This window comes from Anaerovirgula multivorans, assembly GCF_900188145.1.
Lineage (GTDB): Bacteria > Bacillota > Clostridia > Peptostreptococcales > Natronincolaceae > Anaerovirgula > Anaerovirgula multivorans.
Genome location: NZ_FZOJ01000005.1, coordinates 115,344 through 173,014, shown reverse-complemented (window position 1 = coordinate 173,014; position 57,671 = coordinate 115,344). Strand labels below are relative to the sequence as shown.

45 protein-coding genes, 1 pseudogene and 1 riboswitch (2 of these 47 cut by a window edge) are annotated in these 57,671 nt (G+C 35.4%); of the genes and pseudogenes, 13 read left to right on the top strand and 33 right to left on the bottom strand.

The features are described 5' to 3' along the window. The 5 genes in view from CHB72_RS07065 to CHB72_RS07050 are tightly spaced (at most 4 nt apart) and all read left to right on the top strand, a layout consistent with a single transcriptional unit that may run on beyond the window. Positions 1 to 444: the 3' portion of an ABC transporter ATP-binding protein gene (locus tag CHB72_RS07065; protein WP_089282176.1), read on the top strand. Its footprint begins 405 nt before the window's first position; the window shows 444 of its 849 coding nt (coding positions 406-849); the start codon falls outside the window, past its left edge; the stop codon is at positions 442 to 444. Beyond that, positions 441 to 1,412 carry an ABC transporter permease gene (locus tag CHB72_RS07060; protein ID WP_089282175.1) on the top strand — a complete coding sequence of 324 codons (972 nt, stop codon included), beginning with the start codon at positions 441 to 443 and terminating at the stop codon, positions 1,410 to 1,412. The genes CHB72_RS07065 and CHB72_RS07060 overlap by 4 nt, the downstream gene beginning before the upstream one ends. A 3-nt stretch (positions 1,413 to 1,415) precedes the next feature. Then, positions 1,416 to 2,405 carry an ABC transporter permease gene (locus CHB72_RS07055; protein ID WP_089282174.1) on the top strand — a complete coding sequence of 330 codons (990 nt, stop codon included), beginning with the start codon at positions 1,416 to 1,418 and terminating at the stop codon, positions 2,403 to 2,405. 4 nt (positions 2,406 to 2,409) lie between these two features. Next, positions 2,410 to 2,550, top strand: coding sequence for a hypothetical protein (locus CHB72_RS26365; RefSeq protein ID WP_176431244.1), 141 nt, complete (start codon positions 2,410 to 2,412; stop codon positions 2,548 to 2,550). Continuing rightward, positions 2,550 to 3,182, top strand: a complete 633-nt coding sequence (locus CHB72_RS07050) for a TetR/AcrR family transcriptional regulator (protein ID WP_089282173.1) — start codon at positions 2,550 to 2,552, stop codon at positions 3,180 to 3,182. Before CHB72_RS26365 ends, CHB72_RS07050 begins: the two co-directional genes overlap by 1 nt. 668 nt (positions 3,183 to 3,850) lie before the next feature. On the opposite strand, the gene CHB72_RS07045 is transcribed toward CHB72_RS07050, so the two are convergent. Further along, on the bottom strand, positions 3,851 to 4,192 hold the full coding sequence (locus tag CHB72_RS07045; protein ID WP_089282172.1) for a hypothetical protein: 342 nt from the start codon (positions 4,190 to 4,192) through the stop codon (positions 3,851 to 3,853). Further along, complete coding sequence (locus CHB72_RS07040) at positions 4,179 to 4,514, bottom strand: transposase (protein ID WP_242975064.1); 336 nt, start codon at positions 4,512 to 4,514, stop codon at positions 4,179 to 4,181. The genes CHB72_RS07045 and CHB72_RS07040 overlap by 14 nt, the downstream gene beginning before the upstream one ends. Here CHB72_RS07040 and CHB72_RS07035 point away from each other — a divergent pair. From CHB72_RS07035 to CHB72_RS07025, 3 genes and pseudogenes are all read left to right on the top strand, one after another. Continuing rightward, a pseudogene (locus tag CHB72_RS07035) lies at positions 4,470 to 4,580 on the top strand (helix-turn-helix domain-containing protein); the annotation flags it as partial. The gene CHB72_RS07040 and the pseudogene CHB72_RS07035 overlap by 45 nt on opposite strands. A gap of 644 nt (positions 4,581 to 5,224) precedes the next feature. Continuing rightward, positions 5,225 to 7,354, top strand: coding sequence for an anaerobic carbon-monoxide dehydrogenase catalytic subunit (gene cooS / locus CHB72_RS07030; protein ID WP_089282169.1), 2,130 nt, complete (start codon positions 5,225 to 5,227; stop codon positions 7,352 to 7,354). A gap of 141 nt (positions 7,355 to 7,495) precedes the next feature. Beyond that, a complete protein-coding gene (locus CHB72_RS07025; RefSeq protein ID WP_089282168.1) occupies positions 7,496 to 8,416 on the top strand; it encodes a ketopantoate reductase family protein in 921 nt (306 codons plus the stop codon). Positions 8,417 to 8,523: 107 nt separating this feature from the next. Here CHB72_RS07025 and CHB72_RS07020 read toward each other — a convergent pair whose 3' ends face one another. The 10 genes from CHB72_RS07020 to CHB72_RS06970 form a co-directional block, all read right to left on the bottom strand. Then, the gene (locus CHB72_RS07020) at positions 8,524 to 9,483 is read right to left on the bottom strand and encodes a phosphoglycerate dehydrogenase (protein ID WP_089282167.1); all 960 of its coding nucleotides are present in this window, start codon (positions 9,481 to 9,483) and stop codon (positions 8,524 to 8,526) included. A gap of 75 nt (positions 9,484 to 9,558) precedes the next feature. Continuing rightward, positions 9,559 to 10,938, bottom strand: coding sequence for an NADP-dependent phosphogluconate dehydrogenase (gndA, locus tag CHB72_RS07015; RefSeq protein ID WP_089282166.1), 1,380 nt, complete (start codon positions 10,936 to 10,938; stop codon positions 9,559 to 9,561). A gap of 349 nt (positions 10,939 to 11,287) precedes the next feature. Then, positions 11,288 to 11,911 carry a bifunctional 4-hydroxy-2-oxoglutarate aldolase/2-dehydro-3-deoxy-phosphogluconate aldolase gene (eda, locus tag CHB72_RS07010; protein WP_089282165.1) on the bottom strand — a complete coding sequence of 208 codons (624 nt, stop codon included), beginning with the start codon at positions 11,909 to 11,911 and terminating at the stop codon, positions 11,288 to 11,290. A gap of 61 nt (positions 11,912 to 11,972) precedes the next feature. Further along, on the bottom strand, positions 11,973 to 12,545 hold the full coding sequence (locus CHB72_RS07005; RefSeq protein WP_176431243.1) for an NAD(P)-dependent oxidoreductase: 573 nt from the start codon (positions 12,543 to 12,545) through the stop codon (positions 11,973 to 11,975). Next, on the bottom strand, positions 12,515 to 13,438 hold the full coding sequence (locus tag CHB72_RS07000) for a 2-dehydro-3-deoxygalactonokinase (RefSeq protein WP_089282163.1): 924 nt from the start codon (positions 13,436 to 13,438) through the stop codon (positions 12,515 to 12,517). Before CHB72_RS07000 ends, CHB72_RS07005 begins: the two co-directional genes overlap by 31 nt. 34 nt (positions 13,439 to 13,472) lie before the next feature. Beyond that, positions 13,473 to 14,756, bottom strand: a complete 1,284-nt coding sequence (locus CHB72_RS06995; protein WP_089282162.1) for a TRAP transporter large permease — start codon at positions 14,754 to 14,756, stop codon at positions 13,473 to 13,475. Then, the gene (locus CHB72_RS06990) at positions 14,749 to 15,243 is read right to left on the bottom strand and encodes a TRAP transporter small permease (protein ID WP_242975063.1); all 495 of its coding nucleotides are present in this window, start codon (positions 15,241 to 15,243) and stop codon (positions 14,749 to 14,751) included. Before CHB72_RS06990 ends, CHB72_RS06995 begins: the two co-directional genes overlap by 8 nt. A gap of 157 nt (positions 15,244 to 15,400) precedes the next feature. Continuing rightward, positions 15,401 to 16,435: a DctP family TRAP transporter solute-binding subunit gene (locus CHB72_RS06985; RefSeq protein ID WP_242975062.1), complete on the bottom strand. Its 1,035-nt coding sequence runs from the start codon at positions 16,433 to 16,435 to the stop codon at positions 15,401 to 15,403. 81 nt (positions 16,436 to 16,516) lie between these two features. Then, complete coding sequence (locus tag CHB72_RS06980) at positions 16,517 to 17,932, bottom strand: gluconokinase (RefSeq protein WP_089282161.1); 1,416 nt, start codon at positions 17,930 to 17,932, stop codon at positions 16,517 to 16,519. A 248-nt stretch (positions 17,933 to 18,180) separates the two neighbouring features. After that, the gene (locus CHB72_RS06970; RefSeq protein ID WP_089282159.1) at positions 18,181 to 19,197 is read right to left on the bottom strand and encodes a zinc-dependent alcohol dehydrogenase; all 1,017 of its coding nucleotides are present in this window, start codon (positions 19,195 to 19,197) and stop codon (positions 18,181 to 18,183) included. Between the two features lie 414 nt (positions 19,198 to 19,611). Between CHB72_RS06970 and CHB72_RS06965 the strand changes: the two genes are divergently transcribed. Together CHB72_RS06965 and CHB72_RS06960 are read left to right on the top strand one after the other, a co-directional pair. Continuing rightward, a complete protein-coding gene (locus CHB72_RS06965; RefSeq protein ID WP_089282158.1) occupies positions 19,612 to 20,304 on the top strand; it encodes a GntR family transcriptional regulator in 693 nt (230 codons plus the stop codon). Positions 20,305 to 20,349: 45 nt separating this feature from the next. Continuing rightward, positions 20,350 to 21,111 (top strand): SDR family oxidoreductase, encoded by a 762-nt coding sequence (locus CHB72_RS06960; protein WP_089282157.1) that lies wholly within the window; start codon positions 20,350 to 20,352, stop codon positions 21,109 to 21,111. A gap of 121 nt (positions 21,112 to 21,232) precedes the next feature. Here the strand turns inward: CHB72_RS06960 and CHB72_RS06955 are convergent, their stop codons facing one another. Continuing rightward, a complete protein-coding gene (locus CHB72_RS06955; protein WP_089282156.1) occupies positions 21,233 to 29,746 on the bottom strand; it encodes a GH36-type glycosyl hydrolase domain-containing protein in 8,514 nt (2,837 codons plus the stop codon). A 121-nt stretch (positions 29,747 to 29,867) separates the two neighbouring features. Beyond that, positions 29,868 to 32,345 carry a sugar phosphate nucleotidyltransferase gene (locus CHB72_RS06950; protein ID WP_089282155.1) on the bottom strand — a complete coding sequence of 826 codons (2,478 nt, stop codon included), beginning with the start codon at positions 32,343 to 32,345 and terminating at the stop codon, positions 29,868 to 29,870. 321 nt (positions 32,346 to 32,666) lie between these two features. Here CHB72_RS06950 and CHB72_RS06945 point away from each other — a divergent pair, with 321 nt between their 5' ends. Continuing rightward, positions 32,667 to 33,161: a YajQ family cyclic di-GMP-binding protein gene (locus CHB72_RS06945; RefSeq protein ID WP_089282154.1), complete on the top strand. Its 495-nt coding sequence runs from the start codon at positions 32,667 to 32,669 to the stop codon at positions 33,159 to 33,161. Between the two features lie 398 nt (positions 33,162 to 33,559). Here CHB72_RS06945 and CHB72_RS06940 read toward each other — a convergent pair whose 3' ends face one another. The 8 genes from CHB72_RS06940 to CHB72_RS06905 form a co-directional block, all read right to left on the bottom strand. Beyond that, the gene (locus tag CHB72_RS06940) at positions 33,560 to 34,165 is read right to left on the bottom strand and encodes an ABC transporter ATP-binding protein (RefSeq protein WP_089282153.1); all 606 of its coding nucleotides are present in this window, start codon (positions 34,163 to 34,165) and stop codon (positions 33,560 to 33,562) included. Beyond that, positions 34,155 to 35,183 (bottom strand): ABC transporter ATP-binding protein, encoded by a 1,029-nt coding sequence (locus CHB72_RS06935; RefSeq protein WP_330396988.1) that lies wholly within the window; start codon positions 35,181 to 35,183, stop codon positions 34,155 to 34,157. Before CHB72_RS06935 ends, CHB72_RS06940 begins: the two co-directional genes overlap by 11 nt. A 38-nt stretch (positions 35,184 to 35,221) precedes the next feature. Beyond that, entirely contained in the window at positions 35,222 to 36,094 is an 873-nt protein-coding gene (locus CHB72_RS06930; protein WP_089282152.1) for an ABC transporter permease, read from the bottom strand. After that, a complete protein-coding gene (locus CHB72_RS06925) occupies positions 36,091 to 37,083 on the bottom strand; it encodes an ABC transporter permease (RefSeq protein WP_089282151.1) in 993 nt (330 codons plus the stop codon). Before CHB72_RS06925 ends, CHB72_RS06930 begins: the two co-directional genes overlap by 4 nt. 24 nt (positions 37,084 to 37,107) lie before the next feature. Continuing rightward, positions 37,108 to 38,721, bottom strand: coding sequence for an ABC transporter substrate-binding protein (locus CHB72_RS06920; protein WP_089282150.1), 1,614 nt, complete (start codon positions 38,719 to 38,721; stop codon positions 37,108 to 37,110). A gap of 426 nt (positions 38,722 to 39,147) precedes the next feature. Further along, positions 39,148 to 39,873 (bottom strand): OmpA/MotB family protein, encoded by a 726-nt coding sequence (locus tag CHB72_RS06915; RefSeq protein WP_176431242.1) that lies wholly within the window; start codon positions 39,871 to 39,873, stop codon positions 39,148 to 39,150. Then, positions 39,857 to 40,681, bottom strand: coding sequence for a motility protein A (locus CHB72_RS06910; protein WP_089282148.1), 825 nt, complete (start codon positions 40,679 to 40,681; stop codon positions 39,857 to 39,859). Before CHB72_RS06910 ends, CHB72_RS06915 begins: the two co-directional genes overlap by 17 nt. 324 nt (positions 40,682 to 41,005) lie before the next feature. After that, complete coding sequence (locus CHB72_RS06905; protein ID WP_089282147.1) at positions 41,006 to 41,257, bottom strand: late competence development ComFB family protein; 252 nt, start codon at positions 41,255 to 41,257, stop codon at positions 41,006 to 41,008. Positions 41,258 to 41,338: 81 nt separating this feature from the next. Beyond that, a riboswitch (cyclic di-GMP riboswitch) is annotated at positions 41,339 to 41,425 on the bottom strand. A 319-nt stretch (positions 41,426 to 41,744) separates the two neighbouring features. Between CHB72_RS06905 and CHB72_RS06900 the strand changes: the two genes are divergently transcribed. Beyond that, positions 41,745 to 44,657, top strand: a complete 2,913-nt coding sequence (locus CHB72_RS06900) for a GGDEF domain-containing phosphodiesterase (protein WP_089282146.1) — start codon at positions 41,745 to 41,747, stop codon at positions 44,655 to 44,657. A 490-nt stretch (positions 44,658 to 45,147) separates the two neighbouring features. Here CHB72_RS06900 and CHB72_RS06895 read toward each other — a convergent pair whose 3' ends face one another. From CHB72_RS06895 to CHB72_RS06880, 4 genes are all read right to left on the bottom strand, one after another. Beyond that, on the bottom strand, positions 45,148 to 45,954 hold the full coding sequence (locus tag CHB72_RS06895) for a hypothetical protein (protein WP_089282145.1): 807 nt from the start codon (positions 45,952 to 45,954) through the stop codon (positions 45,148 to 45,150). 164 nt (positions 45,955 to 46,118) lie between these two features. Further along, positions 46,119 to 46,427: a DUF6897 domain-containing protein gene (locus tag CHB72_RS27265; protein WP_242975061.1), complete on the bottom strand. Its 309-nt coding sequence runs from the start codon at positions 46,425 to 46,427 to the stop codon at positions 46,119 to 46,121. Between the two features lie 117 nt (positions 46,428 to 46,544). Next, on the bottom strand, positions 46,545 to 47,330 hold the full coding sequence (locus tag CHB72_RS06885) for an ABC transporter permease (protein ID WP_089282144.1): 786 nt from the start codon (positions 47,328 to 47,330) through the stop codon (positions 46,545 to 46,547). A gap of 9 nt (positions 47,331 to 47,339) precedes the next feature. Beyond that, a complete protein-coding gene (locus CHB72_RS06880) occupies positions 47,340 to 48,245 on the bottom strand; it encodes an ABC transporter ATP-binding protein (protein ID WP_089282143.1) in 906 nt (301 codons plus the stop codon). A 255-nt stretch (positions 48,246 to 48,500) separates the two neighbouring features. Between CHB72_RS06880 and CHB72_RS06875 the strand changes: the two genes are divergently transcribed. Further along, positions 48,501 to 49,283, top strand: coding sequence for a sugar phosphate isomerase/epimerase family protein (locus CHB72_RS06875; RefSeq protein ID WP_176431241.1), 783 nt, complete (start codon positions 48,501 to 48,503; stop codon positions 49,281 to 49,283). Between the two features lie 518 nt (positions 49,284 to 49,801). Here CHB72_RS06875 and CHB72_RS06870 read toward each other — a convergent pair. From CHB72_RS06870 to CHB72_RS06840, 7 genes are all read right to left on the bottom strand, one after another. Continuing rightward, on the bottom strand, positions 49,802 to 50,899 hold the full coding sequence (locus CHB72_RS06870) for an NAD(P)/FAD-dependent oxidoreductase (protein ID WP_330396987.1): 1,098 nt from the start codon (positions 50,897 to 50,899) through the stop codon (positions 49,802 to 49,804). Positions 50,900 to 50,996: 97 nt separating this feature from the next. Beyond that, positions 50,997 to 51,548, bottom strand: coding sequence for a GNAT family N-acetyltransferase (locus CHB72_RS06865; RefSeq protein ID WP_089282141.1), 552 nt, complete (start codon positions 51,546 to 51,548; stop codon positions 50,997 to 50,999). 35 nt (positions 51,549 to 51,583) lie between these two features. Continuing rightward, a complete protein-coding gene (locus CHB72_RS06860; RefSeq protein ID WP_176431240.1) occupies positions 51,584 to 52,027 on the bottom strand; it encodes an NUDIX domain-containing protein in 444 nt (147 codons plus the stop codon). Positions 52,028 to 52,327: 300 nt separating this feature from the next. Further along, positions 52,328 to 53,080, bottom strand: a complete 753-nt coding sequence (locus CHB72_RS06855) for an ABC transporter permease (protein WP_089282140.1) — start codon at positions 53,078 to 53,080, stop codon at positions 52,328 to 52,330. Then, positions 53,055 to 54,077 carry an ABC transporter substrate-binding protein gene (locus CHB72_RS06850; RefSeq protein WP_089282139.1) on the bottom strand — a complete coding sequence of 341 codons (1,023 nt, stop codon included), beginning with the start codon at positions 54,075 to 54,077 and terminating at the stop codon, positions 53,055 to 53,057. Before CHB72_RS06850 ends, CHB72_RS06855 begins: the two co-directional genes overlap by 26 nt. Before the next feature lie 32 nt (positions 54,078 to 54,109). Continuing rightward, entirely contained in the window at positions 54,110 to 54,826 is a 717-nt protein-coding gene (locus CHB72_RS06845) for an ABC transporter ATP-binding protein (protein ID WP_242975060.1), read from the bottom strand. 1 nt (position 54,827) lies between these two features. Further along, positions 54,828 to 57,671, bottom strand: the 3' portion of a protein-coding gene (locus tag CHB72_RS06840; RefSeq protein ID WP_089282138.1) for an acyl-CoA dehydratase activase. The gene runs 1,209 nt beyond the window's last position; the window shows 2,844 of its 4,053 coding nt (coding positions 1,210-4,053); its start codon lies beyond the right edge, outside the window; the stop codon is at positions 54,828 to 54,830.

Genomic DNA, 57,671 nt, shown 5'->3' with positions numbered 1-57,671 from the left:
CGGCAAAGGCTCACGCTTGCAAGGGCGCTGATCAATAATCCGAAATATTTATTTCTTGACGAGCCTACAAGTGGGCTTGATCCATCTACGGCGGCTAGTATTCGCGAGCTGATTCGAGAGCAAAGGAACAGCGGAGCAGCTGTGTTTTTGACGACTCATAACATGGAATTGGCCGACTCACTTTGTGATACTGTGGCATTTTTGTATAATGGGAAAATTGCAGCAATGGATTCACCCGAAGCTCTGAAACTCCAACATGGAAAACGAATTGTAAATGTATCTTATAATGATTCAGGTAAAGAACTATCCAAATCATTTGAAATGAGTGATAAGACCGCGCTTGCTGAATTTCTTACAGGCATAAATCCTATTAAAATACATTCTCAGGAAGCCACGTTGGAAGAAATATTTATGCGCGTTAGCGGGAAGGAGCTAAAGTCATGAATGGCATATTTGCGCTAGGTATTCAGGATTTCAAGCGTCTATTGACAAATGCTCTTTTTTGGATAATTACCGCGACGCTAGTGCTGATTATTTCGGTAATTAATTTTGCACTTCCTGAAAATATCTCAGAAGAAGGGCATCATATTTTCTCCTATCATACAGACCATACTGCCGAACAGGTTACAGTAGTGAATAGCGAAGAGGAACTTAGGATAGCGGTAAAGGAGATGGGAGGAATTGGCCTGCTTGGAAACGATGATGGCACTATGACAGTTCTGAATCCGGGTCTTTCCGAAAAGACTGTCCTTGCAATGCTGACCATGCTTTATAGTTCTTCCGATACTTATGTAGGAATAGAAAGCATAAATGAAAACAACTCAATAATTCCTTTTAACAAGCGCATGACACCAGTTTTTATTTGCTTTGAGGCACTCATTATCGGGTTTATCCTAGGCGGGGCATTGATGCTCTCAGAAAAGGAAGAAGGGACAATTCGAGCAATGCGGATAGCACCGATAGGGGTTGACAAGTATCTCATTTCGAAAACGGTGCTTTTCTCGATCATCGCTGTAATTTATGCCCTGCTGATGGCGTTTTTTTCTGTTGGGTTTAATTTTTCTGTACTTCATTTCATTTTGATTAGCTTTTTCGGGGCAGCAATATTCTCTTTAATTGGACTTGCATTTACAACCTTTTTCAGGGATATGAGCAGTTGGTTCTTTTCCATGACTTTACTGCTATCTGTTAACATGCTGCCTATTGTGGCATATTCAGAGCCGTCTTTCTCGCCGTTATGGCTTCGAGTGATACCAACCTATTCCATGATTTTTGCTTATGAAAACATCCTTTTTGGAATGGGAAGAAGCCTGCTACCCACAGCGTTCACTATAGCAGGGTGGTGTATTGGGGCATATTTGATTAGTCGATTTGTGGTCGGGAAATACCTTTTGATGAAAGGGCGGGGATAAGGAATGAAAAGTATTATCACAACAATTGTAAGGGAATTTAAATTAATTTTTCGTGATGGAATTACAATCTTTTTAACTATTTCCCCAGCAATGCTTGCTCTGATTTTCATTTTTGTGTTTGGTAGTATTCATGAATCAAATATCTCTCTGGTAGTGGATAAAAGTATGTCTCCGGATTTAGTTGCAAAACTGGAATCCGTAGCTGATATTGAATATGTCGATAACCTTGAAATCATGAAAGAAAGAGTACTTGGAGTAGACAACATTGCCGGTGTTACCGTAGAAAATGGTGATATTAGACTGATAGTAGAAGGAAATGAAGGACAAAGTTTTGCCGAGATGAGGCGTAAGCTTGTGAGCGCTGCTCTTGACTCCGAGCTTATTCAATATACGGCTGAAAAAGTTGAACCCCAAACTTCTCTAGCCTATTCTATTTCAATGGCCTGCATCTTTTTGTTGGCTTTGTTCCTGGGTAGTGCCTCATTGGGCTTTAGTGGTGTTTACGAACGGGAAAGTGGCGTTATCCGTGCGATTTCTGTCAGCCCTATGACGCTTGGTAGATATGTTATATCAAAAATAGTGCCATCTCAGCTACTAGGTATAATTGGGGTATCTGCCTGTGCATTTATTGTGGGTCGGGCGGATGCTCTGCCGCAAGTTATTTTATTGGCTTTGTGTAGTATTTTTGTAAGTGGTATTATTATTTTCTTGATTATTACATTTGCAGGCAATCAAATTGCTGCTGTAGGCGTCCTTAAAATTATTATGCCTGTATTTTTGATCGCAGGGATATCAGCTGTCTTTGTCCCGGAAAAGTGGATTTTTTTGTATTATATGCTTCCCATGTACTGGCAATATGCTGTAATTGACATGGCGATATCCAACCAAGAACCGACGTTCCAATTCTTAATGATTTTAGTAACGGGATTTGCATGGCTCATCCCTGTGATGATTGTCTTTACGAAAAAAATAAAAATGAAAGTTTGGAGGTAATCTTATGGCATGGTATTGGTGGATTATACTTATTGTTGCTCTTGCAGGTTTTATTTTTCTAAAGGTTAAGCTCGGCGGCGCCTGGATGAAAAAACAGAAAGAGAAAAAAGAAAGGCATGAAAAAATGTTGGAGGATGAAGACTAATGTCGGATTTTAATGGAAAGATGAAATGGCAACAGGAAGGAGCTGAAAATCCTCTTAACAGCAATATAGCACTTTTCGATGCTTCGTTGGATGTTTTTTCCAAACACTCTTTTGGTGAAGCTTCTTTGAATAGTATTATAAAGACTGCGGGATTGAACAAGGGAAGCTTTTACTACCGATTTTATGACAAACTAGATTTGTATCTATCTTTGTTCCAACGGCTTATTGTGGAAAAGCTAGCGCTGTTTCAGCAATACGACGACACAAATACGGGAGACGATTTCTTTACATCAATAAAGAAAAAAGCCATGCTGGGAATTCGCTTTGCACGTAAAGAACCAAGATACAACGAACTCTATCGTCGGTTTCTGACTGAGGAACTGAGTTTTCGAAAAACAGTTTTTAATGTTTTTGGAGGTGTTACAGAAAATGTTTTGCTTCGCATGGTCGAGAATGCACAACAAAAAGGACAAATACGCAGTGATATTTCCGTAAAAATGATGGCTGAGATCTTCGAAATCTTGCTTGAACGGGTTGATAGAGTTGTCATGCCAGATATGCATGATGATGAAATTTTGAACAAGATAGATGAGTTGATAACGGTATTGCAAAATGGAATGGCGGTAAAGTAGGGCAGTAAAAGGCCGTGATGCTATTCGAGGCCTCTTTACTATGAGCATTTAAAAAGAACATTTGTATTTTCTATTAGAAACATTGTGGGTATATGAAAAGCCGTATAAACACTACGCATTAAAAGAACATCTATATATTAAAATTTATTAGATAAAAACTCAAAACTGAGAAAGAGCATCATGTGATCTGTTAATCTGGATAGAGACCCCCTAAGAACTGTCAAGCAAAGCTTGACAGTTCTTAGGGGGTGAAAAATCCCTGTTGAGAAAGGTCTAACCACCCACCCATACAGAGTGTTGCTCCGACACTGGTAATAGTAAGGTGAAGAGTACACAGAGAATTATATAGATCACAGGTAGCACCGCAACTCCTGAAGTATATATTCAGCCTCGTAAATACTAAATTGTTTACAGAGATGAAAATGAGCCACTTATCCACACTTGTGGATCTATCGCAAAAGAATACCCAACTCAATCAGAGGGGAATGTGTTTAACGTGACTGCAGAACATTGAAGTTATGTAAGCGACAAAGAGGTTCTTTCCAAAGTTATTGGAAATTGGCATTAAAATAAAGCAATAAAATAACTTTTTTATCGCCTACTTAATACTTACTATCTTCATTGCCTCTAGTTGCAGAACTTTACTTCTTAACATATCGAAATGATTTCTACCATACATCTCCTTTGTATCCTTTAAAACGAAGCCCTTCTGTAATCTCCCTATAGGTAACACCTTCTGATCTCAATGTTAATATTTCATCTTTAAAGGGTGTCAGCGGGCCTGGTCGACTTGCACCATATTGTCCATGAACTGGGCTATAACCTTCCATAAGATAATTGTTGATACTAGCGATACTTATTCCTGTGAATTTTGATATATCAAGTTTCCCATATCCTTCTTCATATAGCTGCCTAACCTTTTCTATCTTAGCTTCTACTTTCTCAATAGCTTCTTTGTGCTGATTTCCTCTTTTTGTATCTTTCTCCTCTGGGATGTCACTGTAATTCATGTTGTAATATTTTTTTCGCAGTCGTCTTACCTATTTGTAGCTCTGTAGCAATTTTTTCATAACTATATCCCTTTTTTGAAAGTCTTTTAGCTTCAATGATCTTTTCTCTTTTGGTCATTTCTAAGAGATATTTATAACGGCCCTTGGCTTCTGGAGATGTAAGAGGAATCTCAATACGTCCATTAATGGTTCGTTGTAATACTTTGCTTATTGCCTTAACCAAGTTTTTTACTAAATGAAAACGATCATTGACCTGCATTGCTTGAGGTGAAAAGGTATGAACAAAGCATATAGATACCGCATATATCCTGATAAAGAGCAATTACAGCTAATCAATAAAACTTTTGGTTGTGTCAGGTTTGTATATAACAAGATGCTTGCAGACCGTAAGATGGAAGCAAATTTTTCCATAGCTTAGTGCTTTTTCTGCATATTCAGTGATAATAAGCTCTAATTCATGATTAATTGACTGGCCTATTTTTGCTAATCCTCTACTGATAATAGGATCGTCTTCAACAATTAAAATTTTTCTCATCTTCATCACCTCAGTGTCAAATAGTATGTTGATTTTATATAAAAGTAACATACTAAGATGCTAATTCAAATAGAGAATCGGTAAAATGTTATTATATTCGTTAAAAAATTATTTCAAACTAAAAAAGAAAATATTCCTTAATAATAGTTTTCTTCTTTTACAGAATAATTTTTTAGTGATTACTTAATGACAATATCATAGGCATTAACTTAAACTATATTTTGATAATTGATTTTGGGCAAACAATAATTCTGTAATATTTGGAGTGCTGTTTTTCTTTTGGTTTTTTTCATGTATAGAGTGTTTCATTACTTTTTAGAGCTAAGTCTATCGTTAATAATCCTCTGCATTTGCTGAATCAAACTATATTTCTTTGTATCTTATTTTGAAGGATCTTGTTTACATCTATTTTTTTAAAATTTTCCAATTTAGTATATTTCTACTTCCTACAAGAGAAACTATTAAGGACAAGAATGATTTTAGAAGGAGGTTTTAGTATGTCAGATAAGGATATTCGAAATTCCTATGAAAACAGTGCTGAAAGAATGAGGGGTGATAATAAAACATTTGCAGCGGATTTAACAGATAAAGATTTTAACGACCCTGCACTACATGAAAATGTTCATGATTTGAAGGTAGACTACAATAAAATTGAAAAATCTCCCTCCATGGAGGAAGTCCATCAATGGCAGCGAGAGCATATTAAAAAACATGATCAGTCTAAAGACGGTTATCCATTAAATGTAATTATTGATCCAACAATGAGAGAGATGTACCAAGTAGTTCATCATGCTGGCATGACTAATGTATTTGATCGTTTTAGTGAACAACAGCCTACACAATGTAAGTTTTGTATTGAAGGCTTATCCTGTCAGCTTTGTGCTAACGGTCCCTGTAGAATAAGCAAAAAAGCTCCTAGAGGAGTCTGTGGTGTTGATGCTCATACAATGGTTGCAAGAAATTTTATGTACCGTCATGTGACCATTGGTACTTCTGCAAACATATTCCATTGTCACCAAGCAGCCAGAACCTTGAAGGCAGCAGGAGAACATCCTGAAAGTGGTCTGAAAATTCGTGATCCTGAGAAGCTAAAGAAATACGCAGATATGGCGGGATTAGATACTAATCAACCTATAGAAAAGTTGGCAGTGGCTTTTGCTGATTGGGTAATGAATGATATCCACGCACCCCATCATGTGGAATCTAAAACAGTAGAAGCTTTTGCACCCACTAAAAGGAAAGAGCTTTGGAGACAGTTAGGATTGTTCCCAGGGGGAGGCTATAGCGAAGTTGCTTATGCTCAAACCCAGTGTATGACAAACTTCACATCGGATCCAGTAGAATTTCTATTAAGAGGTGTCCGTCTAGGCATTGCCAATGAGTATCAAGGACTGTTTATGTTGAACATTGTTCAAGAAATCCTTATGGGAACCCAGGAAATTGCTATGAAGCAGCAAAATATGGGATTGTTGAAGGAGAATAGGATCAATATTATCACCAACGGACATATGCCCCTATTGGCCCATGTAGCCATTGACCTAGCCTCCACCGATGAATGGCAACAAAAGGCCAAGGCGGCTGGAGCTGAGGGTATACAAATTCTTGGTCATGTTTGTGAAGGGCAACAGCTCATTAACTATGAAGGCATGCACAATCAAAAGGGCTATGGTGGTCAAGAGGGAGAATGGCTTTCTCAAGAGTACCTGCTGGCTACAGGTGTGGTGGATCTCTTCATGTTTGACTATAATTGTACAGTACCTACGATGCCTATCTTTGCTAAAAAATTCGGTACAAAGCTCTTAAGTACTCATCCTGTAATTAAACTTCAAGGCACCGATACCCTTGACTTTGTTCCTGAAAAAATGAAGGAGCAAGCAGTAAAAGCATTAGATATGGCGATAGAAGCCTTTAAAAACAGAAAAACCGAGAATAGAGAAACTTATATTCCTCCCCATGTATCTGATTGTATGGTGGGCTTTAGTACAGAGTCCGTAAAGAAAGCCTTAGGCGGAAGCTTCAAACCATTAATAGAGCAAATTGCAAATGGTAACATTCGTGGTATTGCAACCATTGTAGGTTGTACTACTGCGAGATATGGACAAGGTGGAAGTAATATTTTTAAAATCACAAAAGGATTAATTGAGAACAATATTTTGGTTTTATCTGGAGGTTGTACTTCCTCTGTCATGGAATATACAGGCTTGACAAACCCTAAAGCTGCTGAAGAATGTGGTGAAGGACTTAAAGCAGTGTGCCAACAGCTAGGTATCCCACCAGTATTGACCTATGGAGCATGTGTGGATATCGGTAAAATGACACATACAGCTAAGGAATTGGCAGATGCATTAGGCGTTGACACAAACAAGCTTCCTCTAGTGATCGGAGCACCAGAATACCTAGAGCAAAAAGCTGTGGCTGATGCCTGTACTGCTGTAGCATTAGGCTGGCTAGTTCATGTTGCTCCTGTTCCATCCATTACTGGCAGTGATGTTGTTGTAAAAACCCTAACCGAAACTACAGAAACCTTAGGACTTGGTAAGGTAGTTGTAGAGATGGATGCAGAAAAAACAATACAAATCTACGTTGATCATATTGAGAAGAAACGAAAAGAATTAGGCTTAAGCTAATTACATTTTAAAAAGGACTGACCTAAGCAAAATGGTTGGTCCTTTTTCTATATCTATGCCACTTCCTCCCTTGAACACTATTGAGAGCTTTTACTTCTTTGTGGTACAATATTTTAAAACGATATCATGTGGAGGAGTTATATGAAATATTTAATAATAGGTGCCGGTGGTACAGGTGGTTGTATTGGTGGATATTTGGCTGACAGAGGTAAAGATGTCACATTGGTTGCTAGGGGAGAACATTTAAAGGCTATAAAAGAAAATGGGCTTGTTGTGCATTCCACAAGAAGAGATAATATTCATCTAAAGAATGTTAAAGCCTTCAGTAGTGCTGAGGTTGTTGATAAATTTGATGTAATCTTTGTATGTGTTAAGGGATATTCCCTACATGATACTATTCCTACAATTATCAAGGCTTCTCATGAAAAGACTCTTGTCATCCCAATATTGAATACATTAAGAGCTGGAGAAAAACTGGAGAAGGCTTTACCAGGGATAACCGTTCTTGATGGTTGTATCTATATTAGCGCATACATATCAGCTCCTGGAGAAATTACACAGGGGATTAAGATTTTTAGAGTTGTTTTTGGCCCTAGAGAAAATTCAAAAGTAGATAGAGCTTTATTACAAAAAATACAAGAGGATCTTATTGAATCTGGTATTGATGGCGTTCTTTCCGATGACATAAGTCGGGATATTTTTAAGAAATTTACCTTCACCTCTGCTTGTGCTTCTACAGGAGCCTATTTTGATATTATGGCAGGTAAAATGCAAAAAGAGGGAAAATACCGTGAAACCTTTGTTTCTCTTCTTCAGGAATTGCAAAAAATTGCAAATGGCTTATGTATACAGCTAGACTGTGATCTAATAGAAGAAAGCCTAAATATTCTAGCCGGTCTTGCTCTGGATACTACAGCTTCAATGCAAAAGGATATGAAAGCGGGAACAAAAAGTGAAAAGGAAGAGCTCATCTTTGATGTTGTAGATATTGCTGAGAAGTATGGGATTGATGTTCCTAATTATTATAAAATAGCTAAGTATTTTGGATATGATAGGACTTAAATCTTCTAGGCTATATAATCAAAAAAACTTTCTTCCACAAAAGTTAATCAACAAACTTAAGTGGAGGGAAGTTTTTTTACACCAGTAAAATAGGTGGTTTAACCACATTATTTATTTACTATGAAATTACATTTTCCTGTTGCTAAAACTTCGACGACATTTTTTGCCGCCATCATACTCATTTTACTGCTTGCTTCATATGTAGCTGCGCCAGCGTGAGGAGTTACTGTACAATTAGAAAGTGTAAGCAATGGATTGCCGTATGAAGGCTCATCCACAGTTACATCAAGTCCTGCGGCTGCGATTTCACCACTTTTAAGTGCCTCATAAAGAGCAGCTTCGTCGATGATACCACCTCTTGCAGTATTTACGATAACAGCATTTTTCTTCATAGCCTTAAATTCCTCTGTGCTGAACATGTTTCTTGTCTCATCATTTAGCGGAGAGTGGATTGTAATAAAGTCTGCTTCCTTAATAATTGTTTCTATATCAGTATATTCAGCTGCACATTCATTTTTGAAGGCCTCATCTTGAAAAGTATCATAGCAAAGAATTCTCATATTAAATCCTCTACATCTTCTGGCTACACCCTGACCTATTCTTCCTGCACCAATAACACCAAGAGTTTTCTCCCACATTTCAACACCTATGGGTCTCTGTTGATTTTCGGCTTTCATGCACTGATCCATGTAAGCAACACATCTCCCTGCATTAAGCATTAAAGCTACCGCCATATCTGCAACAGAATCCCCGTTGGCACCAGGTGTAAATGTAACTGCTACCCCCTTATTTGAAGCGGCCTCAAGGTCAACTTTATCATATCCAACGCCATAACGTGAAATTACTTTAAGATTTGATGCGCTTTCGATTAAATCTCTATCATATACTTCAAGACCAGCAATGACAGCATCTGCCATTGGCAGTTCTTTCTCTAATTGTTCTGGAATAGATCCGTTGGCAGCAACTAGCCTTACTATTTCGCAGTCATTTTCCTCTAAAAATTTAATGGCACCCTCATCAGCTGACCCAAAGGATCTCGCTGTGACTAATACCTTATATTTACTCATAAAAATTCCTCCCTTTATTATAAGTTTCTACTATAATCAATACAATTAAGACAACAGATACTTTAATATTATTTTTTACTCCCAATTCGTATGAAAATATCCCTCTTTATCAATTCTTTCATAGGTATGAGCACCAAAACAATCTCTCAAGGCCTGAACAATATTTACCGACATTTTATCCGTATGAAAGCAATCATAATAAGAAAGGGTAGATATCAGGGTTGGCACTGCCAAAGCATCGTTTTGAACCTGTGTAATGGTTTCACGCCACGAAGGTTCCAAAGCAGTTATGTAAGAAAGTTTTTTCGTAAGCAAAATATTTTGTTTTCTTTCCATCAATGCCTCCACAATATCTTGTAATAACTGACTCCTAATGATACAGCCGTCCCTCCACAAGGAAACAGTACTGACTAAATCAATGTTCCAACCATAGTCTATAGATGCCTTTTGAATCAGTTCAATCCCTTGTGCATAGCTGCAAATAATACCCGCTAACAAAGTATCCTTTAATTGTGTATTATAATCTTCTAATTGCATAGGTGCCACTGTCGTTGTCAGCATTTGATTTCCTTCTATCCTTAATTGGCGATTAGCAGAAAAATATCTGGCAAATACAGACTCACAAATAGTGGGCACATATACCTCTCTTGCAACGGCTTCCTCTAAAGTCCAGCTTCCGGTTCCCTTCTGCCTTGCCACATCTAAAATTTTATCTACTAAGGGTGCTCCGTCGCTATCTCTTTTCGACAAAACACTGGCAGTAATGTCAATGAGATATGAATTCAATTGACTACTTTTCCAGTCACTAAAGATTTTTGTAATGATCTCATGATCTAAACCAAGACCTCTTTTCATAACAGCATAAGTATCTGCTATTAATTGTAAAATAGCATATTCAATACCATTATGAACCATCTTTACATAATGCCCTGCTCCTTCAGGCCCTACGTAGTTGCAACAGGATTCTCCTTGAAGGTGAGCGGCAATTTTCTGTAGTATATATCTACTTGCTTCCCAGCCTTCTAAACTCCCCCCTACCATCATACTGGGTCCCGTCAAAGCACCTTTTTCACCACCAGAAACACCAATTCCCAAGTAAAAAATACCCAATTCCTTTAAATAATTTGTCCTTCTAGACGTATCTTTGAAATAAGAGTTGCCTCCGTCAATAATAATATCTCCTTTTTTCAAGTACGGCGATAGATTCTTAATTACTATATCTACTGGTTCACCAGCAGTAATCATCAAAAAGATGATGCGGGGACTAGTTAGACTGGATAATAACGTTTTTTCTTCACTAAATACTTTCCAATTTTCATTTAAAGCTTCATAAACAAATCGTCTCCCTTCCTCTTCATTTTTACTGAAGAGTGCTACAGAAAATCCTTTGTTCAAAAGATTTTTGGCTAAACTACTTCCCATAACCCCAAGTCCATAAATCGCAATCTCATACATCTGCCTTAACCTCCTGTGTTTGATAATACCTCCTTATTTCTCTATAAATAAATTTTTTATTTATATTATTAAATTTTTTTACGATGATTTTAAATTTATATTGATTATACCATAAATTAGTTTATTCAGACCATCAGTAATTTCTAATTAGACAAATTAAATTTGGAAATTACTCAACATATAAATAACATGATCGTTTAATGTGAACTAATAGCAGGAATTATTATCAAGTGATTTGTAGTCCAATATAGAAATACCTCATAGAGTTATGCTATATAATACAGCTCAACTTTACGAGGTAATTTACTCAAACTATTGCCCATACTACAATCTCCACAATATCTGAGAATTATTTTACTAACTGAACTGCGTCTGCTGCTAAGCGCTGAATTTCATCAAATTGGTGATTATTAATCAATGAATCTTTTACCATCCAACTTCCACCACAAGCGATAATCTGAGGATTTGCCAAGTAGTCCAATATATTTTTGTCACTTATTCCACCTGTAGGCATAAATTTCATGTTAGGGAATGGTCCAGATAAAGCCTTAATCGTGGATAAGCCACCGTATTGTTCAGCTGGAAAAAATTTTGCTACTGGTAAATTGTATTCTAATAGGTACATTATTTCTGTAGGGGTACATACACCTGGAAAGATCGGGATGTTATTTTCAACTGCAAATTCTGTTACAGCACGGTTAAATCCAGCAGTAACTAGAAAAACAGCACCCGCATCACAAGCTTTTTTTGCTTGCTCTACACTGGTAATAGTACCAGCTCCTACTAACATTTCAGGAAACTTTTTCATCTCTCTGATAGCTTCTTCAGCAGCCTCTGTACGGAAGGTAACTTCTGCAACAGGCAATCCTCCTGCTATTAATGCTTTTGCAAGAGGAGCAGCATCGGCTGCATTATCAATTTTAATGACTGGTACAATTTTTATTTCAGCAATTTGATTCAATAAATTCTTCATATTCTTTTTTACATAATCTTCTAAAGATTATGCTCTCCTTTCTGTATTTTTTATTTATGTATTAGACAATTAAATAATCTGGCGCCTCACCTTTCAGCTTTTTCACAATATTTTGTGCACATACTATACTTACGGCACTAATTGCTTCCAAAGAATACATGCCAATATGTGGCGTAACTATGAGATTTTCCAAAGTTAACAATGGATTGTCCTTTGTCATAGGTTCAACTTCTACAACATCTAATGCCACTCCACCCAGATGACCAGATTTCATGCATTCATATAAATCTACCTCATTAATGATACCGCCACGTCCTGTATTTATTAAAAATGCTTCTTTCTTCATACTATAGATTGTCTGTTTATCAAATAAATCCTTTGTTTCATCTGTTAATGGAACATGAATAGAAATAATATCACTTTCTTTTACTAATGTGTCAAAATCCACCAACTGAACATAATTTTTGAACACATCTGGTACTTCTGTTACAAATGGATCATATACCAATACCTGCATACTGAAACCATTTGCCCGACGTGCAACATTTTTTGCAATAGCACCAAATCCTACTAAACCCAGTACTTTTTTATATACATCTTTACCTATGTAAGGTTTCCATTCACCATTGTGCACTCTTGTATCTGAAATAGAGATTCCACATATGACTTGCCACCAATAATGATAATATTTTCTATATTTCTCCAAGTCTCAGTAATTTTCATAGCCAATAAATCAATAACACTGCCAGATATGATACCTGCCATCATTTGACTGCGAACCTCATCAGAGCAAACATCAAATACTCGTGTTGCATGAATAATATATAAAGCTCTACAAACCCCATATTGTTTGAGGTATTGGTATCCCTTGCTCACATTTTCTGGATCCATGTCAATTTCTTTTGTACTTAATTCTCCACCTAGAATGGTAGCTTCCTTAATAGCATGATTCAGTTCACCTGTAAAGTTAGAGACAATATCAACAATAGCTCCATTTGCTACATAACAGAAATGAGTATGAGATCCTGGAGAAATCATAACAGAATCTTTATCCTTTGGCAGTATACCAGTCGCTACCATTCCTACCACTTCAATTTCTTCACCACGAACATTATTCATCTGATCGATATTATCAACGGTAACAAGTTGACCTGACTGTGCTGTTTTTGCACCACAAATAAGTTTCATTTTCCGGTTGAAAAATTTTTCTTCATGATGAATGTATATTCTATCCAATAGCTTATGTCCATCTATTGGCACACTAATATGTTCTACTTCAATAATACCAAATGCATTTGTTACCATTCCAGAAGACCAAAGACCTTTAATGTCATAATCCTGCAACCCATTATCATCTAAAAGCTTATCATAACACCCTTTCATAGCAGATAACAATACATCATTGCTCCCCGAGATAGCAGAATCTTTTGTTCCAACATTTACTGTAGCTATATCTATCAGCTGGAACTCCTTGATCAAATATGCTCTTGTATTCGATGTTCCAGAATCCATATATATATTGTACATCTTTATATTCCTCTCACTTCTCTTGACAGAATTTCTATTTCATTATTAACCTTGGCAAGAGCATAGAAATCGGCTCTATAAATGTAATTAACAGCAAGCATATAATCATTACAGTGATAAAAGGAATGATCCCTTTAGTTACCGTTTCTAATGGCTCAGAACCAACCCTTGCAGCAACAAACAAATTGATGCCTAAAGGAGGTGTGATGAAACCTATTGCTAGGTTAACAACCATGATAATACCAAAGTGAACTGGACTTAATCCTATTGATGTTGCAACAGGTAGCAGAATTGGTGACAATACCATAATCGCTGGGGTTGTATCCATAAAGCAACCAACAATCAATAATAAAACATTGATTAATAATAGGATGAAAATCGAATTATCTGTGAAATTGATAATTGCATTTGTAATCATTGCAGGTATTTGCTCAATTGTCAAAATTTTTGTAAAGGCAGATGCAAATCCAATAATAATCATTGTTGTTCCTGTTGTTGAACATGCATTTCCGATTGTACTGATTAAATTATTAAACTTTAATTCTTTATGAATGAATACACCACAAATAAGAGCGTATACAGCTGCTACAGATGCTGCTTCAGTAGGAGTAAATATACCTCCATAAATGCCTCCTAAGATAATAAAGGGATTAATCAAAGCCCATTTTGCATCCCAAACTGCATCAACGGCTCTTTTAACTGAAATTTTTTCTGTGTCTCCCCTCCATCCTTGCTTCTTGCAATAGTAGTAACACCAGAAGATTAATACAAGACCTATTAAGATTCCTGGTAAGAAGCCTCCCATGAACAAAGCAGTGATAGAAGTACCTGTAGAAACACCATAGATAACCATTGGAATACTTGGGGGAATGATTACACCAATACTACCGGCACAAGCAATTAGGGCTAATATAAATTTCTTGCTGTATCCTTTTTCCAGCATCGTAGGAACAACCATGGAGCCTACGGCTGCAACTGTTGCAGGGCCGGAACCGGAAACAGCAGCAAAAAACATACATACTACAACAGTAACGATGGCAATACCACCTGTGATTCTTCCAAAAAAAACGTTAGCAACATTTAAAAGACGTTTAGAAACACCGCCAGAACTCATCAATTCACCTGCGAGAATAAACAGTGGGATTGCCATAATCGGGAAGGAGTCCGTACTTGTAACCAATGTTTGTGCTATGTAGCCTAGAGATAATGTTCCACCTGTAAGGATTGCTACTAAAGAGGCAAGTCCAATGGCGATCCCTACAGGTAAGTTTAATATAAGAAAAATACAAAGACTAAGAAACAAAGCCAAGCTAACCATCGATTTCTCCTCCCTCTCTAAATTTATTTATTCTGTATAGAATTGTTTGTGTCTGTCTAATAGATGTTAATGTAAATCCCACCATAGGTGCAGCATAGATGATCCACATTGGCATATGCATTGCTGGTGAGGCTTGTCCTAAGACGATCTGTCTCTGTACAACTGTAAAGGATGTATAGGCTATAAACATTGAGAATCCTAAAAATATAACATCACCAAGTAGTATAATCATTGGTCGAGCTTTGCTTGGAAAAAGACCTAAGGCTGCTTCAATTTTAATATGTTTCATGATCTTAGCACCATAGCTTATACCTAAATAGATCAACCAAATGAATAAATATCTAGCAAGTTCTTCTGACCATACCAAAGAATTATGCATAACATATCTCATGATTACTTGGATAAAAATAGTAATTGTCATTAATGACATGAGAACTATACATAAAGAAAGCTCTAACTTCTCGTCAAGTACTTTCAATATCTTCAATGATTTCACCCTTTCCTGAGTTTCTAATACAAATATGGATTTCGATACTATGCCTGATGTCATAACTATATCTGATATCATAATACCGAAATCCAATATTTAAATATTTTGGTTATGATTATCCATAACGGATCATGTCACTAAATTACCAAATCGATTATTTTAAAATTTCGTCAACATATTTTGGATTATCCATTACTTCTTTTACTAAATCAAAAATCTCAGCATCATTGATAATATTCTGGAATTCTGCCTTTTCATCATTTGTTAACTTGATAATATTAACACCCTTTGCTTCAAAATTTTCCAAAATTTCTTTTTCATAGTTCTGTGATGCCTCTCTCTGGAACTTTGTTGATGCTTCAACAGCTTTTTGAATTGCTGCCTTCTGGTTATCTGATAATGAGTTGTACTTGTCTAAGTTCATAGTGACTACATAAGGTGTATAAACATGCTGTGTTAAAGAAATATATTTCTGAACTTCTTCAAATTTATTAGCATCGATAATACCTAATGGATTCTCTTGTCCATCTACAGTACCCTGCTGTAAAGCTGTAAATAATTCTGTAAATGCCATAGGTGTAGGATTCGCACCTAGAGCTGACCATGCTGCAAGGTGAACTCGGTTTTCCATTGTACGAATCTTTAAGCCTCTAACATCTTCTGGTTTACTAACAGCAATAGTGTTGTTGGTAAAGTTACGGAATCCGTTTTCCCAGAAAGTAAGACCTTTTAATCCCATGCTCTCTAATCCATTTAAAATGCCCTGACCAACTTCACCATCAAGAGCTGCATAGGCCTCCTCATTACTTAAGAACAAGTATGGAGCATCGAAAAGATAAAAATCAGCATACATTGTAGCTAATGGGCTAGTTGAACTAGCTGCGATATCAATGTCACCAAACTGTGTTGTTTCGATGGCAACACGGTCATCACCCAGCTGGTTATCCTGGAATAAATTAACTTTGATTGAACCGTTTGATTCAGCCTCTACTACTTCTTTAAACTTTACTCCTGCATCTTTAGCAGAATTAGAAGTGACATTTGCGAATTTAAGAGTTACCACTTTTTCTTCACTATCACCGCTGGCTGGTTCGCCAGATGTAGTACTTGGCTTACTGCATCCTGTAGCTATTATAACTAGCATCAACCCTACCATCAATATTGCTAAAATTCTCTTTACCTTTGACATAATTTTTTTCCCCCTCATTTCTACATAATTATTTATATATAAAAATATTGATACCGCTTTTGACTTCAATATTTCATATATCTAGATTGTTTTATCATACCAATATTTGTAGCGTACATATTTTTTAGCATAAATATCAGCCATCTCTAGATTAGAATGAATTACTTTAGTGCTTTCAGTTATAAAGTCTTTTACATCCTGAATTTCGCCAAGCAATTCCATCCCCAAAGCAACCCCTCCTAATAATGAACTATGCTCCACATTATCAACTTCCATATCTGTACCAAAGATATCTGCACACATCTGCGTCCAATATGAAGAATGTAGAATACCTCCAGAAAGTTTAATTTTCTTTGGAATTCCGTTTATGTTACTCAAAACTTCATAGCACTGATACAAATTAAACAGAACACCTTCCATCACTGCATGGTATAAGTCATTCGCTGTATGGAAAGGCTTTATATCAAAAAAAGCTGCATTTCTATCATCTTGCCAACCTGGACATCTCTCTCCAAACAAAAAAGGTAAAAATACTGGTGTGTTTTCAATGTTACCAAATCCTTTTTCGATATCATCATAGGTTGTATTTGGACTAAACATTTTATTCTTAAACCAATCTATACAGTTGCAGCAACCAGATGTGGCCGCACCACTAAGCCATGCTTTAGGAGACAAGTAACACCAAGTGCTTGGCTCCTCTGGAATAATAGGTTTTTGTGTCGTCAAACGAATGGCACCACTGGTTCCAACAGAAAATGTCATAACATCATCACCTAATGCCCCTGCACCCACTTGGTTCAATCCACCATCAGGACCAGTTGGAATTACTGGAATACCTTCTTCTATTCCTAACATCTGTGCTCCTTCTTTAGACAGCGGAAAAGTATCCTTATAGGTTACTAAGCGACTAATCTGCGATTCCTTAATTCCTAAATCCGCAAGAATATCTGCATCAAACTGCTTTGTGTGTATATTCAATAATCCTGTACCAGAGGCCATACTGTCCATAATTACTCGTTCTCCTGTCAAACGGAACATATTATATGTTCCTTGACCTGCAATTAAATAATTGTCTAAACAATATCCCTTTTCTTTCAAAAGTTTTAATTTGAAAGCTGGGTAAATTCCATTTACCATACAACCTGTTTTCTGATAAAATTCTTTCATGTAGCGCTTATCTTTTCTAAGTTCTTTACATAAATCTGCTGCTCCTGTATAAGACCATAGATATACCGGCGTTTGCGGTTCCATATCTGTATTACAAAGTACTAAGCTATGCCATGTACCACCTAATGAAATAATATCTATTTTTTTCCCTATGCAAAGTTCTTTTCCTAGATCCACGGTCTCTTTAAAAACGTTTTCTGCATCATGAAGGGTAATGTCATCATAGCATAGTGTATAGGCTTTCGTTCTTACTTCGTAAGTACCTTTTTCAGTGTCATATAACATAGCCTTGGCAGACGTGGTACTAGATTCTAAAACTAATATGTACATTGCTATGCCACCTTTTCTGTTTTTTACCATTCGGCAATTGTTCCATCTGAATTTCTCCAAACAGGATTTTTCCAATTGTGACCGATTTTTGCTTGTTCTATTACATTATTCTTCGTTAATATCAATACCAAGTAATGTAACTCTTCCGTTGTGTTCATCTTAATCGCTTTAAAACCAAGTTCTTTCTGGATTAATGCTGCCTTGCCAACACCACACTCTCCTATAAAATATTTTAATAACAAAGTTTATTAAATATCTGTACAGTCAATTAAAACCTTAACAGTGCCATAATTAAGATCTGCAATCATGTCAAATACCTTTGCACTATCCTTTAAAGGCAAAATATGAGAAACTATCTTTTCCAGATCTTCTTTAATCTGAGCAGAATATTCAACAGCCTGTCTGAACTCTTCCTTTGTATATACCCTTGTACCAACTATATGTTGTTCCTTGAAGTTGATATCTCTTAAGTTAACATTAAGTGGTGTCTTAGGTACTGATACCATACAAATGGTGCCGCCTACTCTTGTGATACTTGTCATTTCCATTGCGGCGATTTCAGCTCCACTACACTCAAATAATACGTCAACACCTTCACCATCTGTAGCTGTCTTCGCTACTTTTTCCATACTTTCTGTTTTAGCATTAACAGGAATCATTCCAAATTCCATTGCCTTTTCAAGACGTTTTTCATCAATATCAGAAATAAAGACCTTAGAGGCTCCCATATGCTTCAACATCATACCTGCAATCATGCCGATTGGACCAGCCCCAATCACTGCTGCAACATCAAGGGATTTAAAGTTACTTTGATGAATTGCCCTTACTATAACCGCAAGAGGCTCAATAACAGCTGCTGCTTTGTCAGATACATCGTCTGGTACCTTAAACAGTACATCCTCGTCAATATATCCGTATTGGCAAATACCACCGTCAACGTCAATACCTATCAACCTCAAAGTATTACAAACATGAGGATTACCTGTGCGACATGGAAGGCAATGACCACATGAAAGAAGAGGATAAGCAACCACCCTGTCACCTTTTTTGAACTTTTTTCCATCCTCAACTACTTCTCCTAGAAATTCATGCCCTAACACTAAAGGAGCCTTGGCTCGTGGGTGTTTTCCAAGAGAAATAGCTATATCAGATCCACATACACCACAGTACTTCATCTTCAACTTAATACTTCCATCTTTTGGTGTTTGCTCTGGTATATCTCTTACTTCCACCTCTTTAGGACCTGTATAAACCAATGCTTTCATAATAACAACACTCCCTCTTTATTTTTTTAGTCAATCTTCTAATTACCAGATAACGTTTTCTTTTTGGATTAGTTCTATCTAAACAGCTCCTCTAAACATTGAAAACGCATGTTTTTTTTGCATTCCCTACATATTAAATTATTTTTCTATTGTTAATATAATATTTTATATATACCAAAAAAAATTTTTTATTTATGTAATAGAATTTTTTTATTGATTTTATTATATGATCATAGGTTTTAATTGTCAATATATGAAAAAATATAAATTTTATTTATCAAATAAAAAATTTTTTATTTCCTATTCTATTAATTTTATAGTATAATAAAATGAAATATTTACATATGAGCATTTACTTACTACATGTCTAAATGTTCAATTTGAAAATATATTAAGAGAAATGGAGTATTTACTATGTCTGAAAACTCATGTAAAACAACACTAGTTGATATTATTTACGCTAATATCCGCAAGGACATAACGCAAGGTATACTGCTTCCTGGTCAAAAAATCAATACTAAAGAACTCTCCGAAAGATATGGAGCCAGCTTAACTCCTATTAAATTAGCTTTAAACAGACTTGTTTCCGATAAAATCATTGAGAACTTTCCTCGTCAAGGTATGAAAGTAAAATCTGTACAGGCTGATGAAATAGACGAAATATTTGATATGCGATTGATGTTGGATTTGTATTATACAAAAGAAATAATCACCACCGTTAACTACAATGAATCATTAAGGGAAGAATTTAGAAAGAATGTTGAGGAACATTTAAAAATTGTTAGCGATTTAACTCCAGACTCCCCTGTTGATGCCTACATTCAAAATTACAGTTATGATTATAAATTTCACGAGCTTTTTTTGAAATGTTCAGGAAATAGAAAAGTGGTGGATATGTTCCACTACATTAATCCTTTCTTATATTCCAACTACACTTTTGGCAAACAATCCAAAGAAAGAGATATTTCAGGGGTTAAAGAACATCAGGTGATTTTAGATGCAATACTTTCTCAAGATGAAGATGCGTTGAAAGAAGCCATTAGAGTACACATTTATAATGCTAAGACAGCAATTGCACTTATATTGAAAGTATATAAAATACTTTAAAATTTTATCTGCAATATATATTAAAATATGGGAGGAGTTTTTATCATGGATTTATTTAATGTGAAGAGCAAAAAAGCTATTGTTACTGGTGCAGCACAAGGTCTTGCAAATGGAATGGCAGAAGGTTTAATGGAAGCAGGAGTAGAGGTTTGTATTATTGATATTTCAGAGAAAACAGCTGATGTAGCGGCAGCTTTCTGTGAGAAAGGTTATAAATGTCATGCAGTAAATGCTAACCTTGGTGATAGAACTGATCTTGTAAACGCTTTCAATAAAGCAGTTGAAGTTTTAGGTGGTCATCTTGATATTATCGTCAATGCTGCTGGAATCCAGAAAAGACATTTCTGTGAAGAATTTCCTATTGAGGATTGGGATGCAGTTATCAACATTAACCTTAGCGCTGTATTCTCACTTTGTCAGCTTGCAGGACAACAATACATCAAACAAGGCAGTAAAGGTAAAATCATTAACATTGCTTCTATGCTGAGTTTCTTCGGTGGATATACAGTACCTGCTTATGCAGCAAGTAAAGGCGGTGTAGCTCAGCTTACAAAAGCACTTTCAAACGAATGGGCTTCAAAAGGAATCAACATAAACGCCCTTGCTCCAGGTTACATGGATACAGAAATGAACGTAGCTTTAATTGCTGATGAAACAAGAAATACAGAAATTCTTAACCGTATCCCAGCCAAGAGATGGGGAACACCAGATGACATGAAGGGTATAACTATTTTCTTATCAGCTGAAGCTTCAGATTATTTAAACGGTGCAATTATCCCTGTTGATGGTGGATACTTATCAAAATAATTTTTAATATAATAGATTTTGCTATTATCACTTACTTAATCAACTAATTTATTTTATTAGAGTAAATCAATAAAAGCAGACCTTTCTGTGCAAGAAAAGTCTGCTTTATTTATGATTCATCCTACATGATTACCTCTACCTTATGATCTTTCTTATCATCTATCAAGGGAATATATTCTCCCAGCATTGGTTTTCCATCTAATCGCAACTCTTTCACCTGAGTATTCACCCCATTAGGGTTTTTTACCCTAATATAATAATAGGTATCCATATAACGGTACTTCATGGTATATTCCTTCCAATCCTTCGGTATACAGGGATCAATCACTAGCTTATCCCCATTTTTCTTTAGCCCTAATATATCCTCTACACCAACCTTGTACATCCATCCTGATACACCAGTATACCAGCTCCAGCCGCCTCTGCCTGTATGGGGGCTAACTGCGTAAACATCTGCCGCCATAACGTAGGGCTCTAATTTATAGGTGGCACATTCAAGCGGTGTTCTCGTATGATTAATAGGATTAATCATGTTAAAGAGCTCCCATGCTTTATCTCCATCTCCCGCCATAGCAAAGGCTTTGATGACCCAAGTTGCCGCATGGGTATACTGACCGCCATTCTCTCTAACCCCAGGAACATAGCCTTTAATATAGCCTGGGTTCTGGTCACTTTTATCAAAGGGAGGTGTAAATAATAGGATCATTCCCTCATCTCTTTTCACCAGATATTGCTCAACTGCTTCCATCCCTTTCTTTCGCCTATCCTCTCTCCCACCTTTAGAGATAATAGACCAAGATTGAGCTAAAGAGTCGATTTTGCACTCGGTATTTTGCGAAGAGCCTAAAGGTGAACCATCGTCATAAAAAGCTCGAATATACCATCCTCCATCCCAGGCATTTCTCTCAATCACTTCTGCAATCTGTTTAGCATAATCAACATATCGTTTCCCTCTATCCTCCTCCTGCATCCTATCACATAGTACTGCAAATCTATTTAATATGGAATGTAAAAACCAACCTAACCATACACTTTCACCCTTCCCTTTATTACCAACGGTATTCATACCGTCATTCCAATCGCCAGATCCCATAAGTGGTATGCCATTTTCACCAAACTTCAAACCTCTTTCAATCGCACGAATACAATGCTCATATACAGAAGCCTTTTCTTGTGATATCTTTGGAATACCATATCTTTCATCTTCATTCTCTTTCAATGGTTCTTCCTCTAAAAATTTCACCTCTTCCTCTAGGATACTGTAATCACCAGTGTTGTGGGTATACTCCACTACAGCGAAGGGTAACCATAGTAAATCATCAGAGAATCGGGTTCGTATCCCTTTGTCTCCTGCTCCTGGATGCCACCAGTGCTGCACATCACCCTCAACAAATTGGTGGGCGCAATGCAATAAGATTTGCTGTCGAGTTGCTTCAGCTAGAGGATATACCATATTCATTGCATCCTGTAGCTGATCTCTGTAACCATAGGCACCTCCTGATTGATAAAATGCAGATCTTGCCCATATCCTACAAGCTATTGTTTGATAAAGCAGCCATTGATTTAGCATTAAATCCATGGATAAGTCTGGAGTCTTTACCTGAATTGTGTCAACCAAATGAAGCCAATAATCCTGTACCTCCTTTAAAGCCTTTTTGCTATTGTCTGTCACCCTATAGGTATGAATCAATCTATTGATTTCTTCAAGGCTTTGGGTTTGTCCAAATAGAAATGCTAGTTCTTTTTCTTCATTGTTCTTAAGTTCAACGGTAACTTGAAGCACTACACAGGGGTCATAGCCTGCCCCAGCTCGATTGGAAAGCTGCTTGTTTTTAAGGGCATCCGGCTTGATCAAGCTTCCTCGCTGACCTATAAATTCCTGTCTATCACAGGTGTAGGATGTTATAGCCTCTGAGGTAGCAACAAAAGCTATTCTTCCTTCAAAGTCAGAATTATAAGGATTTTTTATGAGGATTCCTTCCCGTTCCTCATCTCTTTCTGTTATGATGTATTGTTGGGTAACTTGATCACTAACCCCCATTACTGGTCTAATGTAATAGGTTAAGGTAAGTCTTCTATCTTTGCTGCTGTTATTTTTCATCTTAACCAGATTTATCTTAAGCGTATCATCCTTAGGTACAAACATTGTAAGCTCCTGCTGTATTCCTTGACTATTATGATAAAAGGTGGAGTAGCCTAGTCCGTGGGTAATAGTATAGCTTTCCTTTTCTCTGATAGGAAAGGCGGTTGTTGACCATAATGCTCCTGTTTCCTCATCCCTTATATAAATTGCTTCACCTGAAGGATCTGTAACGGGATCATTTGACCATGGAGTTAATTTGTTTTCCCTGCTGTTCTCTGCCCAAGTAAAGCTTGATCCCCTTTCTGAAACAATAAACCCAAAATTTTTATTTGCCACAACATTAATCCATGGTGCTGGGGTATGGTTATTTTCCTTCAGCCGGATGATATATTTCCTGCCATCCTTGCTAAATCCTCCGTATCCATTAAAATAGTCTAAATCTAACGCATCATCTCTACTATTGTATCTTATTTTATTTTTATCAAAAGTTGCTTCTTCTGCTACCACCTTTTCTTCTCCAACTTCCATCTGCTTACTTAAGGGTCGATTCTCTGCCTTAATTGCCATTCTTGCCACCGTATAGAGAAGAATTCTATCCTCTGGAGGCATCACACTAGCATTTCGTATGAAGATACCTCCTGGTTGGTCTACCATATATCTACCTTGACTAGAAAACACTATATCATTAATTAACTGTTGTAATGGTTGTAAATAACTGCTTTCATCCTCATTGAAAATTACGAGATCAACAGTCAGCCCTTTAACTCTCCAATATTCATGGGCCTTTAGCAATTGACTAACCACATCGATATCCTCCATGCTTCTTATACTGACCATTACAATAGGTAAATCTCCTGATATACCATAAGCCCAGAGTCCAGATTGGGCTTTTCTATTTTCCTTTAACAACGCTTGATACCTTCTCCTTATAGGACTTAAATAGATGATTTGTGGAATCATCTCTTGGTAGAGTCTTAACTCCTCTGCTTTTATATCCAAATAGCTGGTCTCCACCTGACTTCTGGTAATGGCTAATTGGAAGGAACGATGAATAGCAGCTATATCTCCATATTTTTTAGCTAAAATGATTACTTTTTCCCTAGTATGATCAATGCCAGTTATAAAGGTAATAGTTATTGATCTTCCTGCTGCCACTTTCACTGTTTTTCTTAAGCTCATAATAGGGTCCAGCACAATTCCTTCAGTTCCATTTAAAGGCTGTCCTAGGGCAATAGCATTGCTAAGGTCTCTTCCTCTGCCGATAAAAGCTCCTCTATTGGTTTCATACTGTAATCCACCTATAGATTCTCCCTCAACGGTAACCCTATGAAAAATCCATTTTGTCTCTTGACCGTGTTCCCTAGGTCTTCTAGAGGCAATAAGACTATCTTCTTCAGGAAGCACCTCAGTTCGAACAAATAGGTTGCTAAAGGCAGGGTGGGCAACATCTGCCGCTTGGTAAGTAAGCACCGCTTCAAAATAGCTGGTTATTTCCATATTGGCTGTTTGACTGCCATGATTCGTTAAAGTAACCTTTCTAATTTCTACATCATCCTCTGTGGATACTACAATTTCTGTATGGGTATCGATGTTTTCATCGGTTCTAAGAAATTCCGCCTTATCTTGTGAAAATTTAACTTTATATCCATCTGGTTCTTGAGAAAAGGGCTCTAGCGCAGTTGTCCACATTTTATTTTCGTTGAGGTGATGAATAAAAATATGGGTGCCATCCTTCCCGCTAATTGCATCCTCCCGCCATCTACTTATTTGGATCTTTTCCATTTTGCTGTAGCCAGCTCCAGTGTTGGTAACCATAACAGAATATCTACCATTGGATAGAAGATGACATTGTGGTAGTGCATCCTCCGGTATACCATAAATTCTTACTACCTTCTGAGTTTTTCCCTCTGCCTTCCATAGCGGCTCTACTTCTTCTTTGTACTGTTTTGTGATGATTAATCTTAAAGGAATTCGTTCCTGTAACAAAATTTCTCCTGCCTGCATAACTGGATCCTGGTGAAATCTTTTTTGCATGATGTTTTTATTTAACAGATTATCTAAGGAAACAAAAATCATTCCTTGATGATGGGCCATAAAGCTCTTTACTATTTCAGATCCCGTTCCACTGGATACGGTTCTAGGAGTATAATCAATCGCTTCATAAAAGCCGTATTCTCCCTCTAAGTCCTCCTTCATTAATTCTTGAATGTTCTTCATTGCTTCCTTTGGTCGAAAAGGTAATGCTAAAAAGGAGGAATAGGGTGATACTACGATATCCTTTGATAGACCTCTCTTTAATCCTAAATCAGATATGCCGAAGGCCTTATATTGATAGTTTAATGCCATATCAAAGGTATAATAACCTGACTCTGAAATTCCCCAAGGAACACCTCTTTTTTCACAGTAAAGCTTTTGCGTCTTAATCACAGTACTATAGCTTTCATCCATCAGGGTATTATCGTAGTTTTTCATGACCAAATAGGGCATGAAGTATTCAAACATCGTGCCAGTCCAGGAGACTAAACCTCTATATTCTTTGATGATTGCCATAGCTCTTCCTAGCTTAAACCAGTGCTTTTTAGGAACTTCTCTTCTAGCTATAGCTATATAGCTGGTAGTTCTTACCTCAGAGGCCAATAAATCATAATAGGAATTAGTAAGTCGCTCTTCATCTACGTTATAACCAATGGAAAACAAATGCCTTTTAAAATCATAAAGATGAACAAATTCAGCTGCTTCCACAATTTTATTGATTCTTTCTATTAAAGAATTGATTTTACTGATGATTTCATTGATATAATTAATTTTTTCAAGTAAATCCTTTCTTAGTTCGTTATTTTCCTTATCCCTTCTTTTAAGTAGTTTTTTTCTATAGATTTCTTTTAATTCTAAAAGAGATTTATCATTTAAGTTAAATTTGTGTGGAATGATCATTGTCTTATGAGAAGGAAAAAACCTTTCTATTTCTCTATTGAAGATATTCATCATGTCATAAAATCTCCGGTTCCAGCCACAATGAGCTTCAACGGTTTCTTCTTTTCGCTGAAAGTGCTGTATTAAATCTACAAATGTGTCTAAAGTAATGTTCTCACTTTTTATAATATCCTCTAGATAATTTATGTCTGTCTCATTCACCTTTTCTACCAGCATTAGAGTATCCTTCAGCCCCACCACCAATTCCATGTTCATCAGTGGTTTTTCTAAATAATCTTTTAATCCTTCTTTTACTGTGATTAAATAACTAATAAAATTGCCGCTATCTACAGTAGATACATAATAGGGTCTCAAAACCTCCAGTGTCCTAGTATCATACCAATTGTAAAGATGTCCCTTCCACATATCCATTCTTTCTATCGTTGAAATCGTTTTTTCAAGCCTATCGATCATTTCACCAGTAGGTAAATAACCAAAATCTCGTGCTGAAAGAATAGACATCAAAAGAAACCCAATGTTTGTTGGCGAAGTTCTATAGGCGATCTCATTAGGTGGAAAAACCTGATAATTATCAGGAGGTAGATAATTGTTTTCCTCATCTGCAAAGTCCTCATAATATGCCCATGTTTTTCTTGCAATTCGTCGTAGCTGTCGTACTTCTTCTTCCTCTAAACATTCCTCCTTTTTTTCTATCTCTTTGCTGACATTAAAGGCGATAAAGGGACTTGCACCCCAAATTACCACCATAGGCACAGCATAAAGTAGGCTATAAGGATTAATTAATAATGTTAAAATAAAAACTGCTATTGCGATTCCTATACCACTTTTCATTCTATTTACAGAGCTTTTTCGATCATTCTCAAGATTTTTTTCTACATCTGCAGCAGTAACCCATTCCAATAGATTTTCCTTGGAAATATACACACGGTACAAGGTACGAGCAATGGCATCTCCCATCATATAGGCATGATAAGGTAAAAATATAAAATTTAACAATACCTGATAGAAGGTAGCTTTTACACCAACAATTAAATCAGCATTTAATCTTTCATTGATCGCTTTATAGTATCTTTGCTTTATGTATTCAATAGTACTAATGATTAATGGGAAGATAATGGTGAATATTCCCAAGCCTATCCAAAAAATTGAAGAACCAGGAAGTATAGTGAAGCCTAGTATTAATAATAACAGTACACTTATAGGTACTAAGCTTCGCCTCATGTTATCAAAAATTTGCCATTTTGCTAAAGCCGAAAGAGGATTTTTTACCTTTTCTCCCCTCCTATTTACCACTATTGAAGATAACCATCTTATTAACTGCCAGTCACCCCGTACCCATCGATGAAGTCTCATCATATGGGCGCTGTATTTCGATGGATAGCTATCAATCAGTTCAAAATCAGTGGCTAATCCAGTTCTAATGTAACTTCCCTCAAGCAAATCATGACTTAATATAGTATGCTCTGGTATAGCATCCTTCAAAACTTTGTTGAAGACCTCGATGTCATAGATGCCCTTTCCAGTGAAGATCCCTGTGCCAAACAAATCTTGATATGCATCTGAGTTAGCAGTGGTATAGGAATCAATTCCTCCTTGCCCGGCAAATACCTTTGTAAAAACAGATTTATTTGTGCTTTCTATATTGACTCCTATTCTAGGCTGAATCAATCCATATCCTTCTACAACTACACCTGATTTTTCATCAATAATAGGTTTATTTAATGGATGAGAAGCAATGCCTATCAATTTTTTTGCTGTGTCTATGGGCAACTGCGTATCAGCATCAATCGTAATAACATACTTCGCATCCTTTAAATTTGAAATATTTCCCGTAACAGTGGAGTAAGATGTCCCCTTTCCTCCTAAGAGCAGTTCATTCAATTCCACAAGTGCTCCTCTTTTTCTCTCCCATCCCATCCATTTTTTTTGTTTTTGACAAAACCTTCTTTCTCTGTGGAAAAAATAAAAAATATCTTTCCCGTATTTTTCATTTAGTCTTTTTGTTTCTGCTATACCAGCCTCAATAATAACTTTATCTTCCGGCTGTTCCCTCTGGTCTGCATCCCTGTAATCTCCAGCTAAAGCAAAAAACAAATTTTCTTCTTTATTAGCAAGATAGAATATCTCCATTTGTCTAATGATTTCTTTTGCCCTATTTTTATTTGGGAGTAGAGTAGGCACCACCACCAAAGTGGCGGCTTCTTTTGGTATTCCATCCCTATATTCAATTCGCGGTAAAAAGGTTGGAGGAAACAGGTTTGTTAATAACCAGTTTACTAAACTAACAGCGATATCACTAGCAGGTATGAGGACAGCCAACCCTATTAAAATTAAGAATCCTTCTGTCCCTCTATCTATAAACCTCAAACCATAGGTAATAGCGGCTAATATAATGCAGACTGTGATAATAAAAACAGGTGCTAGATAAGTAGAAAAAGGCTTGTTGTTAAAGGAATCCTTTATCTCTAAATGATCTAAGGCTTCAAACAAACACTTTCTTCCCTCATCTATTAAATAATAACCTACATGTTTTTTTCTATCCTCTTCATGATTTCCTTCAGCTCTTTTAGCACACTCAATTGCCTTTCTGGCTATCCTAGTTTCAGGTTCCTTTAATTTCTTTGCTATTTTTTCAATGTGATTTCGATAATAGTCACGAGAATCAAAATCTAATTGAGAATATATACCACTAGGATCCTTTTTCAAAACCTCCTCAACAATACTTAAGCTTTCAAAAATATTGTTCCAATCAATCGTTGCCACAATGTTCAAGCTGGTAATAGAATTGCCTATAGATATTTTTGCCTCCGCCTGTTCCTTGTGTTCTTCGTCTACTAAATCCTTTATTGAAGTGTTATAGTCTTTTAGCTTTTTTTCTAAGTACGTGATAATTTCTCCAGTTTCTGTTCCCTCTCTTCTCAATACCCTCAACAGATGTTCAGCATAGGAGAAGTTTGCTCTGCCATCTAGTTCAATGTTCTTCTTAACAACACGAAGGATTTCTTCCTCTGGTAATGCTGCTGCTTTTTCAGCTTTTTGCCATTGTTTATGATTATTATGAATTCTTTGGCAGATTGTTTTAATATTTTCAATTAGAGCACATCGGATCATTAAGGAAAGAGACCAAATTTCTGCAATGGTTAATACCCTCTGGGACTGATAGGATTGAATGAAGTTGATCAGTTGTGCTTCTTCTAATTTTCCATCAGTATGGGCAATAAACTCTAGAGCAATTCCATAGGCCCTAGGGTGTCCCTTTAGGAAACCATGATTTAGTGTATCTAACCTTAAAAACTTCTCCTTTGATAGATTTTGTCTTGCTTCCTTCAGCTGTTCTTCTACCTTATAAAAGTTATCAAGAAGCCATTCAGATGCCGGTGACAAGTCTTGTCTATGTTTAATAGCTTCATTAAGACTTTTATAGACAGACGCTATTGTTTCAAAGTTATTATCTAATCTTTTTATTAGATGTTGTAGAGATCCAGGATCATGATATACAGTATGGTTTTTGGCAATTTCTTTTGCATGCTGGTTCAATTCTTCAGGAGTTAATAATACATCCTTTAGCTCTATAATTCTATTGTCTTGTTTCCTTCCCTTATTGGTATTAAGAAGCATATGTATTCCCTCTCCTTTTTTTTTCAACAAAAGTAGATGACACAAAAGTAGATAACCATAAGTAGATGACCAAAATCTTTGATTTTGTGTCAGTCACTTTCACAGAGTGCAATCAAAGGCATTATTGCCCTTGATTTTGCAGTAGTTGCTTCACCTTTTCACGATAGAATAGAGAAAGCTCCTGAGCATATTCCTCAGAAAACCCTTCAGTATATAGATTAAATAAGGGTTTTTCACTATCAGGCAATATTAATGCCCAACCTCTTTCGTCATTTATTTTTACTCCTTCAAACAATTCTATATTATGATCCTGATGCTCCTCCACCAACTGTCGGATGATTCGTCCTTTATCCTGCCAATCACAAGGTATCTTTTCCTTTATGAAGTATATATCTGGCATTTCTTCTACTAAGTCCTCTAGTCTCAAATGATTTCTAATTAAAAAATCCACAATAACTCCCATTCCCCAAATAGCATGATAGCTTAAGATGTATTGAGATAATCCATCTTTTCCCTCTCCATCAAGGCTATGCATTGCATACATAATACTAGCTGGATTCGATTTTACCCGTATGATTTCAATATTCTGTGCATTAATCAGCTTTTCAATGCCATAGGGTGCTGTATATGGCAATATCAGCTTTTCTTTATTCCCTTCCTTCAATAGCATCATCATAACCAACATATCGTATTTTTCCTGCTGGATGGTGTTCCCTTTTTTATCTATCAAAATCATTTTTTCTCCATCTTCACTAATAACTACCCCTAAATCTGCTGTTCCTATGATTACTTGTTGTACCATCACAGGTAAATAATCTTTTATTTGCCTATATTCCTTTATTCGATAGTCCTGCTGTACCTCGCATCCAATTCTTTCTAGAAACTGTACGGTTAGTTTTTGCATCGGCTGAGATTTGGAACTCACTAAAATATTAGGACTTTTTCTCTTAATGCTTGATATATCCTTCAGTAAACCCATGCCGTTATTTATATAGAATTCCTGAAAGTTTTCTACATTTATAGAAGATGGAATTTGATCTGCATTACATCGTTTAAAATCTTCTCTATTGAATAAGTTTTCTATTTCCCTTTCTGAAGATCTTTGGATATTGACACCATTTTTATCTGCAAATTCAATATGTACTTGGTTATGATCTGTATCATCCAGTCTTACGTGTATACCACCATTTCCTTTGAAATGGGTTATTGCAAAACGGTTTACTGGCATCACCGCCTTGTCTATATCAATAACGCCAGTTCCTGTAGATTCTATCCCTGCTGTTAAAGCATTTTTAATGAGCTTACTGGCATTTAAAGAATCACTACTTACAATGATAACCCCATCTTCTTTTAAGGTGGAGGCAAAGGCAGTGCCTAATCTAGAGGCAAACTCCGGACTAATATCAATATTGATCTGGCCTGAAACATCTTTAAATCCAAAAATAGTCTTGGAAGCCTTTGTACCCCACACAAGGTTTTGATTGATCACTGTATTCTCTTCAATTTTCTTATTGGGCCACAGCTTAATATCAGGTTTAATGATCACTCTTTCCTCTAATCTGCTTGCTTCCCCAACAACAGCATTTTCGTAAATTTCAACTTCTCTCTTTATTTCCACATTGTTACATATTAAAGCCCCACTACAATGGGTCTTTTGCCCAATCAATGTATTGTTCCAAATAATACTTCTCTTTAGGGAAACTTCCTTCTCAATACTACAATTGTCACCTATTACTGTATAAGCATCTAATTTACTTCCCTCTCTTATGTTACAATTTTTTCCTATGTATACTGGAGAAACTAATTCTACATTACTGCTAATCTGAGTTCCCTCTCCAATCCATATTCCCTTTTCTATCTGATACCCATCCATCTCAATATTTACCTTATCCTCCAATATATCAAAATGGGTTTGGGTATAGGAGTTGAGAGCTCCTACATCACACCAATAGTTCTCGGTAACATAACCGTACATTGGCTCCTTGTCAGCCAATAGCTTCGGAAAAAGATCTTTACTAAAATCAAAGTTCTCTCCTTTTTTAAAGTAATCCAGAACTTCTGGCTCCAATATATACATCCCTGTATTAATGGTATTGCTAAAGACTTCACCCCAACTGGGTTTTTCTAAAAATCTTGTTATTTTTCCATCCCCATCCGTAATAACAACGCCATACTCTATAGGTACAGCTTCTTTTTTCAAAATTAGCGTTGCCTTAGATCCTTTATTTTTATGGAATGCTACTGCTTTTTGAATATTTATATCGGTTAAGGAATCTCCACTTAGTACAATAAAGGTATCCTTAATGAAATCTTCAGCATTTTTGACACTGCCTCCGGTCCCTAGAGGAACTTCCTCTTCGTAGTACTTTAAGTTAACATTCCATTTTTCACCTGTGGCAAAATAGTCGGTGATAACGGTGGGAAGATGGGCAATAGTAACTGCTATATCTGTAATTCTATGCTTTTTTAGTAGCTCTACTGTATATTCCATTGTAGGCTTATTTAAAATAGGCACCATTGGTTTTGGAATACTACAGGTAAGAGGCTTTAACCTCGTACCTTTCCCTCCTGCCATAATAATTGCTTTTATGCCGATCACTCCATTCTGTCTTTTTTTTGCATTATAGTTTCTCCTTCAACATATTGCTGAGACTTCTGCTTTATCAAGCACAAGTCAAACACTACTTTTATTTTGTGAGAATCCTGTATTTCTATGCATGAAATAAGATTTCAGTTATATAGCATATCTTTTTTTGAAAATTAATTATAAATATAGGATTATAAATTCCAATACATCAAGGGTTACATTTTCAATCGTTGGTTATGTCTTTTAGCCAATTACTATTGTTTTTTTTTGCCAAAATGGCTATAATATAAAAGTGTAAAACATTGGAAAAAATTGTTGGAATGGAGTGATAAAATGGCTGCAAAGGAAAGCTCTTTTGATATTGTTTCACAGGTGGAAATGCAGGAAGTGACGAATGCTATCAATCAAACCGAAAAAGAAATAGCCCAAAGATTTGACTTTAAAGGTAGTAATACTACTATAGAAAAAAAAGAGGAGGAAATAACAATCGTTACCTCTGATGATTTTAAGCTTAAAAATGTAATAGATATATTACAAACAAAGCTCACAAAAAGAAATGTTCCTTTGAAGGGTTTAGATTATCAAAAAGTTGAGACTTCTCTGGGTGGAAGAGTAAAGCAGATAATTAAAGTTAAGCAGGGGATTAGTCAAGATGAGGCCAAAAAGGTTACAACTTTAATCAAGGGTTTAAAAATAAAGGTACAGGCTTCTGTTCAAGGAGATACAATTCGAGTAACCGGTAAAAACAGAGATGATCTTCAAGAAGTAATTCAAGCCCTCAAGGCTGCTGATTTGCCTATGAATCTACAGTTTGTGAATTATAGATAAAGTTTTATCTCTTTATCCTCATCACTATAAAATTCGGCTACAATTCAGTGGGAGTAAAAACTCCCACTGAACTGTAGCCGAATTTATTTCGAGGACGTAGTACTTGATCTCCCGCTTGAAATTATTGTGTCTTATCTTTATATACTAATTAATAGAATATATATCAGCAAACTCAACACTTATTTTTTCAATGTTTACCTTTCTTGTTAAAGTTGCCCCTGCTTCATCATACTGAGCAATCTTTTCATGATCCAATCTATTTGGGAGCTCTATAATGAATTCCGAGTCGTCAGACAGTATGCTATTTTCAGCATGTCTAGGAGACGTTTCATTTGTCTTATTTTGAGGTTGTAAAAAAACCAGCTCTTATTTCATTATCTTTAAGAATAACCGACGCTTTATTTCATAGCTTCTAAGTCAACAACTCTGTGACATAATCGCTTTATGAGATTTTTCTCATGACTCACCACAAGCACTCCAATGTTTTGCTTTTTTGCCACGTCCAGTACCACATGCCATATTTGAGCCTGTGTAATAGCATCTAGCATGGTTGTCATCTCATCTGCAATAAGAAATTGTGTCTTGGTACCTAAAGCCCGCGCTACACAAAACCTTTGGAGCTCTCCACCTGACAACTCATTTGGCCAACGCTTCAACCACGCCTTCTCGATACCCAATGAGGCAAGAATATCATCATGAGGCTCCCACCCTTCATTTAATGTATTTGCCATATGCCATCGACCATTGACTGCCTTTTCAGGGTGCTGAAATACCAGCTGAACAGGATTATATCCTTTTTGGGGCAGTGGAGCCCCATTGAGTGTAACACTGCCTTCATAGGGCTTCTCATAACCAGCTAATATCCGACCAAGAGTGGTTTTCCCACATCCACTTGGACCCATAATCCCTACCACTTCTCCTGATTCTATAGCAATATTAGTATCCTGTAATATCCAGGGGCCTTTGTCATAACGAAAGCCTATGTTTTTTCCTTCAAGTAGCATGATTACACCTCACCATCCCATTCCGTACCATACGGGTTTTCGGCTGAACCATGGCACACTGAGGTGCAGCCTGTTGACAACGAGGTTCAAATAAACAACCGGTTGGTAAGGCATTGGGTAGGGGTTGAAAACCTGGAATAGGCAAGAAATCATTTTGAGGCAATGCTCTCCATAGAGCCTTTGTATAGGGATGTCGAAGGGCCTCTCCTTTTCCTGTAAAATCTTTTGCTGGAGCCACTTCAACAGTTGTACCAGCATAAAATACCGCAATGCGATCTGCAATGGAAAGTGCCGTTTCAATATCATGGGTGATTAGCATAATGGCGACCCCCTTATCTGCCAATTCACGAAAACAATTTAACGCTTCCTTAACAACCTCAGCATCTAGTCCTGGGGTAGGCTCATCTGCGATAATCAATTCCGCTCCACTTACCACTGCAGTCGATACAAGAACCCTCCGTGCCATTCCTCCTGATAGTTGAAATGGGAATAAATTTTCAACCTGGGGTTGTAGCTGATATCTAGCAAAAACCTCTCGTTGTGCTTTAATAGCATCTCCCTGTTTTACAGCAGTTCGCACCTGTTTTCCTACCTTCATAAGGGGATCTAGATAATTTACTGATTGGGGTACCAAAGCAATCTCTTGCCCTCGTAAAGCTGCTTGTTCTTTGGAAGTTAAGTTTTCTCCTTTATAAGAAATAGAGCCAGTCACTGTAGCATTGCTAGGGAGAATTCCTAGAATAGCATGAGCAAGTAAGCTTTTACCTGACCCACTTGAACCCACCACCGCCAGTACTTCTCCTGGATGAATTGATAAGTTCAGATTGGTAATTACCTCCAATTCCTTCTGTCGCAATCCCTCTGTATATTGAGAAAAAGATACTGCAAGATCCTGTACCTCAAGAATAGGTTTGATTTGCTTAGGAGCTTCTGCTAGCTTCATAACTCTCTGGGTTTTCTGTTGTTTGGGTATATGAAAAGATTCTTGTTCTTTTTTAATTGGCGATGCTAGAGACAATGTTATTCTACCTCCTTCTTTACTACTATTTTTTATTTCTATTCATGTCCCCTATGAGGATCAATAAGCATATGCAGATTATCACCAAGAATATCAAATGATCGCACCATGATTAATAACGCCAATCCAGGGAAAAAAGCTAACCACCACATCCCTGTAGATAGATACTTCATGGACTCCGATAAAATGATGCCAATTGCAGGTTGCTGAGGTGACAGCCCAAAACCTAAAAATGTGACAGCTGCCTCATGCAAGACAGCATGGGGAAACAACAGAACCAATCCCACGAAAAACTGTGGTATGAGGTGGGGGAATATGTGTCTTGTTGCTATCCACCAAGAAGCTTTGCCAAATTGACGAGAAATCCCTACAAACTCAGCAGATCGCAGCTGCATTACTTCCGCACGAATTACTCTTGCAAGACTAGGCCAATGGGTTAAGGCCACGCCAACAACTACTCCCTTTACTCCTCCTCCCAAAGTAAAAGCAATGAGGATCAGAGAAACTAGATGAGGAACACTAAGAAATAGATCGATAAGCCAGGATATAAGCGCATCTATCCTTTTCCCCATCGTGGCCGCCAACATACCTAATGCTAGCGCAATCAGTACACTAAAGGCAGCAGCTGTTATACCAACACCTAGGCTTAAGGTTAACCCTTTAATGGTACGGGCAAACATGTCTCTCCCCAGCCAATCTGTCCCAAAAGGATGCTCCAATGAAGGTGATAGATTTCTTATTTCTAGATTTGTAGTAATTCTTTCATTGCTAATAAGCAATCCTCCTAGTATAATAGCTAACAGTAACATAGCAGCAAATACTGTGGAAACAATGGTCCGTTGTCTTCGATTAAGCTTTGGTATATAAATAAGAGTTTTTTTCTTAACAATTGTGGGATCTATAGACTTCATACAGACCCTCCTTCCCTAATTCGAGGATCCACGATTCTATAAATAAGATCTGCCATTAAATTCCCTGAAAATACAAATAATGCACTAAAGATTACAATTCCTAATAGCAGGGGGATATCTCCTCTCAAACCTGCCTGAACAGTTGTTTGACCTAACCCAGGATAAGAAAATACCTGTTCTGCCAATACAGCACCTCCAAACAATTCACTAAAGGCTGTAAACTGTAGTGTAATAGCAGGTAAAGCTATATTTCTTAACCCATGACGCCAAAGCAATAAAAAACCTTTTTCTCCCTTAGCCTTGGCAAATAGTATATATTCACTAGAGAGAACATCAATAAGTTTTTGTCGTGTATGTAGTGCTACATTTGCAACCCCCATGATACTTAAAGTCAATGCTGGTAAAATCAAATGTTTCAGTTTTTGTCCAACCGTTACGTTCTCTGCTAGAACCCCCGCTGGCACCCCTAATCCTATAGGAAACCAATCTAGTTTCATGGCAAAAACAATAAGTAGCAAAAGTCCTAACCAAAAGGTAGGGGTGGAGGCAAGAGTTAAACAATACCACTTTATAAGTTTATCTATCCAAGTTCCTTGTTTCATCCCTGCAATAATGCCTAGAACAAAACCAAAGAACCCTGATAATAGCCAAGCAATCATCATAAGGGCAAGAGATGCCATGAAGCGCTCCTTAATCACATCTACTACAGGACGTCGAAAAATCATTGATGTTCCAAAATCTCCTTTTATTACAGCACCACTCCAATGGATATACTGCTGCAGCGGTGATTTGTCTAGTCCCCAGTACTCTGCTATCTTTTCCCGTTGCTCAGGACCTACGCGCATCATATCAGCGCCTACATAGGCTTGCACCGGATCAATGGGAGAATAGCTTACCAGCAAGAAGGAAAGCAGTGAAATAGCTATTAATAATGTAGCCAATCGTATACTTTTCTTTATTACAAATGTCAACAGGCCTGTTGATTCCATAGTTCTGCTAACCTCCTTTAGTCTCTATTTATTCCAATGCCATTCTACAATATTGTCTGTCATTGGCCATCCATGTCCATGGGGTTGTACTTTAGGTGTACCTATCTCAAGATTTTCCTTTACTAAGTATAAATGGTCAAGATTCACTAGCCATGCCCAAGGAGCATCTCCTTTAGCGCTAAAACCAGTTGTACCGTCCCACTGTGCTTTTTTCCAATATTCAATAGCTTCCTCCTCAGTGGTTGCTTCAAGTGCTTTCTTCATGTATTCATCAACCGTTGAGTTGCTATAGAACCCAGTGTTATAGTATCCTTTGCCGGCAGTTTCACTACTATATAGATTAAACATTTCTAGAGGATCGTAGCTCCCCCATCCAAAGAGCACTGCATTAGAATACATCATTTTCTCAATCTCATCCCAGCTTTTACCTTCAGCTATGGCATGAATACCAAGGGGCTTAATCATATCTGCTACTGCTATTGCTAAAGATTGACGGGTTTGATCACTTGCAGGATATATCATAGTAAACTCAGCCTTCAAGGAATCCTTCTGCAGCATCCCATCACCATTTGTGTCCATCCACCCAGCATCGGCTAATATTTTTTTAGCCTCCTCTAAGTTATTATCTTGAGTAACCGTGTCAGGATTCCACCAAGGCATACCATCGCAAACACTATAGGCTGGTGTTCCATAGCCTTCTAGAATCCCATTGACCAAAGCTGTTCTATCAATAGCTATATTAATCGCCTTACGGATAGCTATATCTGCTGTTACATCATTTCCAACTGGAAATCCTTCTTCTGTTGTTCCTCCAGAGGCTGCAAAAGGAAAAAGTATACCACGATTATCAACACTGTTCAAGTTTACTAACTTCATTCCTGGTACCTCTTGTTGTGAAAACGCCGCCGGGATGGATGCCATATCCACCTGCCCAGCCTTTGCAGCAGCAAAAGCTCCATCTTCTCCTAAAAATAGAAAGGTTAACTTTTTAAAGTTTGGCTTTTCTCCATAATATTCTGGATTTACCTCTACGATAATCTGCTGTCCTTTGTCCCATTGTACAAGCTTAAAGGGTCCAGATCCAATAGGATTTTCGGCATAATTCTCATCATGTGCATGCTTTGGTACAATTCCCGTAGTGGCAAGCACATTGATAAAGGTTGATTGAGGTTCGTTAAGAATAAACTTTACTGTGTACTCATCGGTGGCTTCAACACTTTTCATAATGTTGAGGTCAATCACAGATCCACTTTTAGAGGCTGCATCAAAGGTATACTCAACATCGGCAGCTGTTAATGCCATCCCATCAGAAAATTTTACATCCTCTCGTAGCTTTACAGTCCAAACTATACCATCTTCACTAATATCATAATCAGTAGCAAGATCATTTACTATTTTAAAATTATTATCACGAACAAATAATGTACTTTGGAAAAGCGGCGAACCATAGCGTCCCCAGCCATTGATAGGATCAAAACCATCATCAGGTTCACTACCAATCGCTAAAACAAGTTCATCCTTGTTAATATTTTCTTCAGTTGGTGAAATCGCCTTTTCTGCTGGAGAACAACTGGTTAATAAAATAGATGATAGTATAAGTGCAAAAAACATTATTAATGAAAGTAGCTTTTTCGACATATTTCATCTCTCCATCCTTATGTAATATTTTATAATTTCGTAACCAATCATTTGCATTTTGTTAAAACAATAACGAGTAGATTTCCTTGAGTATTTCCTCCTTTCTATATTTTACTATCACCTCATGCATCACAAAAACAAAAAACCACGAAAGATAGGTTTACTCTCTTCATAAGAATAATCTAACCTTCATGGTTTGATTTCAACTATAATATTTATGTATTATCTTTTAACTTTGTTATAATTATATCAAACTTTTCAAAGCTTTGCAATCCATAATTTAAAATATTATTTATTCTATTCCGAACAAAAGTAAAGAACCTATTTACAGCATTAGGCACAAGATTCTTCACTATGTTTAGAATTATGTTCACTGCAACATCTTATCATTTTTAAAATATCAACATTTATAATTAACAGAGTCTTTTAATTGAGAATAGTAATTTCAATTCTTCTGTTATTTGCTCGTCCTGTCGATGTAGTATTGCTATCAATAGGATGATTTTCTCCAAATCCACTCACGGAAATTCTTTCTTCTGCGATTGATTTCTCTTCTATCAAAACCTTGGCTGCGTTAATAGCCCTAGCCACTGATAGCTCCCAGTTTGATGGATATAAAGGAGTATTCATAGGGAGATTATCTGTATAACCTTCCACGATGATCTTATTATCGATTTTCTTTAATTTATCTCCAATGTGACCCAATATCACATGTCCCTCTGATGATATGTCAGCCCTTCCACTGGAGAACAAAATACTGTCTTTAAATCGGATCAAAAGCCCCCTATCAGTTTGCATAATACTCACTTGATCTAAAAGATTTTTTTCTCTTAAGTAGATAATCAATTCCTCCTGAGACTGCTGCATATCTATTTCTATATCCTCAAGGCCGAAAAGTAGAGCTGCTAAAGAATCTTTTTCAGTTTGTAATGCTTCATTTTCTTTACTCAAGTCATCCACTTGACTGCTTAACTCCTCAACTTCAGAAGAAAGAGCTTCCTTTATATCGTATAATAAACTGGTTTCCTCTGCAGTGAAGATAAAGAAAATAATAAAGAAACATAGTACAATAGTAATCATGTCGCTATAGGTGATGAACCAATTGCTTGAAAATTCTATCTCATATTTGTTATCTTTATATTTTGAGCTCATGAAGTTGACTATTCCTTTCATTCATCCCATTACCAGGATATTGTAAGCGTTCTCCTTCTTTTAGCATGACATTCATCTTATCAAACACATTTCTTGCAGAATCATTTTGCGCAATTAATAATATGCCTTCGGTGATTATATTATATCTCAGGACATTTTTATCGATATATTCTTTAATTCTCACCATGATGGGCACAGCGATAAAGTTAGCTATTAAACTACCATATAATGTACTTACTAAGGCCGCTGCCATATTGTTCATAATTTCATAGGGTTGATTTATGTTAGACAACAAACCGATCAATCCCACTAGAGTACCGATAAGGCCTAAAGATGGTGCCACATGAGAGATCATTTTAAACACATTGTAGGGTTTGAATAGATTGGTTTCTCTTGACTCAATGTCTTTTTGTAAAATGTCTTTAATTACTTCTGACTTTTTATAATCATTTAATAAAATCATACCATCCTTTAAAAAAATATCTTCTTCCCTATCGATGTCTGATTGGATCGACAACAGACCATCTTTTTTCACCTTCACAGCAAGACTGTGGATTTTATGAATGTCTTCAGCATAATCAATTTCCTTTAAAAAGCTTTCTTTGGTTATCCTTAATGTATCTGATAAAGTGGTCATGGGAAAACTAACAAATACAGATATAAATATACCAGCAAAAATAATTTGTAATGCTGTTAAGTTAAATAACACCTCTAAGGAAATACTTCCTATTAAGGATTGTCCTATGATCAAGAGCATCACTGCAATAATAAGCAGTTTCTTATTTTTATTTCCAAAATCAATTTTCATCCAATACCTCCAGTAAGTTCTTCATTTTGTGTCTAAGTGATACATGACTTGTCTAACTAAATAAAGTCTTTGTATATTTTTATTATACTATAATACCTTCGACAAAATCAGCAAAAATGTTAATGACCAAAAGAGAAATTTAAGTATATTACTAAAAAAAGTCCTCCAGTAATGAAGGACCTTCAAATTAATACTCAAGTTTGTAAGCATTAAAACTACTTTTTTATATTTTTCTTTAGTAATAATATAATAATAGTCAATTGGTGTTTGTAAAAGGCCAAATATATTATTAATATTTAAAAGAATGTATCTAGAATAATATTTTCATACCTTTTTATTTAATCGCTCCATTGCCTCCGTTAGCTTTATCAATGCCTCCATTCTCATCTGCCTATTAACAATATAGGCTTTCTTTTCTCCCTCACTAGAAGTTGAGAGAAAGTATTTAGGAGTCATTCTATTTAAAACCATTCGTATTATATCGTCTTCGGGAGCTTCTAATTTATATGTTCTATAAAGTGCTTTGTTTTCATTAAACACTTCTCGGACAAGGTGCTCAGCATAATTTTCTAGCATTGTCTTTCTCCTCTCACTATGAACTAAATAAATTGAAAGCAACTCAAGTAAAATGGCTGCCTTTATCATATAGTCATAATTAACGGCAACCTAGCAACCATTGGAAATCTTCCCATTAGGCTCATAGCTTTGCGTCCTCATCTTTCAATAAGTTTGCTATTATCAATAATTTAATCTATTTAGTTTTTCTGAAAAAGTTCAAATTCCAATAGGTCTTAAGACTCATATAGTATATTATACATCAACTATACTATATATTAAAGGTTAAATTTTGATTTTTAAAAAAACTTTGCAATTCTACTCTAAGATACAAAGCACCTATCCATGTTAATACTTATGTAAAATTAAAGAAAAATGCCCAAGTGCTCCTTGTTGAAAAAAAAGGAATTTTGTCACATTTATAGAATAATTAGTATATAAAGGTTTTAATATTAATTATGTAATAGGCAACCGAGAGAAGGATTTATAGTACTAAAGGGGGAAAACTATGGGGACTTCAAAAGATAAAGCAAAAAATACCATGGTCAACAAATATAGACTAATATATATGCCTATAATTATTACACTAATTACTTTGTTTATAGTAAGTATTAGTAACTATTACATAACCAAATATTTACTAGTAGATCAAATGAAAGAAGATGGGACAAGCCTTGCTATGCAAACCATTAGACAAATAGCAGGTAATACTGCTTCTCTAAACAGCCTTTATGAAATGTTAGAGGAAAAAATAAAGATAACAGCAGAGATTGTGCTGCAACATGAAGAAACTATGAGTGATGATTTGCTGAGAGAACTTCAAAAAAGCGCAGCAGTAGACGAATTAAATTGGTACTCTCCTGAAGGAGAAATACTATATTCCAACTTTGAAGGGCATCCTGGCTGGAAAGCTTTTGAAGGCCATCCATTATATGATTTCATTTCAAATAATGAAAAAGAGCTGATGGAGGATATAAGACCAGATGCCATCACTGGTATTCCTTTCAAATACGGGTCTATTAAAAACATAGATGGTAATTTTGTTCAAGTAGGAATTTTAGCAGAAAATATATATGCCCTAACTGAAAAATTTAGCTATCAAACCTTGGTTGAAAATTTAGCTAAAGAAGAGAGCATTCTTTATGCACTTGTTATAAATACAGATTTAAAAGCTATTGCGGATTCAGATATAGAAGATATAGGTATTATATATCTTGATGACGAAGAATATAAGGAAACAATGAAAGGAAATACCACTGCTGTTGAATGGTATTATCCTAAAATAGATGGCAAAATACTAGAAGTAGCAACGCCTATCTTTGTTGATGATCAGATTATAGGTGCGCTTGGAATAGGTTTTTCTATGGAAAAGGTTTATGCTTCTATTTATATGTTTTCTACTATTCTATTTATCATAGCTTTTATTATGTTTTTGATTTTTTTGTGGATACAGAATAAAAATATTATCAAACCAGTAAGCCAATTAGATCAATATATTCACCAAATTGATATAGAAAACAATATAAAATATAGATTACCTTTACTAAAAAACGATACTTTTTTTGGACTGGCTTCCTCCATAAACAACCTGCTAGATAAAACCCATAGCTATTTTAACAAAATAAAGGAAACTCAAGAAGAATTGTATGCATCTAATAGAGAAATTTCAGCAGCTTATCAACAATTAGCAGCAACAGAAGAAGAATTGAGAACACAATTTGATGAAATACAAAGTTATACAGAGAAATTAGAAAATTTGAAACAAAAATATGAAATTGCCATTACAGGAACCAATAGTGCTGTATGGGAGATCGATATAATACATCAAACCATCTATTTTTCTCAAGCATTTAAAAATATAGTGGGAGTAACGATAGATAAAAAGGAAAATTTTCATGAAGTATTGAATCAGCTTTTCTTGAAAGAAGATAAAGAAAAATTAATGAAGGAATTTATGGATTATCAAAAAGGAGAAAAGAAAGAAATATACATTCAAATACAAATCAAAAATAGTGATGGTCACTTAAAATGGGTATTAATCCATGGAAAAGGAATTTATGATAGCAGAAAAAATTTGAAGCTTCTTAATGGAATCCTTTTAGATATTAGTGAAATGAAGAAACAAGAACAATATGTAAATTACCTTGCTTATCATGATCCTTTAACAAACTTGCCTAATCGAAGAAGATTTATAAAAAAACTGAAAGAAGCTATAGAAAAACAACAATCTGGTGCAGTAATGCTATTAGATCTTGATAACTTTAAAGAAATCAATGATACATTAGGCCATATATATGGTGATAGGATACTGGAAAAAGTGGCTCAAGAATTTGAAAAGCTTAAGGATGAAAAACTATTTGTATCAAGATTTGGTGGAGATGAATTTCTTATATTAGTAGAAGACGAAAAAGATATTGCAAAAATCGAAAATTATGCAAAAAAAATAACGGCTATTTTTAAAAACAAGCTAAAAATGGAGGAGGATCAAATCCATATAAGCTCTAGTATCGGTATAACCCTATACCCTTCAGACAGCAATGAAGTTAATCAGTTAATTATGAATGCTGACATGGCCATGTATAAAGTAAAGAATAATGGAAAGAATGGATACATATTTTTTGAAAAAGAAATGACAGAAAAATTGAAGGAAAAGGCTGAAATAGAAAAGATTTTAAGAGAGGCAATAAAGGAAGAAGCATTTAAACTAGTATATCAGCCACAAATCTGTACCTTCACAGGAAAAATTGTAGGCTTTGAAGCTCTTTTAAGACTGAGAAATCATCCTATCTCTCCAACGCTATTTATCTCAGTCGCAGAAGAAACAGGAATGATCATAGAAATTGGAAGATGGGTAACAAAACAGGTCATCAATCAATTATCTATATGGGAAAAAATGGGCTATACTGCAAAGCCTATTGCTATTAATTTTTCTGCAAAACAATTAAATGACCTGGACTACATAGCGTTTTTACAAAATATATTAAAAGAAATGAATGTAGATGGCAAGTATATAGACATAGAAATTACAGAAAGTATATTTTTAGACAAAACAGGTGAAACCATAGAATTTCTAAATAAATTAAAGGCATTAGGAGTAAAAATTACAATAGATGACTTTGGTACAGGATATTCCTCACTTAGCTATTTAACCTTTTTACCCATAGATAAAATAAAACTAGACAAATCTATAAATGATAAATTTTTAGAACTTAAAAATGTAAAAATAATGGATAGCCTAGTTTCTCTTGCACACAGCTTAAATTTAGAAGTAGTAGCAGAAGGTATAGAGGATATAAACCAATATAGACGTCTTAAAATAGCTGGTTGCAACTATATTCAAGGTTATCTCTTTAGTAAACCATTGGAGGTAGAAGACGCAGAAAAGATATATTATAATAATTTTTTAGAAATGATTGAATAGGACTAAAATGCTACTCTTTTCTTACTCATATGAATGAATTTATTCTTATAGATTCTCATAGAAAATAGTGACTACTTAACACGCAAGGCCAAGTATAAGACAAATACTTGGCCTTTTAAAAACATGAAATTGAGTATTCTCCTTTTTAAATAACTAATTGAAGCTGTATTAATGAAATATACACAGCTGATCAAGATACTCAAACGCACAAATGTCCAACATTTTTTTCTTATATACTAGGTGTTACGACGCTACAGAATTAACTTTATCCTTCGGTGTATTGCTAAGACTCCCGCTTCTTCTAGATAAACAAACTAAGCGACTAACACAAAATCAAAGATTTTGGTTATCTGCTTATAGATAAACAAACTAAGTGACCAACACAAAATCAAAGATTTTGGTTATCTGCTTATAGATAAACAAACTAAGTGATCAACACGAAAGTTACAAACCAAACTTTCGGTTGCCTACTTATGAATTAAGTCTCATTTTATGTAAGGAGAACTAATACTTCGTTTACCTGTTGCCCAAATTTTTTAGTCAATCTAGACTTGCCCAGATTAGACTTTATTATTTTCTTTATATCAGGATCATCCTTTCGAGCCCATTTCTTCAAAAATTCAAAGCCTTCATTAGGTAGTTTTGCAACAAATACACTTATAGCATACTCAAGCCCTTTTCTTAAAACACGAAATTCTTCAGTCCTACGAAATTCTCGCTCTAGGTTAATTATATCTTTCAAAATCCTTTCCGTAATTTCAAGACAGAATAATACATTATCCTTGTCATGTAAAACAGGAGGATGTGCTAGAGTTGCTATAATTGCTCTTCTTTCCAAAAGAGACGCATCATCAATCCATTTATTAAAAATTAATTCTACTTCCTTAAAATTCTCCTCTTCGATCCATTGAAGACCTATAGCTACAGCTTCCCTAATCCGCCACCTCGAGTCATTTGCTTTAGCTTGAAATAATTCAATGATTCTTTCTTTCTTTTCGGAATCAACACAAGTGAATATAGCTCCTAAGGTTTGTATAGCACAGAAAGGAATGAATTCTTTAGGCCCATCTGAAGAGGTATTCTCAAATAGTTCTATCCATTCATTTAAAATCTGCCATAAATTATCATCAATGTACTGCATATCTTTTATGCAATCAGCAAATCCATATGCTAACTCCAAGTTACCCCTTGGTCCTGGTAAATTGGAATTAGCAATTAACATATCTTCCAATTCTTCAAAAGCACTTTTACTTATTAGTGGTTCCAATTGTATTCTATATTCTTCACGTTTACCCATTTTTACCTCCTACTACCGTAAAATTTTACTGAAGCATCTTTGGTGTTACCAACATAGCCCCTGCCAGTTGGTTAAGCTGTATCTGAGCTAGATTACGCCATGGACATTGTGCCCTTAAAAATGAAGTGCAAATCCTACGCCAATTATCGTATTATAGTCTATAATCAATTTACTTTAACGTTTTGAATAAAATCAGCATTTATTAATTCCTTTCCTTTTTTAGTCTCAACCTCAATCCAATTTTCATTTACATCAATTATTTTTCCTACTACATTTGTCCCAAATGAGCCTGTCGATATCTTGCAATTCTTTCCTATATATTTTTTAATTACCTCATTTGTCATAGCTGCTACACCCTTTCTCTTTTTTATTTTTAATAATACGCCTTTTTCCATTTCTCGTTTTTGGGGAATGATAATAAAAAACAACATAAACAATGGCATATAAATAGTGATCCATGTTGATGAATTCAATCAATTCTCACCCCTTACTTTATATTTTAACCTTCACAACGTAATTCAAGAATCAAACCATACTCTCCCACTCATTCTAAATAGCATTTCTAAATTATCTTCCTTTATATTCTACAATTAATCTATCTTAATTCCAAACCCTTTTTTGAATATATAAACTGCAGCTAAGAAAAATCCAATGAGGAAGATAACAGCTGTCAGCAGCTGCAATAATAAATTTCCCTCATAAACCCCTATATAGGTGTATCGAGTAATATTGACGAGTGGATAGATGGGATTAATATATCTAATCTTTGATAAAATTCCAGGTAACTTTGAAATTTCAAAAAATACTCCTCCTAAATAAGTTAATGGTGTAATAATAAGAGCCAACACAAAATTCATTTTTTCAAAGCTATCTAGTAAAAGTCCTGAAATCAATCCTACTGATGAAAAAATAAAGGATGTTATAGCCAGAGAAATAAAGAAAAATAAAGGATACTGTATTGTATATCCTACGAAAAAGGTTGTAGCTAAATAGGTTAATGAACCTACCAATAGTCCTCTAAATGTTCCACCCAGAATAAATGCCAAAGACTTTTCCATGTCAGAAATAGGATAACTGTTCAAGTCCTGCACGGTATTCTGAAACTTTTGTGCAATGATAGAAAATGCAGGATTTTGGAAGGCAGAAAGAATTGCCCCCATGGTAGTTAGACCTGGGACAAGAAAGTAAAGATAATTTATCCCTTCAATACCCACTTCCCTGGTTTGCAGCATTCCTCCAAAAATACCTAAATATAATATATTTGAAAGCAATGGAGCAAGAATCGTCTGAACAGAAACCTTCATAAATCTATGAATTTCCCTTTTGAGTAAAGTCATGAAACCAATTTTATTGTAAAATATTAAACTTTTATTCATAGAATCCTCCTAACGTCTGATTAACTGTAAATATACGTCTTCTAACTTTTGTTTTTCTATATTTAAATCTACAAATTTCATATTCTTTTGCATGATCATCTCTAATATCTTTGTCAAATCATTTTTGTCAATTTTCAGGGAAACTTTTCTTTTATCCTTTATTTTAGGATGATATTCACTTAAAAACTCGAAATCAGCTATATTTACTTCCCAATCGAAATCAATTTCAACTTTTATTTCTTTAGAAAAATCCTTCAACAACTTATCCTTTGGCTCATCTGCAATAATGGAGCCATTATTTATTACAATAACCCGTTTACATAGTTTTTCTGCTTCTTCTATATAATGGGTGGTCAATATAATAGTCATCCCTGATTTGTGTAATTTTCTTAGAAATTCATACATCGTATGTCTTAGCTCTATATCTACACCCGCGGTAGGTTCATCTAAAATAAGAATTTCTGGTTTATGAACAAGGGCTTTTACTATCAACAGCCTCCTTTTCATTCCTCCAGAAAGTTCTCTGCCATAAGCTTTCTTCTTATCCTTTAATGCTAAGGACTCCAATAGCTCATCAATATATTCATTGTTATTTTTCAAGCCAAAATAACCCGACTGTTTTTTTAAAAGCTCCTCCACTGTAAAGGCGGGATCGTAGGATATTTCCTGGGGAACGATGCCAATGATTTTCTTGGTTTCTAATTCCTGCTTTTCTAAATCATAACCTCCTATTTTTACTTCGCCATGGGTCTTTTTCACATTCCCTGCTAGTATATTGATCAAAGTGGTTTTTCCTGCTCCATTTTGACCTAATAGTGCTGTAAATTCTCCCTTTGTTATATTTAAATTGATATTTTTTAAAGCCTCTTTTTGATTTTTTAAATAGGTTTTTGACACATTATTTATTTTTAACATTCCTGTCCTCCTTGTAATGATGATACTTATCTTGATTTCTTCTTCTTTAAAACTATACCACTATAATCAACAAATTAAACTCTTAAATGCGTTCATGTGGAAATAATAAAGAAACACTGAATGACAAAAGGTTACCTTTTCAATGATTTTCTAAACCATAGAAAGATAACCACTTTCAAAAAAACTTCTCCTTCAAAAATTTTGACATGCAAGGGAATATATGTTAATCTAAAAAGAAAAAATAGGAGAATAGCTATGAAGGTTGGTACAGGCATATATTTAGAAAAATTCAGTAAAAATCCTAATTTTTATCGTAATGAATATCAATGCTTGGAAATTCAAGATTTTGTTATGCCTGATAATTTAGGTAAAAACCGCCATGCTTTGGTCAACAAGTACAACACTATGCTTAAAAATTACAAAGGGATTTTATCAGTACATGGACCATATATTGATTTGCATCCTACCAGCTTTGATCCTTTGATTCGAGATGTGTGTATGCAGCGCTATCGTCAGGTATTGTCAGTAGCTAAAAATTTAAATGCAAAATATGTAATTTTACATTCTGATTATGAACCTATAAAAGAATATAATGGCTATGAGGATTATCTGCTGCAACAAAATATTATATTTTGGGAGGAGTTCATTAAAGAATTTGAAACCCTAAAAATTACAGCTGTTATTGAGAATATACATAATAAAGATGGATCGCTTATTAAAAATATCATTGATGCGGTAAATTCCCCTTATTTAGGGGCTTGTTTAGATACAGGACATGCCTATGCTCTAGGCAAAAGTGACATAACTACATGGGTGGAATACTATGGACAGCGTCTTCGTTATATTCATCTTCATGATAATCATGGAGCCCAAGATCAACATTTACCTTTGGGAGAGGGATCTATTGATTTTAAAAACTTTTTTAGAAAACTTAGAGAAATTAGGTATGATTCTCTTTTAATTTGTGAGATTTTTGGAGAAATCAATATACAAAGGCAAAATTTAAAACAATTGGAGCATTTCATGTGCAACAGGTAACATTTCATCTATAGTTAAAAGAACATCTATACCTTCAATGTGTTCATCATTAGATGAAGGGTCATGGAACCTGCTCGGTATCCAGAAATAATAATTATAGTACTTAATAAACATATTAGAATAAAAGATATCTTTCTCATATGATCTCCCTTTCAGGCATATTGGAATACCCTTTCTTTAACATAAAATGTACTACTGTTGTGACAAATCATCCATTGAATATCTACTAAATGGTTTCTACATCAATATATATAAATTACAAATTCATTTACTACATAGCAAGTTCATTATTTCTAAGTAAAAGTAGTACATACACCTAATTTCTTAACATCAATTCTATTCAATCATTATCAACCTAACGCATCGCCTTTACACTTCTTCTTTACTAGTTTTTCAAACCATAAGTCCAAAAGAAGGGCGACAAACGTCGCACCTGATATAATCTTTTCACCACTATTGAGCTTTATATAAATATTACGTTGTATATGGAGCTGATGATTATGTTCATTCACCTAACACTATTTCATATGTACAAAAGTAGATGAAATGCTTGAAACAAACCGCCATTGCCTTATCATATAATTTTGCAACGCTGCTGTATGCTCTTGATAAACGACAAGTAGAGCTTGTTCATCCAGTAAATCTTTATTATATGTCTGCAAAATCGCTTGTGCTGCCGCATATCCACTTTCTAATCCGCTGGAAATACCCTCTCCCATAGGATTAAGAAATCCTGCTGTTTCACCCGCAAATAAAACTCTACCTTTACCAAAATCAATAGGGCACCCAGGCATGATATGTGGCATAATCCATTGTTCAGTTTTTATCTGCTTATCAATTCTCACATTGTGTTGTGTAGACATATAAGATAGAAATTCAGAATAATAATGCTCAATAGTACTTGGATCTTTCACAGCAACACCGAAAATTAAATAATCATCTTTCACATTAAACCATGCGTCATATTCGGAAAGTTGGGGCTGTAAATACGCATAAAAATAGTGATAATCTAAATCTATCGCACCTTTGCAAAACGTCTGATAGGTGGTAATGTAATTTTTCGGCGTACCTAACAATTTGCGCTTGAGTGCGCTAACAGCCCCATCACAGACAATAACAACTTTTGCAGTTTCATAATATGCTTTATCATTTTTGAGCTGCACTACTACACAATCATCTTTTTCTTCACAAGAAAGTGCGAATGTTGCTTGACATACTTCCGCACCTGCTTCCTCTGCTTTTGTAGCAAGCCAATGGTCAAAGGAGCTTCTCCAGATGTTCAAGCCTTCTTGCTCAAAGCGGTATTCTTTCCCCTTATCATTTGTAAATATCATGCCCCTGTTATCAGAAGGGGTACATTGAACGAATTGGGGCGTTTCTTCGCCGAAATAATGTTGTACTAAATCCATTGATTTTTTAATCAAAATACCTGAACAAGATTTCTCTCTCGGCATTTTCATCTTTTCAACTAACAGAACTTTATATCCATTGCTGGCTAATTGTTTAGCGGCACTACTTCCCGCTGGACCAGCACCTATTACAATCACATCATACATTCCGTATTCTCCTCTTTGATATGTATTTTTTTTCCTAACAATATTATCTTTATTGTTCAATATGATACTCCTCCTCTTACTTCGTACTTTAATACTGATATCCAGCAACATCATACAAGTCAATTGACCCTATCATCCTGCTCTGATAAAGGTTTAATTAAAAATTTTCAGTTCGTATTTTAAATATTTTTCCCCCTCTGTTATATAGATGATTATCACTTTTCGTACTATATTGACCTACTTCAGTTCCTAATCTCTGGTAAAGTGAAAAAGATCTTATGTGACTTGACTTAAGATAAATATTATCTATGCCTTTTTCTTTATAGTAAGGTATAATAACTTCTCTTAACCATCTTTCACCATTTCCTCGAGCTTCAGGCATAATATGAAAATAATTCAACATTGCATTATTTCCCTTTTGTAAATTGCCGTTTATCTTTAAGTATTTATTAAAATCTATTTTCCCACCTTCAATTAGAACAACTCCAACTATACTCTCATTTTTCTTAATAAAGTGTGTATCTATCCAAGTATCAAGTGTTCTGCAAATGCTTTCCATAAGACAACAACAATGAAATAATTCATTATAGTCATCCCAATCATTTCTTATTTTCCAAAGCATATTTTGTAGTATAGGTTCCAAATATCTAATATGAAATCCTTTTTCTACAATAAATTCGTAACCATCTATTTTCTTTAGTAATTTCAATTGTTAGCCCCCCTTATTTATATATCTTAAGCATTTTAACGAATAAAAGCTCTTTCTTGTTGACAGAGAGCATCCTCTAGCCATTGAGGATGCATTGATAAAATATCAGTTGGCAGCTCATCTATTTCAAAATAACGTAACTCAAGCGTTTCATTTGAAGAGCAATTTATATCTCCTTCTATTACTTCTCCTTCAAAATATGTAGTTATAAAGTGTGTTGTAATTCCATTAGGATACTTAAAAACTTGAGACTTTGGGTCTGAATAAACACCAATCAACCTAGTAATACAGATACTTAATCCTGTCTCTTCTTTTACTTCTCTAATAGCAGCCTCCGTTACACTTTCTCCTGGTTCTACATGTCCAGATGGAATTCCCCAAAGCCCTACATCTGCCCGCTTTTGTAATAATACTTTCTTATCTTTATCAAAAATAATTATTGCAACTCCTGGATGAATATTATCAATATCTTCTATCATATATATTTACTCCTTTCAGGGTATTACTTAAATAATATTTGCCTTTTAAATAATTTCTTCAAATTATTGTAAATTCCTCTACTTTATTACACATTTTTCAAAAAGAAAATACTCTCTTACTGGAAGTATTATTTCAATATCGTATGTCAATGATAGTAAATAACTCAAAACTAAAGGCCTTCATTAGATGATTCGTACCCTCTCCATTTTCCTTAAACAACAAAACGGCTACCTTTCAACGGTTGTTTAAACCATTGAAAGGTAGCCCTTCTAGAGATTTCCTCCTATATATGAAGGATTCTAGTCTTTTTTTGCAACTTTAAGTGTTTGCTCTAAAACCCCTGCGATAACTATAGTTATTAGCGACCATGCAAATACCCCTGCTGTATTTAGATTTGCTTTTTCTATCTGAAAGCTTGTACCCATGGATATTTTCGGTTGGCTAAGAACCTCTGCCGCTATAATTATTTTTAAGTTTAATCCCATAGCCGCAATCATCCCTCCATAAAGATAGGATTTTATTGAGGGAATATACAGATCTTTTAGCCTGTCTAATTTGCCAATTTCATATATCTTCATCATTTCCACTAATTTCTCATCAACATTTCTTATGCCCTCTACTACATTTTCATAAATGACGGGGAAAATCACTACAAAGCCTACTAATATAGGAGCTTTTTCTGATTCTAACCATATAAGGGCAAGTAATATCATCGCCATCGTTGGTACTGCTTTGTTGATTAATACTAAGGGTCTCAGAAGATAATACATAGGCTTAAAAAAGCCCCCAAGCATCCCTAGAAAAATTCCTGCTGCTAAAGCTATCATAAATCCTGATAGAGCTCTTATTAATGTGTTTGTAACGGATAACACAAAGTTAGGAGATTGAATAATACGTATAATTTCTATGAGAGTACCTTCGGGGGAAGGTACTAAGATTTCTTTATCTACTACAATAGACAGGACCTTCCAACATATTACTAGGATGATGATCGATAAAAGGGTATAAAGAAATTCTTTGAAATTTTTATTTTTGAAGATAGAAATCTTCATCTGGAAGTTTCCCTCCTATTACTTCTGGTGAATATTCAAATAACACTTTTAAATAGGTATCAATATCTTCCTTTGCGTTTTTTGCATCAACATATTTAATGTTGCTCCTATCTAGTCCTTGTATGACGGCTGTCTTTGAAAGTCCGGTTTGTAGTTCTTCACTATATTCTCCTGCTGTATTAGCATTGTCACTTAGCCAGTCAATGCTGTTCTCATATTCCTGTAAAAACATTTCTACCAAATCTGGATGATTTTCAATGATATCATTTTTTATAATTAAGGAGGCTTGAGGATAACTGGAATTTCCTTGATTTAATTTACTCCATTCCTCTTGTAGGTCAAACAAGATTTTAGTATCTTCTTTTTTTATCATTACATTAGAAAGAGCTGGTTCCGGAATAATAGATATACTACTCTTTCCAGCTATAAATGCTGATGCAAGCTCTGTTGTTTCCCCCATATAGGTTAATGTTACATCTGTCTCTGGATCGATACCATTACTAGATAAAAGATATCTAAAAAGGATATCTGGGGTAAGTCCTCTTCCCATTGTGTATATTTCTTTGCCCCTTAAAGCTTCCCAGCTATCCTTCTCCTCATTCCCAACAACATAAAGCACACCCCATACATTAGACGATACTAGTTTGTAATCTACTCCTCTATTATACAATGTAGCTGCTAGATTTGTAGGTATCACTGCGATATCAATTTCTCCTGATATGATTCTTGATGCCATCAAATCTGGAGATTTTACCGATTCATAGTTTATATTTACATTCTTTCCAAAAAATGGCTCTTCTTTAAACATTTTTATCATGCTGAGGGTAGGCGCTCCTGAAGGTGCCGCTACATTGATATCTATGACTTCTACCACTTCCGACTCTTGAGGAGTCTCTTCTACATTGGTTTCCTCTGTTTGGGCTGTATTCGAATTGCAACCAGAAAATATTACAAAGGCAAAACTCAAAATCAAAATCATGCTGATTATTTTTTTCAAGATTACATGCTCCTTTTATTTCAAATTATTTATTAAGCACTTTTGTATGCTCTTGAATCATTTTCTTTTGAAAGCATCCTTATTAACTTTGTTCTCGTATCAATGAGTTCTCTGTCTTCTAGCCTTCTGAGGTTTTGAGATGTATTTATAGTAAGGATTGTTTCTACTGTGCAGGGATTTTTAGAAAGAACAGCAATTTTATTCCCCAATAACAAAGCTTCATCGATTTCATGAGTGACAAATACTATGGAATTATTCCATTGCTGCCATATGTCTATTAAACTTTTTACCATTTTGATCCTAAGATCATAGTCTAAAGATTTGAAGGGTTCATCCATCAATAGCATTTCTGACTGAAAGTTAAAAGCCCTTGCTATGGAACACCGCTGCCTCATTCCTCCACTTAGTTGAGAGGGATATTTATCTTCAAAACCCTTTAGACCAACACGATCAATTAATTCTTTTATCTTTACATTGGAGGCCTTTTTATTTACTAATTTGATATTTTCATGGACCGTTTTCCACGGAAGTAGTCTATCCTCTTGAAATACATAGCCTACTTTCTCTTTCTTTCCCTCTATCCTTCCAGCATCAGGCTTTAGGGTTCCTGCCAGAATATTAAGCAAGGTAGATTTCCCACAGCCTGAAGGGCCTAATATACATATGATTTCCTTATCCTTGATGGTTAAGTTTAAATTCTTCAAAACCTTTATTTCATCATAATTTTTACATATTGCCTCCAGTTGCAAGTTAAGCCCCCCTTTTCTTATCTGATTCAATAACTTTACTGCCTTGAAGTCCATAATAGATGAAGGAATCAATTTTTGTTTTGTCAATTTCATTCTCATTGCCATCAAAGGTCATATTTAAAATTGGCAGCATAGAAGTGCTATTTTCTTCTTCTGATAAAACATTTAAAATCGTATTGGTGTTTTCATACATGGAAGAAACAGTTATTATACCTTTAACATAAGCCAGTTCTCCTAAGATTTTAGCTTTTCTATACCTGCCATTTCCTCCTGAATAAAATCCTAAATATTTATCCGCGCTCTCTAGGAGTTCTTCTAAATGCTTTTCAAAGGGATTTTCCCTTGTAAAGATTTCTGAGATAGTCTCTATATATCCTAAGAATTTCATTAAGGCTTTATGAGCTAAGATCTCTTTTTTATTATTCTTTTGTGATAGATAATCCCTCCATATAAACCACATATATTCACTTAAAGGGGTATACATTAACTCTATCCCTTCATCCTCGATAGATTTGAAGATATTGTTGTTCATAAAATCATTGAATAGTATAGGTACCTCCCCCAATAGGAATATTCTCTTTGAGCTCTTGTTCTTTTCCATCCCTTTATTGATTTCTTTTGCCATATTTTTTAAACTATCTATAGACAACTGTTTTTTTATGATAAGCCTTTGAACTTCTTCAAAGTAGTCATCTCTTTTCTTCTTAGGTGCTAGATTGATGATATCTCCCCCTAAAAGCATGAGGAATAGATCTTCAGCGACCGTCCCATCTTTGATTAGATCCTCTATGAAGGGAGCTATTATCTCTACTTTATTCAGCCCCTCTCTATCTAATTTATCTCTCAGTAATCTGTAATACTGCCCTCCTGCTTCTGAACCCTCTGATGTGGGAATAAGAAATCCAAAGTGCTCATCTGATCCTTCTAGTTCTTGGGCTTTATTCAATACATCTCCGACAAGTGCTGTTAAAGAAAGATATTCCTTCGACATGGTATGTTTTCTTCCAATATCTAATGTCTTTTGGGTTGTCATAGGCAATACCTTAGCTTTAAAACCCTTGCTTTCTAGATAAGCAGCCGCAAAATGGGCATAAGGATAGATATAGGGCAGATATACTACTGTGTTTTTATCTATTTCATCTAACCTTGGTTTTATATTTGTAGTTTTATGCTTCACCTTATCAGAATAATATTTGAGTTCTAAGGTCTCACTCTCCTTTATCCTTTCTGCCTTAAGACTATTTATAAAGGCTTCAATTCTAGTTAATACACCAACACTTGAAGCATGCTCATCCACCTCTATATTTAAATAGGGCTTACCTTGCATTTCTTCCTTAAAGTAATGGGACAATACAGTATCTGGACCACAGCCATGATTAGTTATATAGATTGGATATAGATTAGGATGCTGTCTAATAATTTGTGCTCCCGATAATATATGTTGCCCAAATGGCCAATACATGTTAGGATGTTCCTTTGAAGTATCATGATCATGAGCTGGCAGATTAGAAAGCGTTAAGACCTTATGCCCTAGTTTTTCTAGTTTTTCTGGTATTCCCATGTTTAATATAGGATCCGCCACTCCATAGGCTCTTGTAACGATCACAAAAGCTTTTTCATCTTTCTTTAGCTTTTTTATGGTCTCTTGCCCTAATTCCTCTACTTTCTTTTCAAAGCCCTTTAAGCTTTTCATGCTTTTTGTTATAGCTAAAGCTGTTTGAACTGGGTTTCTCTTTAATTTTCCTCCGAGCTCCATTAGTGTTTTCATCATATATTTTTTCCCAAACTCAAAGGATAGCTTTGGAGCTAGTAATTCAATGCCTCTTTTTTCTAATTCCATGGTTTTGTTGATGAGCTTAGGAACACATTGCATATAGACACAACCATAATTTTGTCTTGTTATTGATACGGGATGCGCCATGGTGTAAAGACTAGGTAAAAATACATAGTCAACTTCTTTTTCTATTAACTCAGCTATATGTCCATTGATCAGCTTGATGGGGTAACAGGTTTCCTCCATTGTAAACTCTTGGCTTAATGCTACTGTTTTTTCACTGCTTACATCTGATAATAAGGTGTTAAAGCCTAATTCTCTAAAAAAAGTATTAAACATAGGGAATAATTTATGTAGGAAAAGTACCCTTGGAATCCCAACCGTTTTTTTCTTTGGATCTACCAATCCTTCATAGCCCTTTAAATAATGCTTCTCAATTTCTTCATATACTTTTGTTTTCTTATTTTCTCCTTTAATATCTTTCTTTCCAGCTTCTTTAAAATCAACACTACCTTCTAAATCAAATCCTTTAAACAGAGAAGCAGATTCCTTCATTTCCTCTTTTGCCAAGATTGCAACTCCATAAGCCCCTGTGATGCTGAAAAATTTAGGCACTACCAACTTATCTCCCAGAATGGCTCTAAAGGCATTGATAACCCCTTGGTTGTGAGCTACACCTCCTTGAAAAAATACTTTCTCACCTATTTGTTTTTTCCCCACTACTTTGTTTAAATAATTCTTTACGATGGAATAAGATAGTCCCGATGCGATATCCTCAAGCTTCGCTTCTTTACTAAGGCTTGCAGCAATATTGGTTTCGATAAATACTGTACATCGATCTCCTAAATCTATGGGATTTTGTGAGCTTAAGGCTAAGTCTCCAAATTCACTTATAGGTATTTTGAGTTTCTTCGCCTGTTCTTCTATAAAGGATCCGGTTCCTGCCGCACAAATTTTATTCATCTCAAAATCTGTAACAACGCCATTTTCTAATTTTATGAATTTAGAATCCTGCCCCCCTATTTCAATGATGGTATCTACCTCTTTATCAATAGACTGTGCCGCTTTAGC

Coding starts and splice junctions, on each gene's coding strand:
- CHB72_RS07025 (WP_089282168.1), top strand. CDS start 7,496: ATGAAATATTTAATAATAGGTGCCGGTGGTACAGGTGGTTGTATTGGT.
- CHB72_RS06925 (WP_089282151.1), bottom strand. CDS start 37,083: ATGGAATCAACAGGCCTGTTGACATTTGTAATAAAGAAAAGTATACGA.
- CHB72_RS06885 (WP_089282144.1), bottom strand. CDS start 47,330: ATGAATAAAAGTTTAATATTTTACAATAAAATTGGTTTCATGACTTTA.
- CHB72_RS06915 (WP_176431242.1), bottom strand. CDS start 39,873: ATGAGCTCAAAATATAAAGATAACAAATATGAGATAGAATTTTCAAGC.
- CHB72_RS06965 (WP_089282158.1), top strand. CDS start 19,612: ATGTCTGAAAACTCATGTAAAACAACACTAGTTGATATTATTTACGCT.
- CHB72_RS06945 (WP_089282154.1), top strand. CDS start 32,667: ATGGCTGCAAAGGAAAGCTCTTTTGATATTGTTTCACAGGTGGAAATG.
- CHB72_RS06960 (WP_089282157.1), top strand. CDS start 20,350: ATGGATTTATTTAATGTGAAGAGCAAAAAAGCTATTGTTACTGGTGCA.
- CHB72_RS06940 (WP_089282153.1), bottom strand. CDS start 34,165: ATGCTACTTGAAGGAAAAAACATAGGCTTTCGTTATGACAAAGGCCCC.
- CHB72_RS06930 (WP_089282152.1), bottom strand. CDS start 36,094: ATGAAGTCTATAGATCCCACAATTGTTAAGAAAAAAACTCTTATTTAT.
- CHB72_RS06995 (WP_089282162.1), bottom strand. CDS start 14,756: ATGGTTAGCTTGGCTTTGTTTCTTAGTCTTTGTATTTTTCTTATATTA.
- CHB72_RS07050 (WP_089282173.1), top strand. CDS start 2,550: ATGTCGGATTTTAATGGAAAGATGAAATGGCAACAGGAAGGAGCTGAA.
- CHB72_RS07055 (WP_089282174.1), top strand. CDS start 1,416: ATGAAAAGTATTATCACAACAATTGTAAGGGAATTTAAATTAATTTTT.
- CHB72_RS06880 (WP_089282143.1), bottom strand. CDS start 48,245: ATGTTAAAAATAAATAATGTGTCAAAAACCTATTTAAAAAATCAAAAA.
- CHB72_RS07045 (WP_089282172.1), bottom strand. CDS start 4,192: ATGAATTACAGTGACATCCCAGAGGAGAAAGATACAAAAAGAGGAAAT.
- CHB72_RS06980 (WP_089282161.1), bottom strand. CDS start 17,932: ATGTACATATTAGTTTTAGAATCTAGTACCACGTCTGCCAAGGCTATG.
- eda (WP_089282165.1), bottom strand. CDS start 11,911: ATGAAGAATTTATTGAATCAAATTGCTGAAATAAAAATTGTACCAGTC.
- CHB72_RS06860 (WP_176431240.1), bottom strand. CDS start 52,027: ATGATAGAAGATATTGATAATATTCATCCAGGAGTTGCAATAATTATT.
- CHB72_RS06900 (WP_089282146.1), top strand. CDS start 41,745: ATGGGGACTTCAAAAGATAAAGCAAAAAATACCATGGTCAACAAATAT.
- CHB72_RS06920 (WP_089282150.1), bottom strand. CDS start 38,721: ATGTCGAAAAAGCTACTTTCATTAATAATGTTTTTTGCACTTATACTA.
- CHB72_RS06970 (WP_089282159.1), bottom strand. CDS start 19,197: ATGAAAGCATTGGTTTATACAGGTCCTAAAGAGGTGGAAGTAAGAGAT.
- CHB72_RS07020 (WP_089282167.1), bottom strand. CDS start 9,483: ATGAGTAAATATAAGGTATTAGTCACAGCGAGATCCTTTGGGTCAGCT.
- gndA (WP_089282166.1), bottom strand. CDS start 10,938: ATGTATGAGATTGCGATTTATGGACTTGGGGTTATGGGAAGTAGTTTA.
- CHB72_RS06955 (WP_089282156.1), bottom strand. CDS start 29,746: ATGCTTCTTAATACCAATAAGGGAAGGAAACAAGACAATAGAATTATA.
- CHB72_RS26365 (WP_176431244.1), top strand. CDS start 2,410: ATGGCATGGTATTGGTGGATTATACTTATTGTTGCTCTTGCAGGTTTT.
- CHB72_RS06875 (WP_176431241.1), top strand. CDS start 48,501: ATGAAGGTTGGTACAGGCATATATTTAGAAAAATTCAGTAAAAATCCT.
- CHB72_RS06895 (WP_089282145.1), bottom strand. CDS start 45,954: ATGGGTAAACGTGAAGAATATAGAATACAATTGGAACCACTAATAAGT.
- CHB72_RS06855 (WP_089282140.1), bottom strand. CDS start 53,080: ATGAAGATTTCTATCTTCAAAAATAAAAATTTCAAAGAATTTCTTTAT.
- CHB72_RS06985 (WP_242975062.1), bottom strand. CDS start 16,435: ATGTCAAAGGTAAAGAGAATTTTAGCAATATTGATGGTAGGGTTGATG.
- CHB72_RS06905 (WP_089282147.1), bottom strand. CDS start 41,257: ATGCTAGAAAATTATGCTGAGCACCTTGTCCGAGAAGTGTTTAATGAA.
- CHB72_RS06910 (WP_089282148.1), bottom strand. CDS start 40,681: ATGAAAATTGATTTTGGAAATAAAAATAAGAAACTGCTTATTATTGCA.
- CHB72_RS07060 (WP_089282175.1), top strand. CDS start 441: ATGAATGGCATATTTGCGCTAGGTATTCAGGATTTCAAGCGTCTATTG.
- CHB72_RS07000 (WP_089282163.1), bottom strand. CDS start 13,438: ATGTACAATATATATATGGATTCTGGAACATCGAATACAAGAGCATAT.
- cooS (WP_089282169.1), top strand. CDS start 5,225: ATGTCAGATAAGGATATTCGAAATTCCTATGAAAACAGTGCTGAAAGA.